The following is a 54,609-nucleotide window of genomic DNA, read 5'->3' as shown; positions in this document are numbered from 1 at the left end:
ACGCCATCCACTCCGCGCTGGGAAGAACGACCCCGACTCGACAGACCGATGACCTGGACCTGGCGATCGCGATCGCGTCCTGGCAGCAGTTCGAGCGAATCGGCGAAACGTTTCCCTCGATCCGAGACAACGACATCGCCTACCGGATCGCCGATCTCCCCGTCGACATCGTGCCCTTCGGGACCGTCGCCGAAGACCCTCGCGGCCTCACCCGGCTCGCGCCACGGGAGGAGGACCTCGTCGTCTTCGGGTTCCGCGAAGTCTTCGATCGGGCTGCGTCGCTGGAGCTCGCGAGCGGCGAATCGATCCGCCTCCCTCAGCCCGAGGGATACACGCTCCTCAAGGTTCGCGCCTGGGCAGACCGGTCGCCCGACGACAAAGATGCGAAGGACCTGGCCGTCGCGCTCGACTGGTATGCGGAAAGCAATGACGTCCTCGATCGCCTTTACGGCGACGACATCGACGTCGCCGAGCTCTACGGTTTCGATCTGGCCCAAGGCGCCGCAGGCCTCCTCGGCGGCGACGTGCGCCGACAGCTGGATCCTGAGGATGCAGATGATCTGGCCGCGCGTTTCGCTCGGCTCGACTCGCGCCACCTCGCCCGAGAGCTCCTCGGGCTACCGGAAGACGTCGCACGACGAACGGCTGTCGTTCAGGCCTTCACCCGCGGACTGCGCGGAGATGCCTGACCCCGGAATGTTCCCCACAGCAACATCGCCGACACATCGCGCCACAGCCCCGTAACGCGGTCCGCCTAGCCTGACCGGCATGCACCTGCACGACTTCCATGCCCTCGACGACGCGGAGGCCACGGCCGTCGTGCGCGTGTGGGCCGACATCCCGGGCTGGGTCGACGCCGTCGTGGCCGGTCGGCCGTACACGAGCGTCGACGCCCTCGCCGCCTACGCCGGCGACCTCGCCTCGACCTGGTCGCCGGACGACCTCGCCGCCGCCTTGCACGCGCACCCCCGCATCGGCGCGAGGGTGTCGGGCACCGGCGCCGAGGCGGCGGCATCCCGTCGCGAACAGGGATCCATGGCATCCGCCGCCGACGACGACGTCGCCGCGATCGCCGCCGGGAACGCGGCGTACGAGGAGCGTTTCGGCCGCGTCTTCCTCATCCGCGCAGCCGGACGCACGCCGGGCGAGATGCGCGCCGAGCTCGAGCGACGGCTCGCCAACGACCCCGACGCCGAGACCATCGAGGCGACGCGACAGCTCGCCGAGATCGCCCTGCTGCGCCTGCGCACCACCTTCGCCGACGACGCCCCCGCCGAGCCGGAGGCGGCGGAATGACGCGCCGCGCCCCCGCTCCCCGCTGCGCACCCGTCGCCCGGGACTGCGCCCGCGGAGCCACCGCCCTCAGCTGCGCCCGAGGAGTCGCGCGATGACGCACCTCACCACCCACGTCCTGGATGCCACGGCCGGCACGCCCGCGGCCGGAGTCGCCGTCACGCTGGCCCACCTCGACGGCGCGCTCATCGCCGAGGCGACCACCGACGCCGACGGCCGCCTCGCGCTCGGCCCCGAGCTCCTGGCCGACGGCGACTACGCGCTGACGTTCGCCACCGGCGCGTACTTCCGCGCGCGCGGGGTCGCGTCGTTCCACCCCGTGGCGACGGTCGCGTTCACCGTGAGCGGCGAGGCCCACCTGCACGTGCCGCTGCTGCTGAGTCCGTTCGCCTACTCGACCTACCGCGGCAGCTGAGGAGAGACATGAAGGTCATCGTCATCGGCGCGGGGGTCGGCGGGACCTCCGCCGCCCTCGCCCTGCAGAAGCTGGGTCACGAGGTCGTGGTCTACGACCGCATGCGTGAGAACCGCCCGGTCGGCGCCGCCCTGTCGCTGTGGTCGAACGGCGTCAAGGTGCTCAACTGGCTGGGTCTCGGCCCGCAGGTCGCCGCCCTGGGCGGCCGCATGGACGACATGGCGTACTACGACGGCCACACCGGCGACGAGCTCTGCCGCTTCAGCCTGTCGCCCGTCACCCAGCAGACGGGCCAGCGCCCCTACCCCGTCGCCCGCGCCGACCTGCAGGCGTTGATGATGGATGCCGTCGGCCCGGCGAACATCCACCTCGGCCGCCAACTGGTCGCCGTCGCCGACGACGGCGAGACGGTCACCGCGACCTTCGCCGACGGCTCGACCGACACCGCCGACCTGCTGATCGGCGCCGACGGGGCGCGCTCGCTCGTGCGCGACTACGTCACCGAGCCCACCGGCATCCGCCCGGAACGCCGCTACTCGGGGTACGTCAACTACAACGGCCTCGTCGCCGCCGACGAGCGGATCGGTCCCCTGGACCAGTGGACCACCTACGTCGGCGACGGCAAGCGCTGCGCCGTCATGCCCGTCGCCGGCGATCGCTTCTACTTCTTCGTCGACGTGCCCGGACCCTCGGGCGTGGTCGAGGACCGCATGGCCGCGCTCGAGCACGCGTTCGGGCAGTGGGGCGCCCCCGGCGTGCGGGCGCTGCTCGACGGCATCGACCCCGACGAATCGCTGAACCGCGTCGAGATCTGGGACATCGACCCTTTCGACACCTGGGTGCGCGGGCGCGTGGCGATCCTCGGAGACGCCGCGCACAACACCGCCCCCGACATCGGCCAGGGCGCCTGCTCGGCGTTGGAGGACAGCTTCGCGCTCGGGATCGTCTTCGCCACGTCGACCCTCGGCATCGAGGACTCGCTGAAGCGCTACGAGCGCATCCGCACTGAGCGGGCGGGCGACCTGGTGCTCCGCGCCCGCAAGCGCGCGCACGAGACGCACGCATTCGACGTCGCCGCGACCCAGGCCTGGTACGACGGCCTCCGCCGCGAAGACGGAACGGGCGTCATCCGCGGGATCGTCGGCAACATCGAGGGCAGCCCGGTGGAGCTGGGCGCGAGCGTCCTGGGCTGAGGGGCGCGGTGGGCGGGGGCTGAGTCCGCGCGGCACGCGGGCGGCTTCCGCGCCCGTGGCCGAGCCGAACTCCGGAAGATTCGAGAGCCGCGCACCCGGCGACCGCGCAAATGCGCGGCATCCCGCCCCGCAACACCCGGAATCTCAGGAGTTGCGCACGTCGCCGAACGGCGACCGCACCTCGATAGGGGCGCCTCAGACGCGGAAGACCGCGTGCACGTCGTCGCCGAGCACCTCGCGGCCGCCGAGGCCGTCGATCTCGAGCAGCGTCGCGATCCCGACGACCTCGCTGCCCACCGCCTGGAGCAGGTCGCGTCCGGCGCGCAGGGTGCCGCCGGTGGCGAGCACGTCGTCGAGCAGCAGGACGCGGGCGCCCGCGGCGTTGTCGTCGTGCATCTCGATCTGCGCCGAGCCGTATTCGAGGTCGTACGACATCGACGCCGCGGGGCGAGGCAGTTTGCCCGCCTTGCGGATCGGCATGAGCCCCACGTCGGCGGCGATCGCGGCGGCCCCGGCGAGCAGGAACCCGCGCGCCTCGACTCCCGCGACGGCGTCGAAGCGGCCCGCGAAGGGCTCGATGAGCGCCTCGACGACGGTGCGCAGGGCCGCGGCATCCGTCAGCAGCGGCGTGATGTCGCGGAACACGATCCCCGGCTTCGGATAGTCGGGGATGCTGGTGATCAGCGATTCAGCGCGGGTGAGGGCGGAGGCGTCGGGCACGGGTTCCAGCCTAATCGCGGCATCCCGTCACCCCCTCCCTGCGCTCGCACCCCGCGCCCACGCCCCGCGCCCCACGCCCCACGCCCCACGCCCCACGCCCCACGCCCCACGCCCGAGTGTCCAGAACACCCGGACGTTTCCGCAGACCATCCGGATGTCATGGACACTCGATGACCCACCGGAGCAATCCGACCGCGCGCTTGACGCGACTGTAAGCGCTTGCAGTAGCCTGTACGCCATGACTTTCACGCAGGAGGGCGCGCGCGCCGATCTCGTCTCGGCCCCGGGCTCCGAGTGGTGGCGCACCGCCGTCATCTACCAGATCTACCCCCGCTCCTTCGCCGACGCCTCGGGCGACGGCCTGGGCGACCTGCCCGGCGTCACCGACCACCTCGACGACCTGCGCGACCTCGGGGTGGATGCCATCTGGCTGAGCCCCTTCCAGACCTCGCCGCAGAAGGACGCGGGCTACGACGTCGCCGACTACCGCGACGTCGACCCGATCTTCGGCACCCTGGCCGACTTCGACGCGATGCTGGCGGGCGCGCACGAGCGCGGCATCCGGGTCATCGTCGACCTCGTGCCGAACCACTCCAGCGATCAGCACGTGTGGTTCCAGGAGGCGCTGAAGGCCGCCCCCGGCAGCCCCGAGCGCGCGCGGTACATCTTCCGCGAAGGCAAGGGCGAGAACGGCGAGCTCCCCCCGAACAACTGGGAGAGCGTGTTCGGCGGTGGCATGTGGAAGCGCGTCACCGAGGCCGACGGCACGCCGGGGCAGTGGTACCTCCACATCTTCGACGAGAGCCAGCCCGACTTCGACTGGACCAACGACGAGGTGCGCGCGGAGTTCCGCGACGTGCTGCGCTTCTGGCTCGACCGCGGGGTCGACGGGTTCCGCGTCGACGTCGCGCACGGCCTCATCAAGGCCGAGGGCCTGCCCGACTACACCCCCGACCCCGACGGCGGATCGATGGGCGGCGACGCAGCCGAGGTGCCGTACTGGGGCCAGTCGGGCGTGCACGAGGTGTGGCGCGAGTGGCACGAAGTGCTCGCCGAGTACGACGGCGACCGCGCGCTGTGCGCCGAGGCGTGGCTGCCGACCGTCGCGCAGACGGCGCTGTGGGTGCGCCCCGACGAAATGCACCAGGCGTTCAACTTCCACTACCTCGAGACCGACTGGGATGCCGCGGCCCTGCGCGCCGTGATCACGGACTCGCTCGACGAGTACGGCGCCGTCGGCGCTCCGAGCACCTGGGTGCTGTCGAACCACGACGTCGTCCGTCACGCCTCGCGCCTCGCGCTGACCGCCGAGAACCCGCAGGGCGCCGGCATCGGCCCGAAATCGCCCGGAAAGCCCGACCCCGTGAAGGGTCTGCGCCGCGCCCGCGCCGCGACCTCGCTCATGCTGGCCCTCCCCGGCTCGTCATACCTCTACCAGGGCGAGGAGCTCGGACTCCCCGAGGTCATCGACCTGCCCGACGACGCCCGTCAGGACCCGACGTGGTTCCGCACGAACGGCGAGCGCTACGGGCGCGACGGATGCCGTGTACCCCTGCCCTGGACCGCCGACGCGCCCGCGTACGGCTTCAACGGCACGGGCGAATCGTGGCTCCCCCAGCCCGCCGAGTGGGCGGAACTCGCTTTCGACCAGCAGGTCGACGACCCCTCGTCCACGCTGACGCTCTACCGCGCGCTGCTCTCCGAGCGTCGCGCGCGGAACCTCGGCGCCGGCGACCTGGAGTGGGTCGACGGCTTCGGCGACGACGTCGTGGCGTTCCGCAACGGCTCGCTGCTCGTGGTCGCCAACCTCGGCGAGGACGCCGTCGAGCTGCCCGCCGGAGAGGTGCTCGTCGCGAGCGGCCCCCTCGACGGCGAGCGCCTGCCCACCGACACGACCGTCTGGATCGCGGCGGCCTGAGCCGCGGCATCCGTCCGTTCGACAACGCGCGAGACCGTGGCCGGTATCGATGACGTCGCCCGCGCGGCGGGGGTCTCGACGGCCACGGTCTCGCGGGCGTTGAGCGGGCGCGGGCCCGTCTCGGCCGCCGCGCGGGACCGCGTGCTCGCGGCGGCCGACCGGCTCGGTTACGTGGTGTCGGCGGCCGCGTCGAGCCTCGCTTCGGGGCGCACGCGAGCGGTCGGGGTGGTCGTGCCCTTCCTCGACCGGTGGTTCTTCAGCACCGTGCTGGCGGGTATCTCCGACGCCCTCGTGCGCCAGGGGTACGACATCACGCTCTACAGCGTCAGCACCGACGCGGCCGGACGCCGCCGCGTCTTCGACGACCACCTGCGCCGCCGCCGCATCGACGCGGTCATCACGATCGCCCTCGAATTGGATGCCGAGGAGTCGGCGTCGCTGCGCGGCCTCGGTGTTCCGATCGTCGCGATCGCCGGCCCCAATCCCCTGCTGACCACCCTCACGGTCGACGACCTTGCCGTCGGCCGCCTCGCGACCACGCACCTGCTCGAACTGGGGCACCGCCGACTCGCGCACATCGGGGCGGATGCCGTGAGGGATGCCGGGGCGACGGTGCCGGGGCTCCGTCGTCGGGGCTTCGAGGAGGCCCTCGCCGAGGCCGGGATCGAGCGAGCGCTGTTCGAGCCCGCCGACTTCACGATCGAGGGTGGATCGGATGCCGCGGACCGGGCGCTCTCGTCGCCCGCCGCGCCGACGGCGATCTTCGCGGCATCCGATGAGATGGCCATCGGTGCGATCCTCGCCGCGCGTGGGCGTGGGCTGCGCGTGCCGGAAGACGTCTCGGTCATCGGCGTCGACGGTCACGAGCTGGGCCGCTGGTTCGGGTTGACCACCGTCGATCAGTTCGCCCGGGGTCAGGGCGAACGCGCCGCCGACGCCGTTCTGGCCGAGCTCGACGGCGCCGAGCCCGCTCGAGGTCGCGGAACGCTGCCGTTCGAGCTGGTCGACCGCGGCTCGACGGCTCGCCCGTCGCGCTGACGCGATCGTACCGAGCGGTGGGTATCGCGCACGGCGACCGCTCCGGGAGGATGCCGAGCCGTCGGGCGCGTCGACCTCAGCGCGCCGCCCCGTACAGCGATCCGGTCGTCGCGGCGGCGGGGTCCGTCACCAGGCACATGACCGAACGATCGCCGCGCGCCCACGTCTTCGGGGTCGGACTGACGTACACGTCGTCCAGCACCGATTCCCCGTAGAGCCGCCCCACGAACGTCGCGAACGCGTCGACGCATCCCGCCTGCGCCCGCTCCGCGACGGCGGTGTCGCCCGGGTACGCGTCGCCTTCGAGGGCGAAGCGGGCGTATACCTCGTACGCGTGCGGAACGTCGCACGCGACGGCGTTGCCCTCGCCGATCTCTCCGCGTCCCCTCTGCGTGAAGCACTGGCCGACGGCCGGTACGAAGGCCGTCATCGACGACGTGGGCGCGGGCGTGAGGGCGGGCGAGGGCGTGCCCAGGATGCCGGCCGTCGGATCGGAGTGCGCCTCCGTCGCCGCCTCCACGACGAGCGCCGCCCCCGCGAGGACGGCCGCGGGAACGAGGAGCGCCATGACGGCGCCGATGACGATGCCGGCCGTCGCGACCCCTCGACCGCGCTCCCGCGTGTTCTGCAACCGCACGAGCGCGACGACCCCCGTGACGATCCCGCCCACGGGCGCGACGAAGGCGAGGATGAGGGCGAGGATCGCCAACGTGCTCGTGGACGCCGGCCGGTCGGCGGTCGCCGCGGCGTCGTCCCCGGGCACCGAACCGTCATGCTCGCGCATGTCCGCCGCCGGCGACGACGCTGCCGCCTCGGGCGCGGTCCCCATCGTCGGCCCGTGCTGCTCCGGCGCCGCGGACACCGACCCATCCGGCTCGGGAGTCGCGCGCGCGGGCAGCGCGTGATCGGCCGACGCGTCGATGGTCCACGCGGACTCGCGCTCGGCGAGGCGGTCGGCCGCCACCCGCGCAGCCGCGACGATGACGCGCGCGGCACCCGGCTCGGTGGCGGGCTCGATGACGAACTCGACCTCGGTGCCTTCCCCGTCCTGCGAGAACCGCACGGGGAATCGCACCGGCTCCCCCGCCGACGCTCCACCGATGACGGAGGCCCGTTCGACCTCGAGGCCGTCACCCCGCCGGTGCACGACGAATCCCTGGTCAGACAGGGTGGCGGCGACAGCCCCCCGCGCCGTCGCGAGCGGCATCCGGAGCTGCAGGCGTGCGGTCTCGGCCATCGGTCACCTCTTCCGACGAATCCCCCGGCGAGCACGGGGCATCGTTCACCGTACGGTCGCCGTCGGGCGGCGATCGGGGCTCACGGCACAAGGGCCGTCGTTCTCACGAAGCGGTTCACCCGCGCGGTTAGCTCACGGTGCTCGCGGCGAACCCGAGCGCGAGGCGCGTGCGCCGGGGCACGGGTCTATCCCGTTCGCACCCGCCCACACGCAACATGCGCGAGCCGAGATGAAGGCCCGCGTGGGCCCGCCCGCCAGAGCGAGGCACCCAGCACTGCACGCCGAGCCGGCTCGCCTCAGCGCGCGGCGCCCCGCAACGATCCGGTGGTCTGATCGACCGCGGGGTCGTACAGCAGGCACGAGATCTCTCGATCGCCCTCGGCCCACGTCTCTTCGCTCGGCGAGACGAAGGAGTAGGCGAGCGCGGACTGGTCCCACGTGACGCCGACGTAGTCGGGGTAGGCGGCGTCGCATCCCTCGTACGCCGAGGACTCGATCGCGTCATCACCCGGGAAGGCGCCGTCGTCGAGGAAGAAGCTGCCGAACACTTCGTAGGTGTGCGGCTGCGCGCAGTCGACGAGGTTGGAGGGCGAGATGAAGCCGCTCGGGATGTCGTCGAGGCACGCGCCCACGGCGAGCGTGTAGAGGTCGCCGGGCGCCTGCTCGCTCGGGCCGATGGTCACGCCGCCGTCCCCCGGCTCCGCGGGCAGGTCGAACGGGTCGGCCGACGAAGCGGCGACACCCGCGCCGAAGATCGCGAACAGCACGAAGGCGACCGTGGCGAGGATCGTGAGGACCGTGATGACGCCGCCCGCGATGATCCCGCCGATCGCGAGACCGCGGCCTTTCTCGCCCGTGCGCTTGATCTGCGCGAGGGCGACGGCACCGGCGATGATCCCACCGATCGGCAGCACGAAGCCCATGATGATCGCGGCGATCGCCACGCCGTTCGTCCGTTCGGGATTCCCGGATGCCGCGCCCGGGGCGTACGGCGATGTTCCCGCTGCGGAGGGCGGCATTCCGGGAGCGTAGGCCGAGCCCGACGGCGCGGGAGCTCCGGGGTAGCCCGGGTAGCCGGGGTATCCGTTCTGGGGCGCGGGTTCCGCCGCGGTGTAGGGCGGAGCGGGAGCTGCCGGCGGCACGGGTGCGCCCGAGTCGGCGGGAGCCGTCGGGGCGGCCGCTGCGGGCCAGCTCGGGGTGGGCGCTCCGGTGGCGTCGCCGGAGGGAGGAGCCGCGGCATCCCGTGCCTCCGGCCCGGTGGGGTCGGCGGGAGTCGGGACTCCCTCGGCGCCGACGAGGAACCCCTGGGATGCGAGGCGCGCGCCGGCGAGGTGTGCGGCTTCGCGGACGACGTCGCCCACCTTCGCGGCGCCGATCGCCCCTCCCTTGAGGAACCCCCCGGCGGCCGAGTGCTCGAACGAGGCGATCGCGCCCTCGGCGGTCTCCGTGACGTGCACGTCGAACCGCACGTGCATGTCCTGACCGGCGAACGCCCCCGCGACGAGCGTCGTGCCCAGGCTGCCCCGCGAGACGTCGAGTGATCCGCTCGGGGTCGGCTGCACGGAGAAGCCCTGCTCGGTGAGGGCGGCCGCGACCGCATCGCGGGAACGGTCGACGGGCAGGGTGAGACGAAGCTCGGCTGTGGCCATGTGGGATGCTCCCGGGTGTCACGCACCGTGAGACTCACAGCGCGCGTCCAGGCTAGACCCGTCGAGCGATGACGCGACACCGCCGACCCCCGCCGAGGAACGACGGGACGGGGCCGGGCCGTCGCCGGTCCGGCCCGAGCCCGCGTCAGCGGATGCGACCCACCAGGTCGTCGCGCGTCAGGGTGTCGGCCTCCGCCAGCACCGAGCGGGCGGCATCCCGGGCCTCTTCGACGTTCCAGAGCAGCACGCCCACGACACGGTCGTCGTCGAGGTAGTAGACGACGCCGCGGTCGGCGTCGATCCAGTCCTCCACCGTCTCGAGCGAGGAGTCGAGCGTTCCGACGGCCTCGTACCGGATGCCGAAGACCGCGGAGTAGTAGTACGGCGTGTGCGTGTACGGCTCGGCGGCACCGGCGAGATTGCGGCCCGCCGCCTTGCCCTGCTCGTTGGCGTTGTCGACGTGCTCGACCCGGCGGCGTCCGAGCAGGCGGTCGGGATAGCTCGCGACGTCGCCCGCGGCGTACACGTCGTCACCCGAGGTGCGCAGCTGCGCGTCCACGTGCACCCCGTCGTCGACCGCGAGGCCGGCCTTCTCGGCCAGGTCGGTGGCCACCTCGATGCCCAGACCGCTCACGACGGCGTCGGCGCGCACCTCGTCGCCGTTCTCGAGCGCGAGCGTGACGCCATCGGCATCCGCCGATCCACCCTCGACCTTCGACCCCGCCACGGTCTCGACGCCCGCGTCGCGGAAGAGCTTCTCGAAACGCTCCGCGAGCGCGGCGGGGAAGACCGCGTCGCCCAGCACCGCGCCGGTGTGGATGAGCACCGTCTCGACGCCGTTCTGCACGAGGGCCGCCGCGAGCTCGGAGCCGATGTACCCGCCGCCGACGACCGCGATGCGATCGACGTCTTCAGCGAGGGAGCGCAGTCGCCGATAGTCCTCGGCGGTGCGGAACGACAGTGCCCGCTCCCCGTTCGAGCTGTCGTCGATGGGGAGGGGCACGGGCTTGCCCCCGGTCGCGAGCAAGAGCTTGCCGTACGAGAAGGTCTCGCCGTCGGCATCCACTTCGTGCGCGTCGGGGCGGATCGCCGTGGCGCGCGTGCGGAGACGGATGTCGGCGCCCGTGTCGGAGGCGGTGCCCAGCGGCACCTTGTCCCACGTGAACTCGTCGTCGGTCCACAGCTTCTTGCTGAGGGCGGGGCGCGTGTACGGCTCGTCGACGTCGTCGCTCAGGATGCCGATCGATCCGTCGGCGTCGATCTCGCGGATGCCGCGCGCGGCGGTGTCGGCGACCATCCCGCCGCCGACGATGAGGTAGTCGAAATGTGTCGTCGTCATGCGGCCAGCCTCACCCCCGCACCGGGCCGGATCGGACGGCTTGCGAGCGTCGGCGGCATCCGGTAGCGCGGTGCGTCTCGGGTCTCCGGTGGGTCGGGCACCGCCTGACCGGGTCGGGCTAGGTGGCCCCCGTCGCGAGCCGACCTGGGCCGCGCCTCACGACAGCCTGACGTCGGTTCCGTCACCCGATGGGTGGGTGGGTGGCGGGTGAAATATCTAGCGATTGAGCTAGATATTAGGTAGAGAGTTCTAGAGTTGCGTCGTGCTTCACGAGCTGAATCCCTTCCGTCCCGGCGCAGGAGTGCGCCCACCTGAATTGGTCGGCCGGCAAGCGGAAATCGATCTCGTCGATCTCATGGTCGCGAAAAGTCGCGCGCGTCGGAACGACGGCGGTTTGATCACCTACGGGCTGCGCGGGGTGGGCAAGACCGTGCTCTTGAACGAACTGCACAGAAATGTCGATCAGGCCGGCTGGGTGACGGTGCAGTTCGAAGCTCGCCCCGGGGCCGCCGGCAAGCTCGTATCGCGCCAGTCCCTCGCGCGAGGCGTCGCGATGGCGGGTCGCAAAATGGCGCGTTTCCGGACGGCGGTGGCCGACGTCAGAGCGGCTGTGTCGACTGTTTCGTCATTCGCGCTGACCGTGGCGGGAGTGTCTGTGAACCTGGGGGTAGAGCCGTCAGACCACCGCGCCAACTCGGGGCTCATCGAGGTCGACCTCGAAGAGCTCGTCGCGGATCTCGCCGAACCGTTGCAGAAGAACCACAGCGCGCTGGCAATCTTCGTCGACGAGATGCAAGACCTCGACGGCGACCTCCTGACGGCCCTTCTCGCGGTCCAGCACAAAGCGACGCAGGCGGATTGGCCCTTCTACGTCATCGGTGCAGGCCTCCCCACCCTGCGACGCACCCTGGCCGAAGCACGGTCGTACTCCGAGCGGTTCGCCCTCCATGAGGTGGGCGCACTCTCGCCCTCATCCGCGACAGAGGCAGTCATCCGACCAGCGGAGCAATTGGGGGCCAGATTCTCCTCGGAGGCTGTCGCCGCGATCGTGGACGAAGCGCAGGGGTATCCCTTCTTCCTCCAGACGTACGGCAAAGCCGTGTGGGACCTCACGCCCGACCGGCACATCGACCTCGAGATCGCGCGCGCGGGAATCGCTGAGGGGAACGCCGACCTCGACCAAGGGTTCTTTCCCGCCCGGTGGGATCGAACCACGCCCTCGGAACGGCAATACCTCCGCACCATCGTCGCGGTCGGCGGCGAGGTCGCCAGCACCGCCGCCATCGCCGACCACTTGCACGTGGCTCCCGCCTCCCTCAGCCCCGCGAGGCAATCTCTCATCGAGAAGGGAATCATCTACGCCGAGCGCCGCGGCTACGTCAGTTTCACCGTCCCGAATATGGACCGGTTCATTCGGCGGCAACCCGATATCGAAGACTGAACAGCGGAACCTCCCCGGCGCACGCTCATGCCCCGAACTAGGCTCGGGGCATGAGCGTCGACCTCGAAAGCCTCTACACCGACCTGCACACCCACCCGGAGCTGTCGTTCCAAGAGACGAGGACGGCGGGCGTCATCGCGCGCCACCTCGCCGATCTCGGCCTCGAGGTCGAGGAGGGCGTCGGACGCACCGGCGTGGTCACGAAGATCGACAACGGTCCCGGTCCCGTCGTGTGGCTGCGCGCCGACATGGACGGCCTCCCCGTCGAGGAGCAGACCGGCCTCGCGTACGCCAGCACCGCGCGGGGCACCGACCCCGCCGGAAACGCCGTGCCCGTGATGCACGCGTGCGGGCACGACATGCACGTCACCGCGCTCATCGGCGCCCTGGAGCGGCTCGTCGCCACCACGTCGGAGTGGTCGGGCACGATCGTCGCCGTGTTCCAGCCGGCCGAGGAGTACGGCGCGGGCTCGCAGGCGATGATCGCCGACGGCGTGCTCGAGCGCTACCCGAAGCCCGACATCGTGCTCGGCCAGCACGTCACGCCCCTGCCCGCGGGCGTCATCGGCGTGCGCCCGGGCACCCAGATGGCGGCATCCGACGGGCTCACCGTCGTGCTGCACGGTCGCGGCGGTCACGGCTCGCGTCCGCACTCGACCATCGATCCGGTCGTCATGGCCGCCGCCACCGTGATGCGCCTGCAGACCGTCGTGTCGCGCGAGGTCGACCCGCGCGACGTCGCCGTCGTCACGGTCGGCTCGATCCACGCGGGGCTGAAGAACAACATCATCCCGGCCGAAGCGAAGCTCGAGCTGAGCCTGCGCTATCCCGACGACGCGGCGCGCGAGCGCGTGATGACGAAGGTCGAGCGCATCATCCGCGCCGAGGCCGCGGCATCCGGGGCCGAGCAGGAACCCACGATCAGCACCGACCACACCCTCCCGCCCACCATCAACGACCCGGATGCCACCTCCCGCCTGACGGCCGCGTTCCGACGGGCGTTCGGCGAGGGCGGCGTGGTCGACCCGGGCATGTTCACCGGCAGCGAGGACGTGTCGTGGTTCGCCCGCGAGTCGGGCGCGCCCCTGGTGTTCTGGTTCTGGGGCGGCGTCGACCCGCAGAAGTTCGCGGATGCCTTGGCCGGCGGCACGATCGAGCGCGACATCCCCACCAACCACTCGCCGTTCTTCGCCCCGGTGATGCAGCCCACGATCGACCGCGGGGTCGAGAACCTCGTGGTGGCGGCGCGGGAGTTCTTGGACTGAGGTTCGGCCCCCGGCGCGCAGGTGGCTGAGCCCGTCGAAGCCACCGGACGCACGCGGCCCCCCGCCCCTTCGCGCGCAGGTGGCTGAGCCGGCCGATTCCGGGGGTCGCGAAAGCGATGAGATGCGCGGTGGGGCGTTCTCCGGCGGGAAGTCCAGCCCTGTATCCGCGACCGCGGGCGCGCGTACCGTGACCGTCGTGACGTTCAACGACAATGCCCGCGTCGGCGGGAATTCGGCCAAGCGGCGCGGCGGCACGGTCGCGGCCGTCGGCGGCGGCGCGGTGGGCCTCGGCGCGATCGTGGTGCTGCTGATCTCGGCGTTCACCGGCACCAATCTCACCGGGCTGCTCGGTGGAGGGGCGCCCGCCGCCCCGCAGAGCGGTGGCGAGTCCATCGCGAACTGCTCGACCGGACAGGATGCCAACAACGACGACACCTGCCGCCTCGCGGCCGCGACCCTCAGCATCGACCAGTTCTGGCAGGAACGCCTCGACGGCTACCGCCAGCCGCAGCTGATCATCGTCGACCAGGCGACCTCGAGCTCGTGCGGGACGGCGTCGAACGCGACGGGGCCGTTCTACTGCCCGCCCGATGAGACCGTGTACGTCGACCCGACGTTCTTCTCGATTCTGCGGGAGCAGTACGACACCACCGCCGGGCCCCTGGCCCAGCTCTACGTGCTCGCGCACGAGTACGGCCACCACGTGCAGAACCTGACCGGGGTGATGGACCAGTACCCGAACAACGGCACCGGGCCCGACAGCAACGGCGTGCGCACGGAGCTGCAAGCCGATTGCTACGCCGGCGCCTGGGTCGCCGCGGCCGGCGAACAGGTCGACGAGAACGGCACGCCCTACCTGCAGCCCCCGACCGAGCAGCAGATCACCGACGCCCTGTCGGCGGCGGCCGCGGTGGGCGACGACCACATCCAGGCCGAGGCCGGCCAGGTCACCAATCCCGAGAGCTTCACGCACGGCTCGAGCGAGCAGCGCACGCGGTGGTTCGACGCCGGCAGGCAGGGCGGCGTGAACGCCTGCGACACGTTCTCGGTGCCCGGCGGGAGCCTCTAGGCCGCGGCATCCGAGGCGTGTCGCGCTGCACGGGCCGTCGCGCGGACTCCGACGCCGACACCCCGGCATCCGGATGCCACCACCCGGCGCGTCGTGACCGAACTCCGCATGACGGCCCGCCCCCGAGGCCACGGAACGACGAGCACACCCGCCCACGGACCGCGCGAACCGTCGCGCGGACTCCGACACCGACACCCCGGCATCCGGATGCCACCACCCGGCGCGTCGCACACCAACTCCGCGCGACGGCCCGCCCGCCGCGGACGTCCGTCGGCGGGCGGAACCGCCTCAGTCCTCGCGGCTGCGCGTGCGCAGGATGATGACGATCAGGATGCCGACGATGACCACGGCACCGCCGCCGGCGAGAAGTCCGATCGTCAGGCCCGACATGCCGGCCGAGGCCGGGGCGTCGGTCGAGGGCGCGGCCTCCCCCGCACCGACGGCGGCGGCGCACGGGGACTCCTCCGCCCCCGACGAGACGCTCTCGCCGGTGTAGGTGAACGGGATGACGCCCGAGACGGGGTGACCGTCGGACGACACCGCGCGCCACTCGACCTGATAGTCGCCGGGGGCGCCGAGCGCGACCGAGGTCGTCAGCGTGGGACCGGCGAGCTCCGCGCACGCGCTCTCGTAGTGCCGCCCGTCGGAGCCCACCACGATGATGAGGTTGCCGCCGTCGGTACCGAGCAGGTTGGCGCTGAAATCGAGGGTGACCTCCGACAGCGACGAAACGCTGTCACCCTTGGCGGGCGTCGACGAGACGAGGCTGTCGTGCGCCGAGGCGGCCGTGGCCCCGCCCAGGGCGGCGGTCATCGCCGCAGCGATCACCGCCGCCCCGGCGAGAACGCGACGCAGCGCGTTGCGGGAGCGCATGCTCACGCGCGCTTCGGACGACGCGCGAAGGCGAGGGCGCCGAGCACGGCACCGGCCGCGGCGACCACCAGGGCGGCGATGCTGAGGCCCAGGGCGACGCCCGACGAGGGATCGCTCGTCGTGGCGCTCGCCTCGCTCGAGTGGTCGTCCGATGCGGACGACGTCGACGTCGAGGTGCCGTGGCTGTGCTCGGCGGTCGGCGGGGCGTCGTTGATGTAGAGCACCGGCGCGGGCTCGAGCGTGTCGTCGGCCGCGACCTCGTCGGGCGTCGCGGCCCAGTCGACGACCTCTCCGTCGGAGTAGGTCTGGGTCGCCGGCAGCAGCAGGTGGCCGGTGTCGGGCACCGGTCCGAGCACGGCCGAGAAGATCTGGAACTGGTCCTGACCGATGCCGACCCCGGGGTCGGCCTGCCACACGATCTTGAGCGCGGCATCCGAGATGGTGTTGCCGTCGACCTCGACCGGCGCGGGCAGGGCGCCCTTCTCGACCGTGGCGGTCCAGCCGGGGACGGGCTCGACGAGCACCGCGCTCAGCGGGGTGTCGGTGGGCAGGGCGACCTCGACCTTGACGGTGGATGCCGTTTCGGACTCGGTGGGAACACGGAAGTTCACCGTCGCGTAGCTGCCGGGAGTGGCCGTGTTGGGGTTGACGGTGACGTGCGCCGAGGCCGCCAGGGGGACGGCGACGGCGAGTGCCGCGCCGGCGGTGAGCCCGATGAGGGCACGACGAAGAGTGGTCTTGCGAGACATGGATGCTGCTTTCTGAAAGGGGCGCGCCGATCAGACGGACGCGCCGAAGATGAGGATGTCGAGGATCACGCCGCGCGCGGCGGACCCCGGTGCCTCATCGGCGACAACACCGTCATCGCCCTCGTCAGAAGCGGAGCGGCGGGTGCGGGGAGCACGGCATCCGTTTCCGGCCCGAGGCCCTGCACGGGCCGCAGGGCCCGGACGGCCGCCACGAGGAATCGCACGATCGCGCGCGCCGCCTGCTCCCCGCGCCCCAGCGCGAGGATCGTGACGACCGCGGCGAGAGCATGCGCCGCCCACATCCACGGCGAGTGCGCCGCGTGGGTGGCGGGCAGGTGCGCGGACGCCGAGGCATCGAGCAGCAGCGCGGCTCCCCCGTGATGCCCGCCGGTCGCCGCCACCCCGTCCCCGCGCAGATCGAGCGCCAGGATGCCGTGGAACAGCGCCTGGCTCAGCACGACGGCGATCGACAGGCGCCACCACGACATCGAGCGCCCCGCGAGCATGACGCACACGGGGGCGGCGAGGCACAGCGCGATCGCGACGTTCAGTGCGGGCGGCAGCGCCGCGCCGACCGAGGCGTGCGAGACGGTCGCGATGAAGGTCGCGACAGCGGCCGCGGCGATACCGCGTCCCGCGCGCTGGGCGCGCCCTGCTCTCGACGACATGCGACTCCTTCTCACCCACCCTATTCGGCGCGCGGCGCGGTTCGACGGGGGTGGTCCGTCATCGAGACAGGTCGGTGGGCGCGCGGGCGCCGCGGCCGAGCACAACGGCGGGTTGCCATCGCGACGCGCCGGGTGACGGCATCCGGGAACGGCGTGTCAGACGAGATCCCCGCCGTTATGCACGCGCGAGGCCGCGCAGGTCACGTCGAGCCGGAGCGCAACGCCTCCCACGCGTCGTGCGCGGCGTCGGCGAGCAGGTCGACGTCGGGCACGGCGGCCGGATCGACGCAGAAGCCCACGCCGAGCCACCGGTCATTCGAGATCGCGGCGACGCGCAGCGCGTGCCGGGGGCCCGGCTCCGACGACGTGTAGACGTGTCCCACGCGGCGACCCGCGACGGCCACCGCCACCCGCGGACCGGGAACGTTCGAGATCGCGAGGGCGAACTCGCGCGGGTCGTCGGCGAGGCCGCGCGCCAGGGTTCCGAGGGGTCCCGCCGACGCGAGCGCCTGGAAAAGTTCGTCGAGCGCCCTGGCGTCGCGGCCCTTCTTGCGCGCGCGCATCTCGGCGCTCAGCAGGTCGAGACGCCGCAGGTCGTCGGGCTCGTGCAGGTGCAGGCCCACGTCGACGAACGAGTCGCGATTGCCGGATGTCGCGGCATCCTCCCCCTTCTCGTGCAGGCTCACGGGAACCTGGGCGTTCACGCGCGGTGTGTGTCCGTGGTGGAGGAGCCGCCGCCGCAGCGCCCCCGCGATCACGGCGAGGAGCACGTCGTTGACCGTCGCGTGCGCGGAGCGCGACGCGCCGACGTCCCGTGCCTCCGCGAGGGGCACGTCGACGAAGGCCAGGGCGCGGCGCGCGGTGAGCGGGCGATCGAACGGCGAGTGCGAGCCGGGGTGCCCGAGCTCGCGGGCCAGGGTCACCGGCATCCGCTCCCATTCACTCCAGCGCGTCGGGCGCGCAGCGGGATCGCGGATGCCGACCTCGTGCGCCGGGGCGTCGTGGGGCTCGAAGATCACCGTCTCGAGGAAGCGAACGGCGGTCAGCCCGTCGGCGAGCGCGTGGTGCAGGCGCACCGCGACGGCCTCGCGTCCGTCGGCGAGCGGGCCGATGAGGTCGATCGTCCACAGTGGTCGCGAGCGGTCGAGGGGCTCCGACATGAGTCGCCCGACGACCGCGCGCAGGGCCGCCGGGTCGTCGGCCGCGTATCGGCGGACGTGCTCCGCGACCTCGACCTCGCCCACGTCGACCCACGCCGGGCCGTCGCCGTCGTCGACCACGACCTGGCGACCGCGGGGGAAGGCCGCCAGGCGCTCGGCGATGCTCGCGCGAAGCGCCGCGAGATCGACCGCCTCGCCCGGCTCGAGCACGAGCAGCTTGAGGGCGTGGCCGCGCACCACGTCGGACTCCAGCGCCAGGATGCGGGCGTCCGCCGGCGACAGCGGCTCTCTCATGCGGTCACGCTAGCGCGACGGGTGATGCGGCGGGGCCCCCTCGTCGGGCGGGCCGTCTCCGCGGGGCTGGCGGTACCCCTCCCCTCGGTCACCGGCAGATCGGAGAGGGCGTCCCCGCACGGTTGCGGACCGCGTGCGCAGGACCCCGGCATCCGCCGAGGCTCTCCCGTAGGGTGATCGCATGAGGAGGGCAACGGCGATCGCGACTGGGGTGTCTCTCCTCGTCGTGGGAGGGCTCGTCGCCCTGGCCGCCCCCGCCGTGTCAGCCGCAGTCGCGCAGGTGACATCGATCGCCGCGGCGGTGGCCGCCCCGTCTCCGACCGGGATCACGGCATCCGATTCGCAGGACGCCGACACCGGGGCCGGTCCCGCCGGGCTCGGAGACGACTACGTGGACGTCGGCAACGGCGTCAGCATCCCGCGGAACGACCCCGAGGGATGCGACGCCCCGCGGTGGCTCCACTTCGGCAGGATGAGTGCCAGCCTCAACGGCGACCTGACCGACCGCGGCCCGCGCGAGCTCGCCGCCGGCCCCGTAGCAGTCGACGACGACGGGGTCGTCAGGGCCTACACCGTTGAACCGGGCGACTCCCTCTATGCGATCGGTGACCGCTTCTGCATCGCCAACCCCCTGGCCATCGCCGATCTCAACCACACGCGCGTGATCCAGCCCGGCGATGTGCTGCTCCTGCACCCCGACGCATCCCTTCCGTGGATCCCCTTCTTCAGCCCGCCCGATGCCCCCGGGGGGTACCAGCAGATCCCGTATCAGCGGGCCGTCGAGGCGATGAGAGTCGCCGCCCATGCCGACGATCTCGACGCGATGCGCGTGATCTTCCGCGACGATCTGGCGGGACTCTTCCCCGTGGCCGGCGATGCCGACGTGATCGCCCGCGCTCTCGACGACGGGGATCTTCGCGCTCTCCGCCAGATGTTCGCCTGACCCTCCTCCCCGCTGCGGCGTCGGCGGCTGGCTACGGTCGACGCATGGACGATCTGCACGACACCGCTTCGGCCCTCGCCTACGGCGGCGGGATCCTGCGCGGCGAGCGCGTACGGCTGAGGGCGACCACGGATGCCGACCTCGACCCGCTCGTCGACTGGTGGCGCCGCGATGACTCCGCGATCCTGCAGCAGGGCGGCGTGCAGCACCGGCCCGTGGCATCCGTGCGGGAGATGTTCCAGGCGTGGAGCCGCAACGACTCCGCCGGCGGCGCGGGCTTCAGCGTCGACGACGAGGACGGTCACCTCATCGGCCACGCCACGCTGTGGGGAGGGAGCCTGCCGGCACGCGTCGCGACCTTCGCGATCATCCTCGGCCCCGACGCGGTCGGCCGCGGCTACGGGACGGATGCCACCCGCACGATGCTCCGCTACGCCTTCGACGAGCTGGGCCTGCACAAGGTCGAGCTGCGGGTGTGGGCCTTCAACACGCGGGCGATCCGGGCCTACGAGAAGGCGGGGTTCGTGCGCGAAGGCGTGCGTCGGGCCGTGGCGTTCCACGGGGGCCGCTTCCACGACGAGGTGCTGATGGGCGTGCTGGCCGAGGAGTTCGCCGCGAACCGGTGACGTCCATCGGGATCGTCAGATCCAGGGCCGGAACTCGGTGTCGATGTCGCGCCGCTCGTGCAAGACGCGGTGGACGCGGACGGCATCGTCGTCGCAGGTGTAGAAGAGGAGGAAGGGGAAGCCCTCCGCTCCGATGGCGCGAAGGCCGGGGATGCCGGTGCGCACCTCGGCCGTCGCCGACCCGGATCCGGGGAATGTCGCGAGGCGGCGAGTCGCCTGCTCCAGGGCGTCGATGAAGCGCGACACCGTTTCGACATCGGCCTGGTCCCGATAGTGCTCGACGGCTCGAGCGATGTCGACGTCGGCTGCGCGAGACGTGACGACCCGGGTCACGACGGGTCGTTCACGCGCGCTCGAAGCGTCCGGAAGTAGTCGGCGTTCATCTCCGAGCCCTCACCGGACCGCATCCCCTCCAGGACCGCCTCGCGAACGACGGCGTTCTCTCGGTCCCGGCGGATGAGTTCCCGCACGTACTCGCTGCTGGACGCGAACGAGTGCGAACTCACCTGAGCATCGGCGAAAGCCCGCAAGTCGTCGGGGAGCGAGATGTTCATGGTGGCCATGAAGCCAGTTTATCCACGCATGGCAATCTTTGTCATGGGCGGAGGTTCCCCCGAGTCGGCGACGCCGCGTCGACCGACGGACTCACCACCCCCGCGCGATCGTCGACCAGGCGACGGCGCCCGATCCACCCGGTGAGACCGCGTCCGTCGCGCCACACGACCAGGAGGGCTCCGGTGGCCAGGGCCAGTGCGAAGGCCGACAGAGACCACGGGGCGGGGAGCCCGGCGAGCACGACGTAGAACCCGGCCCCCGTGAGGAACCGCAGCGGCCTCGCCACCCAGACCGGGAGCACCCCGTTCGTGAAGCGCACGCGCGTGGCCAGGTCGCCGACCGAGCGGCCCGTCGCCAGCACGGTCACCAGCCAGACCGCGGCCGACGAGACGGTCCCCGCGAGCGAGGCCACCTCGTCGGTCGAGAAGGTCGCGGCATCGCCCAGGGCGAGGGCGATCACCGCCTGCACGGTCACCGAGACGGCGAAGCCGACGAGCCACACGCCCACGACGTCGCACGCGATGCCCAGCAGCCGGCGGCGACGGGTCACCGGGCGGGGGTGCTCGGCATCCGGGGTCTTCTGCGCTCCCCGATGATGCGTGGGCACCGCGAAGGCGACGAGCGAACCCAGCAAGGCCCCCGACGTGTTGGCGATCAGGTCGTCGACGTCGAAGACGCGGTACGGGCACGGGAAGATCCCCCAGACGCCGGTGAGCTGCGTCGTCTCGATGATCCCCGAGACGACCAGACCCGCCAGCCCCGCGATCAGGATGCCGCGCCCGCCGAGCACCCGCAGGAAGAAGCCCAGCGGGAGGAAGAGGAGCACGTTCAGCGCCACCTGCAGCACGACGGGATCGGTGAGGTAGCGCCCCGAGACGGCGACGGCGGAGCGGATCTCGTCGACGAACTCGAACGGCCGGAGGTTGACGCCCGCGCAGCGGTAGACCTCGGCATCCGGCAGGGGGATGAGCGTGTAGGTCCAGATCGCCCAGAAGTACACCGCGGCGCCCGCCCACAGCGTCGTGCGCCACAGCGTCAGTCCCCCGCGACGGCGGTAGCTGAGGGCGACGAACGGCACGAACGCCAGCACCGCGACGACCGCGCCCGCGAAGACGGCGAGCAGGCCCGACCCGACGATGTTGTGCACTCCGCGAGCATAGGGGGGCGGCGCGGTCGGTTCCGTAGCCTTGAGGGCATGACCCGTGCCGCCCGCCTGCGCGACGATCTCGTCGCCCGCATCGACGGCACCGGCTTCGGCGCGCACGGGATCCACGTGAGAGTCGGTGATGACACCGCGGGGCACCGCTGGGCGCCCGACGTGCGCGAGGAGATCCACTCGGTCGCCAAGGCGGTCGCGGTGCTGGCCGCGGGTATCGCGGCCGACGAGGGGCTCGTGTCGCTCGACGAGCCGGTCGCGTGTCTCCTCCCCGGCACGGCGGCCGACGACGTGACCGTGCGTCACCTGCTGTCGATGTCGAGCGGCATCGACCTGCCGTGGTCGGAGACGATGATGACCGACTGGCCCGACCTGTCCGCCGAGTTCCTCTCGCGCCCATCAAGCGGTCGCGTCTTCCAGTACTCCAACGCCAGCACGTACACGGCCATGCATGCTCTGTCGCAGCGCACCGGTGACGTCGAGGATTACCTGCGCCCGCGCCTGTTCATCCCCCTGGGCCTTGCCGACGTCTCCTGGCGGAGGTGCCCGAACGGGCGGGTGCTCGGCGGCGAGGGGATCGCCCTGCGCACCGAGGAGATGGCGCGCCTGGGCCTGCTCATCCGCGATCGAGGAGTCTGGAACGGGCGCGTCCTCGTCTCGCCCGGAACCGTGGATGCCATGCACTCCGGGTGGATCGACACCGGCAGCGCCGGCGACGGGTACCGCCACTACGCCCTCTCCGGCTGGGAGGGTCCGGGCGGCGCGTGGCGCCTGCACGGCGCCTACGGACAGCTGGTCGTCTTCGTCGACGATGCCGTCGTCACGATCTCCGCCGACGACCACGCCGGCGCGGACGCCGTGGCCGCCTTCATCGCCCGGATCGCTGCCCGATGAATCATTTTCCGAATATCGGGAATGCGGCATCCGAGGCAGTCGTTGGTCACGTTCCAGCGACCAGTGGTTGAACGACCTGCGCGTCAGATTGCGCAGCGGCCCGAGTGCGCGTAGTGTCGCGCGCCGTGACTGACGAAAGTCGCGTTGACGGCGAAGAGACGCCGATCGCGAAACGCATCCTGATCGGCGAGCCCCTCACCTCCGAGAAACTCGACGAGCAGCTCCTCCCCAAGAAGATGGCGTTGCCCATCTTCGCCTCCGACGCCCTCTCCTCCGTGGCCTACGCCCCGCAGGAGTTGCTGATGATCCTCCTCATCGGCGGGACGGCTCTGCTGACCCTCAGCCCGTGGGTCGCGGTGGCGGTCGTGGTGCTGCTGGTCGTGGTGGTGCTCAGCTACCGTCAGCTCATCAAGGCCTACCCCTCGGGCGGTGGCGACTACGAGGTCGCCAGCAAGAACCTCGGCGAAGTACCGGGTGTCGTCGTGGCGGCGGCCCTGCTCGTCGACTACGTGCTCACGGTCGCCGTGTCGGTGGCATCCGGAGTCGACAACATCATCTCGGCGCTCCCCGAGCTCAACCCCTTCCGGGTGGAGATCGCGGTCGGCTTCGTCATCCTCATCGTCATCGTCAACCTCCGCGGCGTGCGCGAGGCCTCGAGCGTCTTCGCGATCCCCACCTACCTCTTCATCGGGTCGGTCGGACTGATGATCGTCGTGGGCCTCGGCCGCACCTTCCTCGGATTCGCCCCCGTCGCCTCGAGCGCCCAGTACGAGGTGCAGGCCGAATCGCTGACGCAGGCCGCGCTGATCCTGCTCGTGCTGCGCGCGTTCTCGAGCGGCTGTTCCGCCCTCACGGGCGTCGAGGCCGTGTCGAACGGCGTGCCCGCGTTCCGGATGCCGAAGATCCGCAACGCCCAGACGACGCTGACGATGATGGGCGGCATCGCCATCGTCCTGTTCGTCGGCCTCACCGCTCTCGCGCTCATCTCGGGCGTGCACTACGCCGAGAACCCCTGCAACCTCATCGGCTTCGACTGCGCCAACAACCCGCAGCCGAGCCTCATGGCGCAGGTCGCCGCCGCGACCTTCGGCATGGGCAGCATCCCGTTCTTCGTCATCCAGGCCGCCACCGCGTGCGTGCTGCTGCTCGCGGCCAACACCGCCTTCAACGGCTTCCCCCTGCTGGGGTCGGTGCTCGCGCGCGACGGCTACGCCCCGAAGGCCCTCAACACCCGCGGCGACCGCCTCGTGTACTCGAACGGCATGATCATCCTCGGCATCGTCGCCATCGGCGTGCTCGTGGTCTACCAGGCGAACCTCACCACGCTGATCCAGCTCTACATCATCGGCGTCTTCGTGTCGTTCTCGCTCGGCCAGATCGGCATGGTCCGGCACTGGCGCCGCGCACTGCGGGGGCTGAAGACGCTCTCGCCCGAGGCCGCGAAGCAGCAGTCCGCGGCGATCGAGCGCCGCTCGGCCATCTCGGGCCTGTGGATCAACTCCGTCGGCGCCGGCATGACCGTGCTCGTGCTGCTCATCGTGACCATCACGAAGTTCACGCACGGCGCGTGGCTGGTCTTCATCGCCATCCCGATCCTCGCGGTGCTGATGATCGGCGTGAACCGCTACTACCGCGACGTCGAGCACGAGATCCGCATGGACGACGACGTGCACTTCGGCTCGTCGGGCGACGTGGCCATCGTGCTGGTCAACCGCCTTCAGAAGCCCGTCATGAAGGCGATCGACTACGCCCTCGCGGCCAACCACGACAAGACTCTCGCCGTGCACGTCGCGATCACCGACGAGGATGCCGCGAAGCTCCAGAAGGAGTGGGCGGAGCACGACCTCCCCCTGCCCCTCGTGATCATCGACTCCCCGTACCGCACCTACAGCTCGCCGGTGTCGACCTTCATCAAGAAGTACCGCGAGAACAACGGCTCGGCCGTCGTGACGGTGTACCTGCCGCAGTTCATCGTCGGGCATTGGTGGGAGTCGATCCTGCACAACCGACGCTCCCGCCGCCTCGCGCAGCAGCTCATGCTGGTGCACGGCGTCTCGATCACGCTGGTGCCGTGGCTGCTGGACTCCTCGGAGCTCATCTACGGCCGCCGCTCGCGGCCCCTGCCCGGCCAGCAGCGCAGTGGTCGGCCCGTCGCCGAGGTGCCGGCGACCAAGTCGAAGAAGACGCCGCCCGGTTCGGCATCCTGAGCCCCGTCCGAACGCCCTCGCCCGCGCGGCGGGGGCGTTCGGCGTTCCGCGACGCGGGCCTTCGGCATCCGGTGGACCGGAGCGCGGTCGAGTGTCCAGAAAACCCGGACGCGTTCGAAAAACGTCCGGGTGTTCTGGACACTCGGCTGTGGGATGGGGAGGGCGCGCGTCAGTCGGTCGGCCGCTGCCGCATCCGCTTCACGTCGGTGCGGCGCTGCTTGGCCTTCAGGCGCCGCTCCTTCGACCCGCGGGTGGGCTTCGTCGCGCGACGCGGCGGCGCCGGCGGCCGCACCGCCTCGGCCACGAGGGCGGCGAGGCGGGCACGTGCGGCGTCGCGGTTGCGCAGCTGAGCGCGCTCCTCCGACGCCGCGATCGTGATGACGCCGTCGACCAGGCGGTGGCCGAGCCGTTCGAAGACACGCTCGCGCTGCACCGTCGACAGGACGGCGGATGCCGCGGCATCCCACATCAACTCCACCCGGGAGTCCGCGGTGTTCACGCCCTGACCGCCCGGACCCGACGAGCGCGAGAACCGCCACGACAGCTCGGCCGCCGGGATGGTGAGTCCCGCGGTCACGCGCACGTCCATGTCGGCCATGCCTCCATCATGCGCGGTCGGCGCGCAACTCCTGCAGAATCGGCGTCCCGACGGTTTCGGCTCCTGTGGAGGCACGCCATGCAGGAGTTGTGCACCGCGACCCGCGCGGCCGGCGGTTCCAGCGACCCCGTAAGCACTCCGTATGCGTCCGTCAGCGATCCGTAGGGAAAGCGTTAGGGCCCGAGGATGCCGCGCCCCGGCGGAGTTGTATCGACACACGTGCCGCCCCGCGGCGCCCGCGGTGCTGCCGCGGTTGTGTATCCGAACCTGGAGTCGTCGTGCTCGATGCCGTCTTCCTCGCCGCGACCGTCGCGCTGTTCGCGCTGGTCGCCCTCGTCGCCAAGGGGGTCGAGAAGCTGGGCCCCGACGCCCGTTCCTCGGCGCCCCGCACTCGGACGCGAGGGGGCGACCGGCCGTGATCTTCTTCTCCATCCTCGCCGCGGTCCTCGCGGTCGCCGCCGTGGTGTACCTCGTGGTCGCCCTCGTCCGTCCCGAGAAGTTCTGACCCATGGATGCCGGAACCCTCTGGTCGATCGTCCTGACCAGCCTCACCCTCATCGTCGCCCTGGGCCTGGCGTACCGCCCCCTCGGTGACTACATCGCCCGCATCTACACCGGCGAGCGCGATCTCGCCGTCGAGCGCGGGCTCTACCGCCTGATCGGCGTCGACGCGCGCAGCGCCCAGACGTGGCAGGCCTACCTGCGCTCCGTCCTGCTGTTCTCGGTCGTCGGCGTGGTCTTCGTCTACGCGCTGATGCGCCTGCAGCCGGTGCTGCCGTTCGCGCTGAGGCTCGAGGCCCCGAGCGAAGCACTGTCGTTCAACACCGCCGTCTCGTTCGTCACCAACACCAACTGGCAGTCGTACGCGGGCGAGTCCACCCTGGGCTACACGGTGCAGTTCGCCGCGCTCACGGTGCAGAACTTCGTCTCGGCCGCCGTCGGCATCGCCGTCGCGGTCGCCCTGGTGCGCGGCTTCGCGTACCGCCGCAGCGGCGTGATCGGCAACTTCTGGGTCGATCTCGCGCGCGGCACGTTCCGCCTGCTGCTGCCGTTCGCGGTCATCGCGGCCGTCGTGCTGCTCGCGGGCGGCGTCGTGCAGAACCTCACCGGGTTCACGGATGCCACGACCCTCACGGGTGCGGCCCAGTCGATCCCGGGCGGGCCGGTGGCATCCCAGGAGGCGATCAAGCTGCTCGGCACCAACGGTGGCGGCTTCTTCAACGTCAACTCCGCGCACCCGTTCGAGAACCCGACCCCGTGGACGAACCTCTTCGAGATCTTCCTCATGCTGGTGATCCCGTTCTCGCTCCCCCGCACCTTCGGCCGCATGGTCGGCGACGACCGCCAGGGCTACACGATCCTCGGCGTGATGGCGGCGATCTTCGTGGCATCCACCGCTCTGCTCACGTGGGCCGAGACGGTCGGCGCGGGAACCGCGCCGGGGCTGGCCGGCGCGGCGATGGAGGGCAAGGAGGTGCGCTTCGGCATCTTCGGCTCGACGCTGTTCGGCTCGACGAGCACGCTCACCTCGACCGGTGCCGTCAACTCGATGCACGACAGCTACACGGCGTTGGGCGGCATGATGCCGATGATCAACATGATGCTCGGCGAGGTCGCCCCCGGCGGCGTCGGCTCGGGCCTGTACGGCATGCTGATCCTCGCCGTGATCGCCGTGTTCGTCGGCGGACTGCTGATCGGCCGCACGCCGGAGTACCTCGGCAAGAAGATCGGGCCGCGCGAGATCAAGCTCGCGAGCCTCTACATCCTCGTCACGCCCACCCTGGTGCTCGCCGGCACCGCGCTGAGCTTCGGCATCCCCGCCATCCGCTCCGACGTCGAGTCGACGTCGATCTGGAACCCCGGCGTGCACGGACTCAGCGAGGTGCTCTACGCCTTCACCTCGGCGGCGAACAACAACGGCTCCGCATTCGCGGGCCTCACCGCCAACACCCCGTGGTTCAACACCGCGCTCGGGGTGGCGATGCTGCTCGGCCGGTTCCTACCGATCGTGTTCGTGCTGGCCCTGGCCGGTGCCCTCGCAGCCCAGGATGCCGTGCCCGCGACCGTCGGGACGCTGCCGACGCACCGCCCGCAGTTCGCGGGCCTGCTCGCCGGTGTCGCCGTGATCGTCACCGCTCTGACCTACTTCCCCGTCCTCACTCTCGGACCCCTCGCTGAAGGACTGACCCGCTGATGTCCACCCTCACCCACGCTCCCCACCCGTCGGCCCCCGAGCCCGTCGAAGGGTCCGGCGCCCCCGCCCCGCGCCGCGCGTTCAGCGCCGCGCAGATCGTCGCCGCCCTCCCCGGCGCGGCGAAGAAGCTCAACCCCGCCGCCCAGTGGCGCAACCCCGTCATGTTCCTCGTGTGGGTGGGCGCGGCGCTGACAACGCTCATCGCGATCGCCGAGCCGTTCCTCGGGGACGCTTCGACGGGCTCAGCGTCCGACCAGCAGCTGCCGTTCGGGTTCACCTGGGGCATCGCCGTCTGGCTGTGGCTCACGGTGTTCTTCGCGAACATCGCCGAGTCGGTCGCCGAGGGCCGCGGCAAAGCGCAGGCCGCGACCCTGCGCAAGACCCGCACGACCACCTCGGCCCGCCGCGTCGTGTCGTACGACGCCACGGCCGACCCCGCGGCATCCGGAGCCTCCACCGAGGACGTGCCCTCGGGCGACCTCCGCGTCGGCGACATCGTGCTGGTGGAGACCGGCGAGCTCATCCCCGGCGACGGCGACATCGTCCACGGCATCGCGACGGTCGACGAGTCGGCGATCACGGGCGAGTCGGCCCCGGTCGTGCGCGAGTCGGGCGGCGACCGCAGCGCCGTCACCGGCGGGACGCGCGTGCTGAGCGACCGCATCGTCGTGAAGATCACGTCGAAGCCCGGTGAAACGTTCGTCGATCGCATGATCGCCCTCGTCGAGGGCGCCTCGCGCCAGCGCACGCCCAACGAGATCGCGCTGAACATCCTGCTGGCGAGCCTGTCGATCGTGTTCGTGGTCGTGGTGCTCGTGCTGAACCCGATCGCCTCGTACGCGGCATCGCCCGTCTCGATCCCCGTGCTCGTGGCGCTGCTCGTGTGCCTCATCCCGACGACGATCGGCGCGCTGCTCAGCGCGATCGGCATCGCGGGCATGGACCGGCTCGTGCAGCGCAACGTCCTGGCCATGTCGGGCCGCGCGGTCGAGGCCGCGGGAGACGTCACCACTCTGCTGCTGGATAAGACCGGAACGATCACCTACGGCAACCGCCGCGCCTCCGCCTTCGTCGCCATGAAGGGCGTCGGCGGCCCGGAGCTCGCGGAGTACGCCTCGCTGTCGTCGCAGGCCGACCCCACGCCCGAGGGCGTGTCGGTGGTCGAGCTGGCGGCCGCGCAGGGCATCGTCGCCGAGATGCCCCGCGGGGCCGAGCCGGTTCCGTTCACGGCGCAGACGCGCATGTCGGGGCTCGACCTCGTCGACGGCACGCAGGTGCGAAAGGGCGCCGCGTCGGCCGTGGTGGCCTGGCTCGCGGCATCCGGTTCCCCCGTCCCCGAGGCGCTGCGGGCGCAGCTGCAGAGCGCGACGGATGCCATCTCGCAGTCGGGCGGCACGCCCCTGGTCGTCGCGACCTGGACTCCGGCGGGACGCCCGGTGGCTTCGACGGGCTCAGCCACCTCCGCTGCAACCGAGGTCCCTGAGCCTGTCGAAGGGACCGGCACCCCGCAGCTCCCGGTGGCGGTCGGCGTCGGCCGCGTGCTCGGCGTCATCCACCTCAAGGACGTCGTCAAAGACGGGCTGCGCGAGCGCTTCGGCGAGCTGCGGGCCATGGGCATCCGCACCGTGATGATCACGGGCGACAACCCGCTCACCGCCAAGGCGATCGCCGCCGAGGCCGGAGTCGACGACTTCCTCGCCGAAGCCACCCCCGAAGACAAGCTCGCCCTCATCCAGCGCGAGCAGGAGGGCGGCAATCTCGTCGCGATGACCGGCGACGGCACCAACGACGCCCCCGCCCTGGCGCAGGCCGACGTGGGCGTGGCGATGAACACGGGCACCTCGGCCGCGAAGGAGGCCGGCAACATGGTCGACCTCGATTCCGACCCGACCAAGCTCATCGACATCGTGCGCATCGGCAAGCAGCTGCTCATCACGCGCGGCGCGCTGACGACGTTCTCGCTCGCGAACGACATCGCGAAGTACTTCGCGATCATCCCGGCGATGTTCATGGGCGTGTTCCCCGGACTCGCCGTGCTGAACGTCATGGGCCTGCACTCGCCGGCATCCGCCGTCACCAGCGCGATCATCTTCAACGCGATCGTCATCATCGTGCTCATCCCCCTCGCCCTGCGCGGCGTGAAGTACCGCGCTGCGAGCGCGTCGAGCATCCTCAGCCGCAACCTGCTCGTCTACGGGCTCGGCGGCGTCATCGTCCCCTTCATCGGCATCAAGCTCATCGACCTCGTCGTGAGCCTGCTCCCCGGCTTCTGAAAGGCCCCCTCATGCGCACCACCCTGCGTACCGCCGGCGTCGCCGTCCGCGCGATGCTCGTCTTCACCGTCCTGCTCGGCGTCGGCTACATGCTCGTCATCACCGCCGTCGGACAGGTCGCCCTCCCCTTCCAGGCCAACGGCTCGCTCGTGCGCTCGGCCGACGGGCAGGTCGCGGGCTCGCAGCTGATCGGTCAGTCCTTCACGGATGCCGACGGCGCGGCGCTGCCGGAGTACTTCCAGTCGCGTCCCTCCGCCGCCGGCGACGGCTACGACTCCGCCGCCTCGAGCGGATCGAACCTCGGCCCCGAGAACGACGACCTCATCTCCTCGATCGAGGAGCGTCAGGCGGCGTCCCGCGAGCTCGACGGCTCCGGGTCGATCCCCGCCGACGCCCTGACCGCCTCGGGCTCGGGCCTCGACCCCGACATCTCCGTCGCGAACGCGCAGCGCCAGGCGGCGCGGGTCGCCGAGGCCCGCGGCATCCCGGTCTCCGACGTCGAGGCGCTCGTGCAGCAGCACGTGCAGTCCCGCGACCTGGGCTACCTGGGCGAGGCCCGCGTGAACGTGCTCGAGCTCAATCGCGCGCTCGACGCGCTCTGACGACGAGAATCAGGAACATGCGTCTGTCACCCGCCGCCGTCGCGCCTCTCGCGCGGCGGCGGCGCCGTGCGCCGGAAGCGAGCGCGGAGCGTGTCGACGCGGCCGCGGGGGCCACGGTCCCTCCGACAGGCTCAGGGACCTGGGTTCCGATCGAGCCGACTGCCCACCAGGTGGCTGAGCCCGTCGAAACCACCGCGACCCCACCCACGCCGGTCCCTTCGACAGGCTCAGGGACCTTACGCCGCGCGGGGTCACCCTCGCGCGAGGGAGGCGCATCGTGAAGCGCGGGCGGCTGCGCGTGCTGCTGGGCATGGCGCCGGGCGTCGGCAAGACGTACGAGATGCTCGAGGAGGGCCGCCGGCTCCGCGACGAGGGACGCGACGTCGTGATCGCCGTCGTCGAGACGCACGGTCGCGCCGCCACCGCCGCCCAGGCCGAGGGGCTCGAGGTCGTCGCCCGGCGAACCGTCGCCCACCGCGGGGTCGCGCTGGACGAGATGGACCTGGATGCCGTGCTCGACCGGCATCCGCAGATCGCCCTCGTCGACGAGCTCGCGCACACCAATGCGCCCGGCTCGCGCAACGACAAGCGCTGGATCGACGTCGAGGAGCTGCTCGCGGCGGGCGTCGACGTCATCACGACCGTCAACGTGCAGCACATCGCCTCCCTCAACGACGTCGTCGAGAAGATCACGGGCGTCGTGCAACGCGAGACGGTCCCGGATGCCGTGGTGCGCGCGGCCGACCAGATCGAGGTCGTCGACCTCGCACCCCAGTCGCTGCGCGATCGCCTGGCCGCGGGCTCCGTGTACCCCGCCGAGCGCATCGACGCGGCCCTGTCGAACTACTTCCGCCTCGGCAACCTCACGGCGCTGCGCGAGCTCGCCCTGCTGTGGCTGGCCGACGAGGTCGACTCCGCTCTGCAGCGCTACCGCTCGGAGCACGGCATCGAGGGGTCGTGGCAGGCGCGCGAGCGCGTGGTCGTGGCCCTCACCGGCGGACCGGAGGGCGAGACGCTGCTGCGCCGCGGCGCGCGCATCGCCGCGCGGTCGGCGGGTGGCGAGCTGCTCGCCGTGCACGTGTCGACGCAGGACGGCCTGCGCGCGAGCGCCCCCGGGGCCCTCGCCGAGCAGCGCGCGCTCGTCGAGACGCTCGGCGGAACGTATCACCAGGTGGTCGGCGACGACCCCGCCACCGCGCTCGTCGACTTCGCCCGGTCGGTCAACGCCTCGCAGCTCGTCATCGGCGTGAGCCGCCGCGGTCGGGTGGCGGCCGCCCTCACCGGTCCCGGCATCGGCGCGACCGTCATCCGTCTCTCCGGCGACATCGACGTGCACATCGTCAACCACGCGCGCGCCGGCGGTCGGTTCGCCCTCCCCCGCCTCACCGGTCCCGCGCTCAGCGCGAAGCGTCGCATCCTGGGCTTCGTCACCGCGCTCGTGGGCGGACCGCTCATCTCCCTGCTGCTGCTGTCGACCGGCACCGACGACTCCGTCGCCGCCGACGTGCTCGTCTATCAGCTGCTCGTCGTGATCGTGGCGCTGATCGGCGGGATCTGGCCCGCGGTGTTCGCGGCCGTGCTGTCGGGTGTCACGTTGAACTTCCTCTTCATCGAGCCGCTCTACACCGTGACCATCAGCAATCCTGCCAACGCGATCGCCCTCGCGCTCTACGTGATCATCGCGACGCTCGTGAGCGTCGTCGTGGATCAGGCCGCCCGGCGCGCCCGTGCGGCCCGCCGTGCCGCCGCCGAGGCGGAGCTGCTCGCCACCGTGGCCGGTAGCGTCCTGCGCGGCGAGAGCGCCGTGCCGGCTCTGGTGAGCCGCGCCCGCGAGGCGTTCGGGCTCGCGGGGGTGCGGCTCGTGGCATCCGATGGGTCGACGCTGGCCACCGACGGCGAACCCGTCCGCGACGGCCGCTCGACCATCGTGTCCGTGGGCAACGACCGCGCGCGCCTCGAGCTCCACGGCAGCGACCTGGATGCCGGCGAGAGGCGCCTGCTCGACGTCGTCGTCGCACAGCTCGCCGCCGCCCTCGAGCGCACCGACCTGGCCGAGACCGCCGCCGAGGCCGGGGCCCTCGCCGAGACCGACCAGGTGCGCAGCGCCCTGCTCTCGGCCGTCAGCCACGACCTGCGCCGCCCGCTCGCCGCCGCCGTCGCCAGCCTCGGGGGCCTGCGCGCCGCGGGCGACAACCTCTCGGCCGACGACCGCCGCGAGCTGCTCGAGACCGCCGACGAGAGCCTCGCGACCCTGTCGGTGCTCGTGACCGACCTGCTCGACGTCAGTCGCGTGCAGGCCGGCGTGCTCGCGGTGTCGCTCACGGCGGTGGATGCCGCCGGGGTCGTGCTCACCGCGCTCGACGAGCTCGACCTGGGCCCGGATGCCGTGGAGCTCGCCCTCGATCCCGACCTCCCCGCCCTGCGCGCCGACCCGGTGCTGCTGCAGCGCGTGCTCGTGAACGTGCTGACCAACGCCGAGCGCTACACGCCCGAGGGTCGACGCGTGCGCATCGCGACGAGCCGTCTGGGCGGCACCGCCGAGATCCGCGTGATCGACCATGGCCCGGGCATCGCCGCCGAACGCCGCGAGGACATGTTCTCGCCGTTCCAGCGCCTCGGCGACACCGACAACACCGCGGGCCTCGGCCTGGGCCTCGCCCTCTCCCGCGGCTTCGCCGAGGGCATGGGCGGAACCCTCACCCCCGAGGACACCCCCGGCGGCGGGCTCACGATGGTCATCGCGCTGCCGGTCTCCGACGAGGGCCCCGCCGACGACCCGTACACCGGCGTCGCCGAGCCCGCGTCCACGCCCGCACCGCGGCCCGCGGCATCCGGAACCCGAGAGGACGCCCCGTGAAGGTCCTGATCGCCGACGACGACCCGCAGCTCGTCCGCGCCCTGCGCATCACCCTCGCCGCCCACGGCTACGACGTGGTCGCCGCCGCCGACGGCGCCGCGGCGATCACGCTGGCCGCCCAAGCGCATCCCGACATCGTGCTGCTCGACCTCGGGATGCCGCACCTCGACGGCGTGCAGGTGATCGAGGCCCTGCGCGGCTGGACCACGGCGCCGATCATCGTCGTCTCGGGCCGCACGGGCTCGGCCGACAAGGTCGAGGCCCTCGACGCCGGTGCCGACGACTACGTCACCAAGCCGTTCCAGATCGACGAGCTGCTGGCGCGTCTGCGGGTGCACGCGCGGCGGTCGGTCCCGGCATCCGGAGACGCGGTCGTGCGCTTCGGCGACGTCGAGGTCGACCTGTCGGCGAAGGCGGTGCTGCGCGGCGGCGTCCGGGTGCACATGACCCCGACGGAGTGGCGGATGCTGGAGTTCCTGGCCCGCAACCCCGGCTCGCTCGTGACGCGCCAGACGCTGCTCAAAGAGATCTGGGCGAGCGAGCAGGTCGCCGACAGCGGCTACCTGCGGCTGTACATGTCGCAACTGCGCAAGAAGCTCGAGGCCGACCCGTCGAACCCGGCGCACCTGCTCACAGAGCAGGGGATGGGGTATCGGCTGGTGGTGTGAGGTCGAGCCCAGCGGAGGGTGGGATCGACCTGGGGCGCGGAGTCATCGGGAGGTCCCCCGCGGTGCTGTCGACGTCCCCGGGGAGGTCGACTCAGCGGAATCAACACCCTCGGGGACTGCTCCGCGTGCTCGGGAGCGCCCCGGTTACTCTGGAGCCATGATGACAGAGAACGCGGGCGCGATCGGCATCGGCTACGAGGGGAAAAACCTCGCCGAGCTGATCGAGAACCTGCGTGCGATGGGCGTCGCGGTTCTGATCGACGTCCGGTTGAACGCCATCTCCCGAAAGGCCGGTCTCTCCAAGCGTGCTCTCAGCGCGGCCCTGGCCGAGAACGGGATCGAGTATCGCCACAAGCCCGAACTCGGCAATCCCAGAGACAACCGCGCGGGGTTCGGTGAGGACTGGAACACCCCGGAGGGCCGCGCGGCGCGAGCGACTTACAACACGTCCATCGCCACCGAGGCCGGCGCTGCCGCGGTGGCCGAGCTCGCGGACCTGGCGAGGCACAAGAGGATCGCGCTGCTCTGTTTCGAGGCGTCTGAGCTCCACTGCCATCGCCGAGAGACGCTCGCCGCCGTTCGCTCGCGCCTCATGGAGCTGCTGCCGGCAACTGCGTGAGGTCTCAGAAGAGGGTCACCTTCGAGGCGACGCCCGCGGGGGGCCAGTAAACGCCGAGAACGCTGAACTTGCTTCGCTTGATGGCCGCCTCGAAGTTTCCCATGAAGAATGACGTGGATCGCTTCGGGGAGAACATCATGTCAACGAATCGCTGTTCGACGCGCTCCTTCAGCCGTCCGATCGAGTCGCTGTGGAAGCGGTTCTGAAAAGCGCGGAGCTCCCAATCGAGGTTCTGACCGAAGTGCCCCGGGCAACGTTCTTCGTGGCAGCGATAGCGGTAGCGCAGCTTCACACGCGGAGCACGAAGCTTCGTCGGCTGTGTCGAGGTCCCGAAGACGTCCATCTCCCCCGCTGCCATCGAGCGATCGATCTTCGCCTGCTCCTCGGCGGACCAGCCCGGGTGCTCCTCGAGAGTGAAATCGATCAGTTCGGCGACGGACACCATTCCCAGCGACGGGGCCGCGTGGTCCGTCTCGGCCTCGCTCATCAACCGACATGTGGTCGTCAGAGCCACGTCGTTGATGAACGGGGTGCGCTCCTCCCATCCGTCCAAATGCTGACTGACCCTGATGGACTGGGTGTCAGGAACGTAGCTCTCCTTGCGCGAATCCTGGGTTCTGCGTCGCATGAAGAGCTCGACGATGTCGTATTTGCCGAACTGACTATTGGCGTCGAGCCACCTGAACGGCACGGGATACAGGCGCACCCAATCGTGCTCGCCTGTGTCCACGCGAATGCCGGCCACGCATACCGTGTCGCCGTACTTGGCCGACGGCTGCGGCGCTGCCTTGACCGTCACCAGGATGCGAGCTCGCTCTCCGTTCACCACCATGAGGGCGACTTTATTGGGGGCCTTTCGGATTCTTGTGGCGAGGCATCGGCGTCACATTTTCGCGAACCGGAGTAAATCGACGCCTGAAGAGGGTGAAGTCGCCTGGCGCCGATTCCACCGACCGATACCGCCCTGGGCAGCGGTCACGAGGCATGGAGGTGGCGACGCACCTTTCCTCCCGGGGATCTACGCGTTGAGGAGAAGCTTCACCAGGTGCCCGTCAGAGTGTCGACGAGCGGATGAGTGCAATTCGCGTTCTGTGATCGGCGTACTGAAACCGTCGATCTTCCACCCTCCCGAGCGGCATTCCGGATCTGGGATTTCACCTCTCGGAGGAATGCTCCGAGAAGAATCGTGAGACCGAGAGGTCTTCGGCCTCCACCGCCTCGAACTCCGCCTGAACCCGCGCGCAGCGGCACGCGTAGACGATCGAGTGCAGCAGCATCAGCGCACCTCGCCGACGGTGTGGCATCCGGGGCACGGGACCGCCACGCGATCGCCGACGCGCAGGTCGCCCGGCAGCACGACCGCTCCGCACGAATCGCCGTGCGCGTCGACCACGGCGTACCGCTCGTCGTAGGCACGCGACACCCGGCCGATCAGTCGCGCCTCGCGCCAGATCACGTCGAGACCCGCGACGCACGCGTCGAGCCGCACGGTGTCGGGCGCGGCATCCACCACCGTCGCGACCACCACGGTCGTCGACTGGACCGCGGATGCCACCCCGCCCGACGCCGGGATCACCGCCGGGCCCGTGCACACGCAGGGCGTGCCGCAGATCTCGGCGAAGCGGCCGACCGACATCGCGCGCACGGTGACGTCGTCGAGCGTCGGGGCGGAGCCGGCGGGCCACGCCGCGGCGTCGAACGGCGCCGGGATGCTGGAGCGGAGGGTCGGGAGCAAGGCCGTGAGGGTCATGGCATCCGGTCTACGCCCCCGCCGTCCCGGGATGCGGGGCCCTGACGCTTTCCATGCGGGGAGCCCGACGACCCTGACGGAACGCGCCCGGCCATCCGCCGCCGCGTAGCCTAGAAGAGTGACCCCTGCCTTCGACGTCGACGCCGTGCGCGCCGACTTCCCGATCCTCGAGACCGAGGTCGACGGCCACCCGCTCGTCTATCTCGACTCCGGCGCGACGAGCCAGAAGCCGCGCGCCGTGCTCGACGCCGAGCGCGACTTCCTCGAACGGGCGAACTCGGCCGTGCACCGCGGCGCCCACACGCTCGCCGCCGAGGCGACCGAGCTGTTCGAAGACGCCCGCATCACGGTCGCCGACTTCGTGGGCGCCGAGCCGGAGCAGCTCGTCTGGACGAGCGGCGCCACCGGCGGCCTCAACCTCGTCGCGGGTTCGCTCGGATACGCGGGGCGCCTGCGCGAGGGCGACGAGATCGTCGTCACCGAGGCCGAGCACCACGCCAACTTGATCCCGTGGCAGGAGCTCGCCCGGCGCACCGGCGCGCGCCTGCGTCACATCCCCGTGCTCGACGACGGCATGCTCGACATGCACGCCGCGGCCGACCTCATCGGCGAGCGCACGAAGGTCGTCGCCTTCCCGCACGTCTCCAACGTCCTCGGCATCGTGAACCCGGTCGCCAAGCTCGTCACCCTCGCCCGCGCCGTCGGCGCTCTGACCGTGCTCGACGCGTGCCAGTCGGCTCCGCACCTCGCGCTCGACCTGCCGGCATCCGGGGTCGACCTCGCCGTGTTCTCGGGACACAAGGTCTACGGCCCCTATGGCATCGGCGCGCTCTGGGGTCGCGACGAGGTGCTCGAGTCCCTGCCGCCGTTCACCACGGGCGGGTCGATGATCACCACCGTCACCCTCGACGAGGCCGAGTACCTCCCGCCGCCGCAGCGTTTCGAGGCCGGGACGCAGCCGGTGTCGCAGGCCGTGGCCCTGGCCGCCGCGGTGCGCTGGCTCGGCGAGCACGACCTCGCCGCCGCGCACGCGCACGAGGCCGCGCTCGAGAAGCGCATGCGCGAGGGGCTCCGCTCGATCGACGGCATCCGCCTGCTCGGAGACACGGATGCCGCGGAGCGCGTCGCCCTGCAGGCCTTCGTCGTCGAGGGGGTCCACGCGCACGACGTGGGGCAGTTCCTCGACTCCCGCGGGGTCGCCGTCCGCGTGGGACACCACTGCGCGCAGCCCCTGCACCGCCGCTTCGGTGTGACGGCGTCGGTGCGCGCGAGCGCCGCGATCCATACGACCGAGGCCGAGATCGACACGTTCCTCGACGCCGTCTCGGGCGTTCGCGGGTTCTTCGGCGTCGGCGCGGCGGGAGCACGCGCATGAGCGGGCTCGAGTCGCTGTACCAGGAGCTCATCCTCGACCACGCGAAGAACCGCCGCGGCTTCGGTCTCGCCGAGCCCGGAGCGCACAGCGCCACCGTGCACCAGCGCAACCCGATCTGCGGCGACGAGATCACGCTCCGCGTCGACGTCGAGGGCGACCGCGTGGCATCCGTCACCTGGGAGGGCGCGGGCTGCTCGATCTCGCAGTCGTCGGCATCCATGCTCGTCGCCCTGCTGCAGGAAGACGGCGGAGACGAGGGGATGCCGACCGCCGACGTCCAGGTCCTGATCGAGCGGTTCCGCGAGTCGCTGCGCTCGCGCGGCAAGATCCCCCTCGACGAGGAGACCTTCGCGGATGCCGCCGCCCTGTCGGGGGTGTCGAAGTACACCGCCCGCGTGAAGTGCGCGATGCTCGCGTGGGTCGCGCTGGAAGAGGGCCTGCGGCAGGCCTGACCCACGGAGCGTCCGCGCACAGTGTGCGCGGCACGGCCCTGTGTTCGCGCCGGCCTCGGCGCTATTCTGCCCCCAGACCGACGAGAGGGCGGATGCCATGGCCACGGGTGGAGCGGGATTCAGCGACGAGGAACGCGCGGCGATGAAACAGCGCGCCGAGGAACTCAAGGCGATGAAGGGTCTCAAGGGCGCAGCGAAGCTCGAGAAGGAGAACGAGGCCTGCATCGAGGCCATCGACAAGCTCGACGGCGTCGACCGTGCGGTCGCCGAACGGCTGCACGTCATCGTGCTCGCCGAAGCGCCGCACCTGACGCCCAAGACGTACTACGGCTTCCCCGCCTACGCCAAGGACGGCAAGGTCGTGGTGTTCTACCAGCCGGCATCCAAGTTCAAGACCCGCTACGGCACGGTGAGCTTCGACGACTCGGCCCAGCTCGACGACGGCCCGATGTGGCCGGTGTCATACGCGGTGGTCGAGGTCACGCCCGAGGTCGAGGAGACGATCCGCGCTCTCGTGCGCAGGGCGGCTCCGGCGGCCTGACACTCGAAGCCCTGCACCTTACGCCTCGCGGCGCGAAGCCGCACCCGTCTTGTCCGACGCTCGACCTCGGCGTTGTCTGAAGGCAGACGCCGCGTCGATGCATCCCCACCGGATGCCGCGCGGCGGGGATCCCCGGATCCCGCCTGCACGACACGATCGGTCGGGCGACCGGCCGGAGAGGACGAAGATGTCAGGGAACAGAGCAGTCGCGTACAAGGAGCCCGGAGTCGTCGAGGTCATCGACACCGACTACCCCGAGTTCGAGCTGAAGGACGGGCCGGGCGTCAACCCGGCGAACGTGGGCCGCAAGGTCCCCCACGGTGCGATCCTGCGCACCGTCTCCACCAACATCTGCGGCTCCGACCAGCACATGGTGCGCGGGCGCACCACGGCTCCGGCCGGGCTCGTGCTCGGTCACGAGATCACCGGCGAGGTGATCGAGGTCGGACCCGACGTCGAGTTCGTCAAGGTCGGCGACATCGTCTCGGTCCCGTTCAATATCGCGTGCGGCCGCTGCCGCAACTGCAAGGAAGGCAAGACCGGCATCTGCCTGAACGTGAACCCCGACCGCCCCGGCAGCGCCTACGGATACGTCGACATGGGCGGGTGGGTCGGCGGCCAGGCCGAGTACGTGCTCGTGCCCTACGCCGACTGGAACCTGCTGGTCTTCCCCGACCGCGAGCAGGCGCTCGAGAAGATCCTCGACCTGACGATGCTGTCCGACATCTTCCCCACGGGCTTCCACGGCGCGTACACCGCGGGCGTCCGGCCCGGATCGACGGTGTACATCGCCGGCGCGGGGCCCGTGGGCATCGCCGCGGCCGTCGGCGCCCAGCTGCTGGGTGCGGCCGCGGTGCTCGTCGGCGACCTCAACCCGGAGCGCCTCGCGCAGGTGCGCTCACTCGGCTTCGAGAGCGTCGACGTGTCGAAGGGCGACCCGGGAGAGCAGATCGAGCAGATCCTCGGCGTCCCCGAAGTGGATGCCGCGGTCGACGCGGTCGGGTTCGAGGCACGCGGCCACGGGGCCGATGCGGGTCATGAAGCCCCGGCGACGGTGCTCAACTCGCTGTTCACGGTGACCGCGGCGGGCGGCGGGGTCGGCATCCCGGGTCTGTACGTCACGGGCGACCCCGGTGGGGTCGACGAGGCCGCGAAGGTCGGGTCGCTGTCGCTGCGACTCGGGCTCGGCTGGGCGAAGTCGCTGTCGTTCACGACCGGTCAGTGCCCCGTGATGAAGTACAACCGGCAGCTGATGATGGCGATCCTGCACGACAAGGTGCAGATCGCGAAGGCCGTCAACGCCACCCCGATCGGACTCGACGAAGCCCCCCAGGGCTACGCCGACTTCGACAAGGGCGCCCCGCGCAAGTACGTGCTGAACCCGAACGGGTACATCACGAGCTGACGCTCGCCCCGGAGCTCGCAGAACGGCGCGGTGCTCGCAGATCTCCCGGCGGAGTCTGCGAGCACCGCGTGCGACTTCGAGCTTCGACAGGGGCCCGATCGAGGGCCGGATGCCACGGCCTCGGCGCCGCGGCATCCCCCTCACCCCATGACCACGCGCTCCATACGGCGGTAGCTCTCCTCCATGCCGTCGATCATGCCGGTGGCCAGGACCATGTCGCGGGTCGTGGCATCCGGATACTCGATCAGCAGCGTCAGCAGCGTCGCCCCGTCCTCTTCGTAGAGCGAGAGGTCGTTGACCGTCGAGGGGAAGTCGGTGCCGGTCATGTGCTCGGTCTGCACCATGCGCCGGGGATCGTCGAGCAGCAGGATCTCCCCGTCGAAACCGAAGGGCTCCCCCTCGGTGCCGGGTTCGGGGGTCCAGGCGATGCGGTATCCGCCCCCGACGCGCCGATCGACCTCGTGCGTGGTCATGCGCCAGCCGTCGGGGCCGAGCATCCACTGCCGCATCAGGTCGGGGTCGACGTGCGCGCGCCACACCAGCTCGCGCGGGCCGTCGATCAGGCGTGTGATCCGCACGTGCTGGTCGCTCAGCACCTCCAGCTGCGTCCCCTTCCCCTGGGCGAACTCGCGAAGGCCCTGCAGCACGGCGTCGAGCTGGTTCATCGCGAGGGTCGAGCCCTCGACGGCACCCATCGCGACGACCTGCTCGAGCGCCTCGACGGAGTCGAAGCGGCTGACGTTCGTCATCCGCGAGCCCTCGGGCGCGGCCTCGAACGAGAAGACCATGCGCATCGACGGCATCCCCTCGAGGGGCTCGCCGTTCTCGTCGGCGAAGGAGTCGATGACCTCGAACCCGCGGGGTTCGTCGATCGCGGTGAACTCCCACGCTCCGCCCGCGCGCTCACCCTGCGGAGACGTCATGTGGTACTTCGCGTGCCCGCCGACCGTGAAGTCGAACGCGTCGAACGTCGCCGGCCACCCGGGAGGACCCCAGAAGCGTTCGAGCTGACGCGGGTCGGTGAACGCCGCCCAGAGGCGGTCCGGGCCGACGGCGAAGTCGGCGATCAGGGTCATGGTGAGCGCTTCGGTGTCGCTCTCGACGGATGTGACGGGCATGACGGACTCCTTCGTCGGGTCAGGGCGCGGGGGTTTCGGGGGCGGATGCCGTGGCGGGCGGGGCCCCTGGGGGCGGAACCGCGGCGGGTCGAGGGGTGGATGCCGCTCCACCCGGTGACTCTGTGGGCGGGACCGCTGTGGATGCCGCGGCATCCGCCTCTTCGGACAGCAGCGCGTCGAGCCGGCCGACGCGCCCGCGCCAGAGGTCTTCGTACGAGCGGAGCAGCTGCTGCGCCCGGGCGATCGCGGACGGATCGGCACGCACGAGCCTCACCCTCCCCTCCGCGCGCTTGGTGATGAGCCGCGCCTCGGCGAGCACGGCGATGTGCTTCGACACCGCCGCGAACGACATCGCGTAGGCCGCCGCGAGCTGGGTCACCGACTGCTCGGAGACCAGCGTGCGCCGCACGATGTCGCGCCGCGTGGCATCGGCGAGGGCGTGGAACACCCGGTCGATGTCGGCGTCGCTCTGTTGTTCAACCATTTGGTTGCACGTTAGCGGTGATCGACCCGTGCGGCAAGGGGCTCATGACGGCGCGCCGCAGCGACTCTCAGACAGCCGGCCGCCCGGATTCGCTGACCCGGGGGGCGTCCTGGCGCAAGGCGGCCCCTCTATACCCCCATGGGGTATACGCTCACCGGGTCGGCACGAGAGGAGGACGTATGAGCGATCATCACGTCCACGCTGCGCCCTCCGACCAGGGACGCGCGGGACAGCACGAGTCGATGCGTTCCGCACCCGGAGACCACGCGGAGCACGGGCACCACCAGGCGCACGCCGCCCACACCGGGCACAGTGACCACGGCGGCAGCGCCGGGCACGGCGGCCACGCCGGCCACGCCGGACACGGCGATCACGTCGCTGCCTTCCGACGACTGTTCTGGATCATGCTCGTGCTGGCCGTGCCGGTCGTCGCGTTCTCGCCGATGTTCGCGATGCTGCTGGGCTATCCGCTGCCGGATGCCGCGTGGCTCGGTTGGATCTCGCCGGCTCTGGGCACCGTGATGTACGTCTGGGGCGGATCGCCGTTCCTGACCGGCGCCGTGTCGGAGGTGCGCTCCCGCGCGCCGGGCATGATGCTGCTCATCGCGCTGGCCATCACCGTCGCCTTCCTCGCATCGTGGGGGGCGAGTCTCGGCATCCTGGATCACGAACTCGACTTCTGGTGGGAGCTCGCCCTCCTGATCGTGATCATGCTGCTCGGGCACTGGATCGAGATGCGGTCGCTCGCGCAGACCACCTCGGCGCTCGACTCGCTCGCCGCGCTCCTTCCCGACGAGGCAGAACGCGTCGAGGGCGACTCCACGGTCAGCGTGTCGCCGTCGGAGTTGCGCATCGACGATGTCGTCGTCGTGCGTCCGGGGGCGCGGGTGCCCGCTGACGGACAGATCGTCCAGGGCTCGGCGAGCATGGATGAATCGATGATCACGGGCGAATCGCGCCCGGTCCGCCGCGCCGAAGGCGACGCCGTCGTCGCGGGCACGGTGGCCACCGACTCGGGCGTACGGGTCCGCATCACCGCGGTCGGCGACGACACCGCCCTCGCCGGCATCCAGAAGCTCGTGTCGGACGCGCAGAATTCGTCGTCGCGCGCGCAGCGCATCGCCGACCGTGCGGCCGCGTGGCTGTTCTGGTTCGCGCTCGGCTCCGCCGTCATCACGGCGGTGGCCTGGACGCTCATCGGCCTGCCCGACGAAGCGGTGGTGCGCACGATCACCGTGCTCGTGATCGCGTGCCCTCACGCGCTCGGCCTCGCCATCCCGCTGGTGGTGTCCATCGCGACGGAGCGGGCCGCGCGGGCCGGTGTGCTCGTGAAGGACCGTCTCGCGCTCGAGAGCATGCGGGCCGTCGACACCGTGCTTTTCGACAAGACGGGAACGCTCACCGCGGGCGCCCCCGCAGTGACGGCCGTCGCTCCCACCTCCGACGCCGACGCGGACCGCGTGCTCGCGTGGGCAGCCGCGGCGGAATCCGATTCCGAGCACCCGCTGGCCCGGGCGATCGTCGCCGCCGCGGAGGCCGAGGCGCTCACGGTGCCCCGCGCCGACGATTTCTCCTCCGCTCCCGCCGTCGGCGTGCGCGCCCGGGTCGAGGGCAGAGTCGTCGAGGTCGGCGGACCGCACCTGCTCGAGGAGAAGGGTCTCGACGAGATCGACGAGACGCGATCGTGGCGCGATGAGGGTGCGATCATCCTGCACGTCGTGGTCGACGGTGCGGTCGCCGGTGCCCTGCGACTCGCTGACGAGGTGCGCCCCGAGTCGATCAGCGCCGTGCGGTCGCTGCGCGATCGGGGCGTCGAGGTGGTGATGATCACGGGCGATGCCGAGGCCGTCGCCGCGTCCGTGGCCGAGGCCGTCGAGATCGACCGGTACTTCGCGGGCGTACGCCCCGAGGACAAGTCGTCGAAGGTCGAGCAGTTGCAGCGCGAGGGGAGGACGGTGGCGATGGTCGGCGACGGCGTGAACGACGCCCCGGCTCTCGCTCAGGCCGACGTGGGCATCGCCATTGGGGCGGGGACCGACGTGGCGATCGCCTCCGCCGGCGTGATCCTGGCGCACGACGACCCCCGCGCCGTCCTGTCCGCGATCGACCTGTCGCGTGCCGCCTACCGCAAGATGACGCAGAACCTGTGGTGGGCCGCGGGATACAACCTGCTCTCGGTGCCGCTGGCGGCGGGCGTGCTCGCACCGGTCGGGTTCGTGCTGCCGATGTCGATCGGGGCGATCCTGATGTCGCTGTCGACCATCGTCGTCGCCGTCAACGCGCAGCTGCTCCGGAGGCTCGACCTGAGGCCGGCGGACGACCCCGGGCATCGCGAAGGCACTCGCCTCCACGAGAACCACGCCCCCACCCGCCCACGGGCGAACGACGAGGAGAAACGATGAAGACCCGATTCGCGGCCGCGGCCGCCCTCCCCCTGGCCGCCGTGCTCGCCCTCGCGGGATGCTCCGGCACGATCGGATCCGGGTCCATGCCCGGCATGGATCACGGCTCCGGCCCGATGGCCACGGCCACCACGGCCGCCGAGGCGTCGGAGACCGACATCATGTTCGTCACGATGATGATCCCGCACCACGAGCAGGCCATCGAGATGTCGGACACCCTGCTCGGCAAGACGGGTGTCGACGGCAGCGTCACCGCCCTCGCCGAGCAGATCAAGGCCGCCCAGGGCCCCGAGATCGAGACGATGAAGGGGTGGCTCTCGGACTGGGGCGTGTCGATGAGCGGGGGCATGAGCGGAATGGATCACGGCGGGATGATGTCGGAGTCCGACATGCAGGAGCTCGAGGATGCCGAGGGCGGCGATGCCGCACGTCTCTACCTCGAGCAGATGATCGAGCACCACGAGGGTGCCGTCGACATGGCCCAGAGCGAGATCGATGACGGACAGGACAGCGAGGTCGTCGACCTGGCCCGCTCGATCGTCGACAGCCAGACGGCCGAGATCGCCACGATGAAAGACCTGCTCGCCTCCCCGTGAGCAGCGGTGGGGGCGGGGCGCCGTGGCGCTTCGCCCCCACCCTCCTCGGTCGACGGGGGCGGGGCCCGCTCAGGCGAGCGTGAGGAAGAGCTTCTCGAGCTCCTCGACCGTGAGCCGGCCGGGGGCGTCGGCGTCGCCCGCGGCGTCGGCATCATCGGCATCCGTGTCTGTGATGCACTGCTTCATCGCCGTGGAGATGATCGCGAAACCCGCGCGGTCGATCGCGCTGCTCACCGCGGCGAGCTGGGTGACGACCTCGCGGCAGTCGCCGCCGCCCTCGACCGCCGCGATCACGGCGGCGAGCTGCCCCTGTGCGCGGCGCAGGCGGTTGGCGACCTTCTTGACGGCCTGGGGATCGTGGAGGCTGCGGTCACTCATGCGTGTTCTCCTTCAGCAAGGGTCGAGGACATCGCCTCGCGGCCGGCGAGCCAGGTGCGGTATCCGCCGTCGAGATTACGCACGTCGTACCCGAGCTGCGTGAGCAGCCGCGCGGCCGTGTGTCCGCGCTGCCCGACCTGACAGTGCACGATCACCGGGCCGTCGGCGATCTCGCCATGCCGTTCGCGGAGTTCGTCGAGCGGCAGGTTGACCGCCCCCGGGATGGCCCCCGCGGCGAACTCCGCGGGCGTGCGCACGTCGACGAGGGCGGCCCCGGCGTCGAGCGCCGCCGGAAGCTCGTGCCACTGCACGGCATCCGTCGTCCCCTCGGCGAGGTTCTGCGCGACGTACCCGATCATGTTGACGGGGTCCTTCGCCGAGCCGTACTGCGGAGCGTAGGCGAGTTCGAGCTGCGAGAGAGCGGATGCCGTGAGCCCCGCCGCCATGGCCACGGCGATCACGTCGATGCGCTTGTCGACGCCGTCGCCACCGACGATCTGCGCCCCGAGGATGAGGTCGGACGCGGGATCGACGAGCAGCTTCATCGCCATCGCCTGCGCCCCCGGGTAGTAGGTCGCGTGCGAGGCCGGGTGCGTGTGGATGACGCGGTGCGCCCGCCCATCGGCGACGAGTCGGCGTTCGCTCCACCCGACGAAGGCGACGGTCGCGCCGAACAGCCCCAGCACGGCGGTGCCGAGCGCGGGACGCGCCGGGGCCGGCTCGAGGCCCGCGATGTCGTCGGCCACCGCGCGGCCGTGGCGGTTGGCCAGGCCCGCCATGGTCACCAGCGCAGGCTCGCCGTCGACGTGGTCGCGCTTCTCGACGCCGTCGCCCACGGCCCAGACGTGCGGGGCGGAAGTCCGTTGCCGTGCGTCGACGGCGATCCCGCCGGTCGGACCGACCTCGAGACCGGCGGCCTCGGCGAGACCGCGATCGGGGCGCACTCCGCTCGCCTCGACGACGAGCACCGCCTCGACGGTCCCGCCGTCATCCAGGAGGACGCGCCCCGGCTCCGCACCGACGATGGTCGAGCCGAGCCGTACGTCGACGCCGTGCTCACGGAGGAGGGCCAGCAGCGGCGCGGCCATCTCGGCATCCAGGGGCGACAGCACCTGCCGACCGCGCGTCACCAGGGTCACTCGCGCGCCGCGCGCGACGAGGTTCTCGACCGCCTCGAGCCCGATGAAGCCGGCTCCCGCCACAACGACGCTCGGTTGCGGACCGGCGTCGGCGAGCACCTCGAGCACGCGGTCGACGTCGTCGACACTGCGCAGCGTGTGCGTGGGAACGGCCCCCGCGGACGGCCCCGGAGCAGCCGCGGCCCCCGTGGCGATCACGAGGTCGTCGTACGTCTCGACGCTCTCGGTGGCCGCATCGATATCGCGCACGGTCACCGTTCGGGTGGCCGTGTCGATGGCGACCACCTCGTGCCGCACGCGCACGTCGAGGGCGAAGCGGGATGCGAGCGATTCCGGCGTCTGCAGAAGGAGCGACGAGCGCTCCGCGATCACCCCGCCCACGTGGTACGGCAGTCCGCAGTTCGCGAACGACACGTACGCGCCGCGCTCGTAGACCGTGATCTCGCGGGTCTCGTCGAGTCGCCGCAACCTCGTCGCCGCACTCATTCCCGCCGCGACCCCGCCGATGATGACCGTCTTCATGTCCTCCACCTTATACCCCCGGGGGTATAGTCGAGGCCGGTCGCGACCGCGGCCGAGAACGGAAGGATGCCGAAGATGTGCCGACAGGTGACGTGCAAGACGTGTGGGAAAGCGACGTGGGCCGGGTGCGGTCAGCACGTCGATCAGGTGATGGCCGGCGTTCCCCGGCGCGACCGCTGCGAGGGGCACGAGAAGCAGGCCGCCGCCGAGGGCGGCGGGTTCTTCTCCCGGCTGTTCGGGCGCTGAGTCGACTCAGGCGTCGATGCGCAGCGCCCCGGCCACGGCATCCAGAGCACCGGGCACGAGCCGGTAGTACGCCCAGGTTCCGCGCTTCGAGCGCGTGAGGAACCCCGCCTCGGTCAGCACCTTGAGGTGGTGCGACACCGTGGGCTGCGACAGCCCGACCGGCTCGGTGAGGTCGCACACGCAGGCCTCCTGCGCGTCGGCGCTCGCGACGATCGACAGCAGGCGCAGCCGCGTCGGGTCACCGAGGGCCTTCAGCCGCCCGGCGAGCCCTTCGGCGTCGGCGACCGACATCGGGGCGCCCCCGCTGGACACGCAGCAGGCAGCGGACGGCAGGAGCGGCAGCGTGGTCATACATCGATAGTAGTCGATATTGACATCCATCGATGGATGCGGGCACGATGGGGCATCGACAGTCATCGATGCACGAGGAGTCCCATGTCGACGCTCACCCTCACCCCGCGGCCCCGCACGACGGACCGCGTCGCGGCCCTTCCCGTGGTCGTCATCGGCGCGGGGCCCGTGGGCCTCGCCGCCGCCGCGCACCTCGCCGACCGAGGAATCGACTTCGTCGTCGTAGAGGCGGCATCCACTCCCGCGGCCGCCGTGCAGCAGTGGGGCCACACCCGCCTGTTCTCGGCTTGGCGCGAGGTCGTCGACCCCGTCGCCCGCCGCCTGCTCGAGACCACCGGCTGGACCATGCCGGCCGAGGGTCGTGCACCGACGGGCCGGGAGCTCGTCGACGACTACCTGCGCCCGCTCGCGGAGCTGCCCGCCATCGCGGAGCACATCCGCTACGGCGCGCGGGTGACCGGAGTCGCGCGCGAGGGGATGGATCGCACGCGCTCCGCCGACCGCGAGAACACCCCGTTCCTCGTGCGCACCCCGAAGGGAGAGCTTCTCGCCCGGGCCGTGCTCGACGCCTCGGGAACGTACGACTCGCCCAACTCGCTGCTGTCGACGGGCCTGCCCACCATCGACGACGCGCGGATCTCGCACGCCCTGCCCGACGTGCTCGGCCGCGAGCGCGAACGCTTCGCGGGCCGGCACACGATCGTCGTCGGCGCCGGGCACTCCGCCGCGAACACCCTCATCTCGCTCGTCCGCCTACAGCGCGACGCCCCCGGCACGCGCATCACGTGGCTCATCCGCAACGCCGGCGCCGTGCGCGTGTCGTCGTCGGCCGACGACGAGCTCGTCGGTCGCGCGCAGCTCGGCGCGCGCGTGGACCGGTACGTCGAGGCCGGCGCCGTCGACAAGATCGACTCCTTCGAGATCGGCCGTGTCGAGGCCCGACCGGATGGCATCCACCTCTCCGGAACACGACGCGGCGAACTCGCCGAGGTGACCGCCGACGTCGTGGTCAACGCGACCGGATTCCGGCCCGACCTCGCCCCGCTGCGCGAGATCCGCACCGACCTGGATGCCGTCGTCGAGGCGCCGCGCCTGCTCGCTCCGCTCATCGACCCGAACGTGCACTCGTGCGGCACCGTCGAGCCGCACGGATTCCGGGAGCTGACGCACCCCGAGCACGGCTTCTTCCTCGTCGGGATGAAGTCGTACGGCCGCGCGCCCACGTTCCTGCTGGCCACCGGGTACGAGCAGGTGCGTTCGATCGTGGCGTGGCTCGCGGGCGACATGGCCTCGGCTTCTCGCGTCGAGCTGACGCTGCCGGCCACGGGCGTGTGCTCGACGGATGCCGGTGGGTGCTGCTGACATGACGCTCGTGCGCGCGCTCGAACGAGCGGACTGGGCCGCGGTGGAGGACATCTACCGCGAGGGCATCGAGGGCGGCAACGCCACCTTCGAGACCGAGACGCCGACCTGGGACGCGTTCGATCAGGCCAAGGCCCGGTTCGGTCGACTGGTCGCCGTCGATGACGCGCACGCGGTCGTCGGGTGGGTGGCGGCGTCGCCGGTATCGGCCCGCGCCGCGTACCGCGGTGTCGTCGAGCATTCCGTGTACGTCGCCGCTCGCGCACAGGGACGGGGCATCGGTGTCGCTCTCGTGCGGGCGTTCATCGCCTCGGCCGAGATGAACGGGGTCTGGACGATCCAGTCCAGCGTGTTCCCCGAGAACACGGCATCCCTCCGCCTGCACGAGGGCCTCGGCTTCCGCGAGGTGGGCCGACGCGAGCGGATCGCACGCTCCCTCGTGGGTCCGTGGGCCGGGCAGTGGCGGGACACCGTGCTGATCGAGCGGCGCAGCGCGATGAACGGGCGCGGATGAGCGAGATCGACGTCGCGCGACACCTCACCGCCGTGCGAGCCCTGGTCCTGCAGATCCTGTCCGCCATGGGCCCACTCACCCGCGAAGGGATCCTTCGCGAATGGGAGCGTCGACGTCCCGACCTCGGCGCCGGACACCGCGAGCGGTTGCCGAGGATGCGGGATGAGACGCTGTGGCGCCTGACGAACCTCGGCTGGGTCGCCCGCAAGGGGGCGGAATACCACCTCACGGGCGACGGCGAGATCGCGCTGCGATGCGCGCGGGCCGTCTAGCGCAGACGCCGCTCGAGATCTTCCACCGCGCTCTTGACCGCGTCGCGCATTCCACGGGCGCCGTCGGCATCCCATTCGGCGGGGTCGGGGAAGCTCCACTGCACGTGCTCCCCGCGAACCGGACCGGGAAGGTCGAGGTTGGGCTTCATCGTCACCACCACGTCGGCAGTGGCGAGGTCGTCGGCCGTCACGGCCCGGGGTGTGGCGTCGGTCGTGTCGATCCCGAGCTCCGAGAGGGTGGTGGCGATGGCGGGATTGATCCGGTCGGCCGGGGCGACACCGCCGCTGAGGACGCGCACCCTCCCCTGTGCGACGTGGTCCATGAGGTGCGCGCCGAGCTGCGAGCGTCCGGCGTTGTGCGTGCAGATGAACAGGACGGTGGGGGCGGTCATGCGTGTCCTCCAGAGGAATGCTGCTGACGCGACCAGGCCTGGGTCGCGATCTGGACGGCGTCCCACGGGGATCCGAGGGGCGGGGTGTAGGAGAGGTCGAGATCGCTGACCTGCTCGACGCTCAGGCCGGCGAACAACGCGGTGGCATACGTGTCCACGCGTTTCGCGGTCTCGGTGCCCAGGCGCCCGACCAGCTGCGCGCCGAGGAGCAGTCCGGTGTTCTCGTCGCCGGTGATGCGGAGGGAGATCGGCTGCGCGCCCGGGTAGTAGCGCTTGTGGTCGTCGGCGACGCTCTGCGTGGTGAGCGGGGAGTAGCCGGCGGCAGCGGCCTCGTGATGACGGAGCCCGGTGCGCGAGGCGACGAGATCGAACACCTTCACCACCTGCGTGCCGACCGAACCGGCGAAGCGGGCGGTGCCGCCGAGCGCGTTCTCTCCGGCGACGCGGCCCTGCTTGTGGGCGGTGGTGCCGAGGGGGAGGTAGGTCTCGCCGAGCAAACGGTGGTGGGTGATGACGCCGTCGCCGGCGGCGAAGACGTCGGGCAACCCCGTGCGCATCGACGCATCGACGGCGACCGCCGAGCCCGCCCCGAGCGATGCCCCGGCTCGTCTCAACAGCTCGGTGTTCGGGCGGACACCGACGACGGCCAGGACGAGATCGGCCGTATACGCGCGCTCCTCGCCGTCGGTGAGGGCGTGGACGGTGAGTTCCGTCCCCGATTTCTCGATGCCCCGAACGACGGTCGAGGTGCGCACGGTGACGCCGTGCGCGATGAGCTCGTCGCGCACCAGCGCGCCCAGCTCGGCATCCAGCGTCGAGAGCACCTCGGGTCCGCGCTGCAGCTGGGTGACCTGCATTCCCCGCGCGATGAAGGCTTCCGCCATCTCGAGCCCGACGTAGCCCGCGCCGATGATGATGGCGCTGCGGGGGCTGCGCGCGTTCAGGTCGTGGTCGAGGGCGAAGGTGTCGCCCATGGAGTGGATGACGTGCACACCGTCCGCGGGCCCCAGGGCGCCGAGCCCCTCGATCCCCGCGTGCGACGGGAGAGCGCCGGTCCCCACGACGAGGGCGTCGTAGTCGAGGTGGCTCTGCACACCGTCCGCCCCCCGCAGGTGAAGGCGGTGACCCTCGACGTCGATGTCGGTGGCGAGGGTGTCGAGCCGGAGGTGCATGCCGGTCGCTTCGAGGTCGGCTGCGGTGCGATGCGCGAGCGACTGCCAGGGCGTCACCTCTCCGGAGAAGAAGTAGGGGATGCCGCAGATGGAGTAGTTCGGGTAGGCGTCGGCGACCACGACGGTGACGTCGACGGACGGGTCGAGCTCGCGAGCGCGGAGCGCGGCCGAGATGCCGGCGTCACTCCCGCCGATGGCGACGATGTGCATGAGGGGTCCTTCGGGTCAGAGGGATGAGACGACGGGAGCGGCGACGGCGTCGCGTGGCACGCGCGGGGGCCACGCCAGGAGCAGGGAGGCCACCGCCACGCCCACGGCGGCGCCGAGCAGTTGCGCCAGCACGAAGGGGGCGGCGGAGGCGGGGGCGATGCCGGCGAACGTGTCGGTGAAGATCCGCCCGACGGTGACGGCCGGGTTCGCGAAGGAGGTGGAGCTGGTGAACCAGTAGGCGCTGCCGATGTAGGCCGCGACCCACAGGGCGACCGCGCGTCCCGCGCCGTGGCGTGCGGCGAGCAGGATGACGACGATCAACCCGGCCGTCGCCACCACTTCTCCGAGGAGCACCCCGAGCCCGCCGCGGTCGGTGGTGGACAGCGCCTGGGGAACATCGAACATGGCGTTCGCCAGAACACTTCCGCCGATCGCCCCGACCAGCTGTGCGGTCACGTAGAGCGCGGCGCGGCCCACGCGGCCTGAGAGGGCGCTTCCCGGGCGGAACAGATCGACCACCGTGACGGCCGGGTTGAGGTGAGCACCCGAGACGGGACCGAGGACGGAGATGAGCACGAACAGGCCCATGGCCGTCGCGATGCTGTTGGCCAGGAGCTGAAGACCCGCGTCATCCGTCAGGGATGACGCGGCGATCCCCGAGCCCACCACGACGCAGACCAGCGCTGCGGTGCCCACCGCTTCGGCGAAGACGGGGGCGATCGTCTGTGAATTCATGTCTCTCCTACCTTGACGGCGCCACACTACATCAATCAATATTGAGACAATGAACGGTGAGCAAACAGACCTCGAGAGGCGCGCCGCACGGCACGCCGCCCTCGCCGACCCCGCGCGACTGCAGATCGTCGACCTGCTCGAGACGGGCGACCTCTCCCCCCTCGAGATGCTCGCGCGCATCAATATCGCCTCGAACCTGTTGTCCCATCACCTCAAGGTGCTCGAGCGAGCGGGCATCGTCGTCCGCTCGCGCTCGGAGGGTGATCGCCGCCGCACCTACGTCTCGCTGTCGCCGGACGCCACCGGTCCGATCTCCGGCAGCACGATCTTCACGGCACCGCGAGTGGTGTTCGTGTGCACCGCGAACTCCGCCCGCTCTCAGCTCGCCGAGCACCTGTGGCGCACCCGCAGCGATGTCCCCGCCGCCTCAGCCGGAACCACCCCGTCGCCCGCCGTCGCGCCGGGGGCCATCGCGGTCGCCGCGCGGCACGACCTCGACCTGCATGACGCCGCACCCAAGCTGCTCGCCGATATCCGCCACGACGACGACCTGCTGATCAGTGTGTGCGACAACGCCCACGAGGCCCTCGAGAAAACTGACCTCCATTGGTCGGTGCCCGACCCGGTTCCCTCGAACACCGCGGACGCCTTCGAAGAGACCTATCGACATCTCGCCCGCCGTATCGACGGGCTCCTCCCCCACCTCGCCGCCTGACCACCGGAGCGCACCATGACCCGACCCACCGTCCTTTTCGTCTGCGTCCACAACGCCGGACGCTCGCAGATGGCCGCCGGCTACCTGCAGCAGCTCGCCGGCGACCGTATCGACGTGCTCTCCGCCGGATCCGCGCCCAAAGACGCCATCAACCCCACCGCGATCGACGCGATGGCGGAAGAGGGCATCGACATCTCGGCGAACCAGCCGAAGGTACTCACGGTCGACGCCGTGAAGACGTCCGACGTGGTCATCACGATGGGCTGCGGCGACGCGTGCCCCATCTTCCCGGGCAAGCGCTACGAGGACTGGGAGCTCGACGACCCCGCAGGTCAAGACCTCGACGCCGTGCGGCGCATCCGCGACGAGATCAAGGGTCGCGTCGAGGGGCTGATTGCGAGCTTGTCCGCCGCGTGACGGGTTCTCCGATCGGCCGGAAGGGCGGGATTGGAGAGCCCCAAGCAAAGGCTACGGTCCTATCCTTTGCGGCGTCGGTCGCTTCCACCCTCGTCATCAGCACGGTCGCCGCGGGCACGGCGATCACCAAGCTCGCCGCAGCAGGAGTGCTGACCCAGGTCGGCGGCGGAAGCCGCAACCGCATCTGGCAGGCATCCGAGATCCTGGATGCCGTGGACGCGTTCGCCGCGCGCGCCCGACGGGGGCGCACGTGAAGCTTCAGATGCTCGCCTGAGACGCCCGCGACGCGCGCTCACGCGCCGGCGATCAGCCCCTCCAGGGGACCGTCCGGCAACACGACCCACCCCTCCCGCCGCGCGACGTCGAGGGCTTCGTGGGCCGGCGCCTCGAACAGCCCGAGTGCCCCGGCGCGCGTCGCCAACGCCGCGATGACGGCATCGAAAGCGTCCGCTTTCGCGACCGCGAGGGGGGCGAAGGGTCCCACGTCGAGCCACGGCGCTCGCGCGGTCAGGGTCTCGAGCAGGACGGCGCGGCGGGCGGCATCCACCCGATACCCCGTCGTGTCGAAGCCCCACAGCCGCAGCGACCCGCCGGGGTACACCTCGAACAGGCGTCCCTCGGCCGCGCGATCGACGGGGAAGCCCACGGCGGCGAGGCGGCGGAGCAGCCCCGCCCCGCGGAGGGCCGTGACGCCGAGCCGATCGGTCGACACGCTCAGCGGCCAGCGCCCGATGCGCTCGCGCACGACGTGGTCGGTGCGGCGGTAGACGAGCGGGCGACGCCAGTCGGCGTGACCCTCGACGGGCCCCAGCGCGGGCTCCACGGCTCCGTGGTGGGCACGCACGAAGTCGACGAACGCGTCGGGCCAGCCGAGCGGGCAGTCCACCCCGAGCCACGCGTCACCGGAGGCGACGGATGCCACGATGTCGGCATCCTGGATGCCGATCTCGAGCAGTGTGAGCACCGCGCGGCCGTCGGCCCACTCCAGCTCGGCGAGGGCGGTGCCGGGCGCTCCCGCGGCGAGGTCGATCCCGACGGTTCTCATCGCCTCGAGCCTAAGCCGCCTCGCGCGGCGGGAGTACGGCGCGACCCGCGTGAGCGAGCGCGTCGCATGAGAACGACGGCGCGACAAGGCATCCCCGATTCACCCCTCGACCTGGGAGGATCGACGCATGGCAGACGAGGATCTCCCCGATTCGCTCGAACCGGCGACCGACGTCCCGCCGCGCGACGAACCCGCCCCGCCGCCCACCCCGAAGGGCGACCTGCGGGCCGTGTCGATCATCGCGATCGTCACCGGTGCGATCGTCATCGCCTGGTACCTGTTCATCGCGACGGTGCAGACCATCTCGAAGGTCGACGAGATGCCGTGGATCCAGATCGGCATGTGGGTGCTCGCCGCGGTGTCGTTCGTCTGCGGCATCCTGAGCCTGAATGCGCGCATGGCGCGCGAGCTCGCCGCCGCGGGCTTCATCGCCGGGGTCGCGGCGGGTCTGCTCTCGATCTCGATCGGCTTCTTCAGCGAACTGCTCAACTGAGGCGTCAGCC

At 71.3% G+C, this 54,609-nt stretch carries 59 protein-coding genes (2 of these 59 cut by a window edge); 34 read left to right on the top strand and 25 right to left on the bottom strand.

Features of this window, described 5'->3' with window-relative positions; genetic code table 11:
• The 4 genes from Q0818_RS01105 to hpxO form a co-directional block, all read left to right on the top strand.
• Positions 1–689, top strand: the 3' portion of a protein-coding gene (locus tag Q0818_RS01105; RefSeq protein WP_298870397.1) for a hypothetical protein. The gene continues 124 nt to the left of window position 1, outside the view; the window shows 689 of its 813 coding nt (coding positions 125–813); the start codon falls outside the window, past its left edge; its stop codon occupies positions 687–689.
• A gap of 79 nt (positions 690–768) precedes the next feature.
• Complete coding sequence (gene uraD, locus Q0818_RS01100) at positions 769–1,296, top strand: 2-oxo-4-hydroxy-4-carboxy-5-ureidoimidazoline decarboxylase (protein WP_298870396.1); 528 nt, start codon at positions 769–771, stop codon at positions 1,294–1,296.
• A gap of 91 nt (positions 1,297–1,387) precedes the next feature.
• On the top strand, positions 1,388–1,708 hold the full coding sequence (gene uraH / locus Q0818_RS01095) for a hydroxyisourate hydrolase (protein ID WP_298870394.1): 321 nt from the start codon (positions 1,388–1,390) through the stop codon (positions 1,706–1,708).
• Positions 1,709–1,716: 8 nt separating this feature from the next.
• Positions 1,717–2,901 (top strand): FAD-dependent urate hydroxylase HpxO, encoded by a 1,185-nt coding sequence (gene hpxO / locus Q0818_RS01090; RefSeq protein WP_298870392.1) that lies wholly within the window; start codon positions 1,717–1,719, stop codon positions 2,899–2,901.
• Positions 2,902–3,096: 195 nt separating this feature from the next.
• Here hpxO and Q0818_RS01085 read toward each other — a convergent pair whose 3' ends face one another.
• Positions 3,097–3,621, bottom strand: coding sequence for an adenine phosphoribosyltransferase (locus Q0818_RS01085; protein ID WP_298870390.1), 525 nt, complete (start codon positions 3,619–3,621; stop codon positions 3,097–3,099).
• A gap of 238 nt (positions 3,622–3,859) precedes the next feature.
• On the opposite strand from Q0818_RS01085, the gene Q0818_RS01080 reads away from it, so the two are divergent.
• A complete protein-coding gene (locus Q0818_RS01080) occupies positions 3,860–5,539 on the top strand; it encodes a glycoside hydrolase family 13 protein (protein WP_298870388.1) in 1,680 nt (559 codons plus the stop codon).
• A 36-nt stretch (positions 5,540–5,575) separates the two neighbouring features.
• A complete protein-coding gene (locus Q0818_RS01075; RefSeq protein WP_298870386.1) occupies positions 5,576–6,577 on the top strand; it encodes a LacI family DNA-binding transcriptional regulator in 1,002 nt (333 codons plus the stop codon).
• 76 nt (positions 6,578–6,653) lie between these two features.
• Here the strand turns inward: Q0818_RS01075 and Q0818_RS01070 are convergent, their stop codons facing one another.
• The 3 genes from Q0818_RS01070 to Q0818_RS01060 form a co-directional block, all read right to left on the bottom strand.
• Positions 6,654–7,814 (bottom strand): DUF4190 domain-containing protein, encoded by a 1,161-nt coding sequence (locus Q0818_RS01070; protein WP_298870384.1) that lies wholly within the window; start codon positions 7,812–7,814, stop codon positions 6,654–6,656.
• Between the two features lie 296 nt (positions 7,815–8,110).
• Entirely contained in the window at positions 8,111–9,463 is a 1,353-nt protein-coding gene (locus Q0818_RS01065) for a DUF4190 domain-containing protein (protein WP_298870383.1), read from the bottom strand.
• Between the two features lie 145 nt (positions 9,464–9,608).
• Complete coding sequence (locus tag Q0818_RS01060; RefSeq protein WP_298870382.1) at positions 9,609–10,802, bottom strand: FAD-dependent oxidoreductase; 1,194 nt, start codon at positions 10,800–10,802, stop codon at positions 9,609–9,611.
• 262 nt (positions 10,803–11,064) lie between these two features.
• Between Q0818_RS01060 and Q0818_RS01055 the strand changes: the two genes are divergently transcribed.
• From Q0818_RS01055 to Q0818_RS01045, 3 genes are all read left to right on the top strand, one after another.
• On the top strand, positions 11,065–12,243 hold the full coding sequence (locus tag Q0818_RS01055) for an AAA family ATPase (RefSeq protein ID WP_298870381.1): 1,179 nt from the start codon (positions 11,065–11,067) through the stop codon (positions 12,241–12,243).
• A 50-nt stretch (positions 12,244–12,293) separates the two neighbouring features.
• Positions 12,294–13,508, top strand: coding sequence for an amidohydrolase (locus Q0818_RS01050; RefSeq protein WP_298870379.1), 1,215 nt, complete (start codon positions 12,294–12,296; stop codon positions 13,506–13,508).
• Positions 13,509–13,704: 196 nt separating this feature from the next.
• Positions 13,705–14,577, top strand: a complete 873-nt coding sequence (locus Q0818_RS01045; RefSeq protein WP_298870377.1) for a neutral zinc metallopeptidase — start codon at positions 13,705–13,707, stop codon at positions 14,575–14,577.
• Positions 14,578–14,865: 288 nt separating this feature from the next.
• Here the strand turns inward: Q0818_RS01045 and Q0818_RS01040 are convergent, their stop codons facing one another.
• The 4 genes from Q0818_RS01040 to Q0818_RS01025 form a co-directional block, all read right to left on the bottom strand.
• Complete coding sequence (locus tag Q0818_RS01040) at positions 14,866–15,450, bottom strand: copper resistance CopC family protein (protein ID WP_298871680.1); 585 nt, start codon at positions 15,448–15,450, stop codon at positions 14,866–14,868.
• 2 nt (positions 15,451–15,452) lie between these two features.
• A complete protein-coding gene (locus tag Q0818_RS01035; protein ID WP_298870375.1) occupies positions 15,453–16,199 on the bottom strand; it encodes a YcnI family protein in 747 nt (248 codons plus the stop codon).
• Between the two features lie 65 nt (positions 16,200–16,264).
• Entirely contained in the window at positions 16,265–16,867 is a 603-nt protein-coding gene (locus Q0818_RS01030; protein ID WP_298870373.1) for a hypothetical protein, read from the bottom strand.
• Positions 16,868–17,067: 200 nt separating this feature from the next.
• A complete protein-coding gene (locus Q0818_RS01025) occupies positions 17,068–18,321 on the bottom strand; it encodes a wax ester/triacylglycerol synthase domain-containing protein (protein ID WP_298870372.1) in 1,254 nt (417 codons plus the stop codon).
• Between the two features lie 211 nt (positions 18,322–18,532).
• Here Q0818_RS01025 and Q0818_RS01020 point away from each other — a divergent pair, with 211 nt between their 5' ends.
• Both Q0818_RS01020 and Q0818_RS01015 read left to right on the top strand, forming a co-directional pair.
• Positions 18,533–19,264: a LysM peptidoglycan-binding domain-containing protein gene (locus Q0818_RS01020; protein WP_298870370.1), complete on the top strand. Its 732-nt coding sequence runs from the start codon at positions 18,533–18,535 to the stop codon at positions 19,262–19,264.
• Positions 19,265–19,308: 44 nt separating this feature from the next.
• On the top strand, positions 19,309–19,890 hold the full coding sequence (locus tag Q0818_RS01015) for a GNAT family protein (RefSeq protein WP_298870367.1): 582 nt from the start codon (positions 19,309–19,311) through the stop codon (positions 19,888–19,890).
• Between the two features lie 15 nt (positions 19,891–19,905).
• Here the strand turns inward: Q0818_RS01015 and Q0818_RS01010 are convergent, their stop codons facing one another.
• Genes Q0818_RS01010 through Q0818_RS01000 form a run of 3 tightly spaced genes read right to left on the bottom strand, consistent with a single transcriptional unit; the run spans position 19,906 to position 21,592 of the window.
• A complete protein-coding gene (locus tag Q0818_RS01010; protein ID WP_298870365.1) occupies positions 19,906–20,223 on the bottom strand; it encodes a type II toxin-antitoxin system RelE/ParE family toxin in 318 nt (105 codons plus the stop codon).
• Positions 20,220–20,453 carry a type II toxin-antitoxin system ParD family antitoxin gene (locus Q0818_RS01005; protein ID WP_298870363.1) on the bottom strand — a complete coding sequence of 78 codons (234 nt, stop codon included), beginning with the start codon at positions 20,451–20,453 and terminating at the stop codon, positions 20,220–20,222. The genes Q0818_RS01010 and Q0818_RS01005 overlap by 4 nt, the downstream gene beginning before the upstream one ends.
• A gap of 32 nt (positions 20,454–20,485) precedes the next feature.
• On the bottom strand, positions 20,486–21,592 hold the full coding sequence (locus tag Q0818_RS01000; RefSeq protein WP_298870361.1) for a VanZ family protein: 1,107 nt from the start codon (positions 21,590–21,592) through the stop codon (positions 20,486–20,488).
• Between the two features lie 48 nt (positions 21,593–21,640).
• Here Q0818_RS01000 and Q0818_RS00995 point away from each other — a divergent pair, with 48 nt between their 5' ends.
• Positions 21,641–22,495, top strand: coding sequence for a serine hydrolase (locus Q0818_RS00995; RefSeq protein ID WP_298870359.1), 855 nt, complete (start codon positions 21,641–21,643; stop codon positions 22,493–22,495).
• Positions 22,496–22,608: 113 nt separating this feature from the next.
• On the top strand, positions 22,609–24,702 hold the full coding sequence (locus Q0818_RS00990) for an APC family permease (protein WP_298870357.1): 2,094 nt from the start codon (positions 22,609–22,611) through the stop codon (positions 24,700–24,702).
• 169 nt (positions 24,703–24,871) lie between these two features.
• On the opposite strand, the gene arfB is transcribed toward Q0818_RS00990, so the two are convergent.
• On the bottom strand, positions 24,872–25,300 hold the full coding sequence (arfB, locus tag Q0818_RS00985; protein WP_298870356.1) for an alternative ribosome rescue aminoacyl-tRNA hydrolase ArfB: 429 nt from the start codon (positions 25,298–25,300) through the stop codon (positions 24,872–24,874).
• A gap of 278 nt (positions 25,301–25,578) precedes the next feature.
• Between arfB and Q0818_RS00980 the strand changes: the two genes are divergently transcribed.
• From Q0818_RS00980 to Q0818_RS00945, 8 genes are all read left to right on the top strand, one after another.
• Positions 25,579–25,719, top strand: coding sequence for a hypothetical protein (locus Q0818_RS00980; protein ID WP_298870355.1), 141 nt, complete (start codon positions 25,579–25,581; stop codon positions 25,717–25,719).
• Complete coding sequence (gene kdpF, locus Q0818_RS00975) at positions 25,716–25,805, top strand: K(+)-transporting ATPase subunit F (protein ID WP_074696280.1); 90 nt, start codon at positions 25,716–25,718, stop codon at positions 25,803–25,805. Before Q0818_RS00980 ends, kdpF begins: the two co-directional genes overlap by 4 nt.
• Before the next feature lie 3 nt (positions 25,806–25,808).
• Positions 25,809–27,494, top strand: a complete 1,686-nt coding sequence (gene kdpA / locus Q0818_RS00970; RefSeq protein ID WP_298870353.1) for a potassium-transporting ATPase subunit KdpA — start codon at positions 25,809–25,811, stop codon at positions 27,492–27,494.
• On the top strand, positions 27,494–29,767 hold the full coding sequence (gene kdpB / locus Q0818_RS00965; RefSeq protein ID WP_298870352.1) for a potassium-transporting ATPase subunit KdpB: 2,274 nt from the start codon (positions 27,494–27,496) through the stop codon (positions 29,765–29,767). The genes kdpA and kdpB overlap by 1 nt, the downstream gene beginning before the upstream one ends.
• 11 nt (positions 29,768–29,778) lie before the next feature.
• Positions 29,779–30,369, top strand: coding sequence for a K(+)-transporting ATPase subunit C (gene kdpC, locus Q0818_RS00960; RefSeq protein ID WP_298870350.1), 591 nt, complete (start codon positions 29,779–29,781; stop codon positions 30,367–30,369).
• 277 nt (positions 30,370–30,646) lie between these two features.
• The gene (locus Q0818_RS00955) at positions 30,647–33,226 is read left to right on the top strand and encodes a DUF4118 domain-containing protein (protein WP_298870348.1); all 2,580 of its coding nucleotides are present in this window, start codon (positions 30,647–30,649) and stop codon (positions 33,224–33,226) included.
• Positions 33,223–33,894, top strand: coding sequence for a response regulator (locus tag Q0818_RS00950; protein ID WP_298870347.1), 672 nt, complete (start codon positions 33,223–33,225; stop codon positions 33,892–33,894). Before Q0818_RS00955 ends, Q0818_RS00950 begins: the two co-directional genes overlap by 4 nt.
• A 157-nt stretch (positions 33,895–34,051) precedes the next feature.
• A complete protein-coding gene (locus Q0818_RS00945; RefSeq protein WP_298870345.1) occupies positions 34,052–34,513 on the top strand; it encodes a DUF488 family protein in 462 nt (153 codons plus the stop codon).
• Between the two features lie 4 nt (positions 34,514–34,517).
• Here the strand turns inward: Q0818_RS00945 and Q0818_RS00940 are convergent, their stop codons facing one another.
• The 3 genes from Q0818_RS00940 to Q0818_RS00930 all read right to left on the bottom strand — a co-directional run bounded on the left by Q0818_RS00940 (position 34,518) and on the right by Q0818_RS00930 (position 36,263).
• Positions 34,518–35,345, bottom strand: a complete 828-nt coding sequence (locus Q0818_RS00940) for a hypothetical protein (protein ID WP_298870343.1) — start codon at positions 35,343–35,345, stop codon at positions 34,518–34,520.
• A gap of 322 nt (positions 35,346–35,667) precedes the next feature.
• Positions 35,668–35,790, bottom strand: a complete 123-nt coding sequence (locus Q0818_RS00935; protein WP_298870341.1) for a hypothetical protein — start codon at positions 35,788–35,790, stop codon at positions 35,668–35,670.
• On the bottom strand, positions 35,790–36,263 hold the full coding sequence (locus Q0818_RS00930) for a hypothetical protein (RefSeq protein WP_298870339.1): 474 nt from the start codon (positions 36,261–36,263) through the stop codon (positions 35,790–35,792). The genes Q0818_RS00935 and Q0818_RS00930 overlap by 1 nt, the downstream gene beginning before the upstream one ends.
• Positions 36,264–36,381: 118 nt before the next feature.
• Here Q0818_RS00930 and Q0818_RS00925 point away from each other — a divergent pair, with 118 nt between their 5' ends.
• The 4 genes from Q0818_RS00925 to fdhA all read left to right on the top strand — a co-directional run bounded on the left by Q0818_RS00925 (position 36,382) and on the right by fdhA (position 40,036).
• Positions 36,382–37,638, top strand: coding sequence for a SufS family cysteine desulfurase (locus Q0818_RS00925; protein WP_298870337.1), 1,257 nt, complete (start codon positions 36,382–36,384; stop codon positions 37,636–37,638).
• Positions 37,635–38,090, top strand: coding sequence for a Fe-S cluster assembly sulfur transfer protein SufU (sufU, locus tag Q0818_RS00920; RefSeq protein WP_298870335.1), 456 nt, complete (start codon positions 37,635–37,637; stop codon positions 38,088–38,090). Before Q0818_RS00925 ends, sufU begins: the two co-directional genes overlap by 4 nt.
• A gap of 97 nt (positions 38,091–38,187) precedes the next feature.
• Positions 38,188–38,631, top strand: a complete 444-nt coding sequence (locus Q0818_RS00915; RefSeq protein WP_298870332.1) for a hypothetical protein — start codon at positions 38,188–38,190, stop codon at positions 38,629–38,631.
• Between the two features lie 187 nt (positions 38,632–38,818).
• A complete protein-coding gene (gene fdhA, locus Q0818_RS00910; protein WP_298870331.1) occupies positions 38,819–40,036 on the top strand; it encodes a formaldehyde dehydrogenase, glutathione-independent in 1,218 nt (405 codons plus the stop codon).
• Positions 40,037–40,176: 140 nt separating this feature from the next.
• On the opposite strand, the gene Q0818_RS00905 is transcribed toward fdhA, so the two are convergent.
• Together Q0818_RS00905 and Q0818_RS00900 are read right to left on the bottom strand one after the other, a co-directional pair.
• Positions 40,177–41,154 (bottom strand): SRPBCC family protein, encoded by a 978-nt coding sequence (locus Q0818_RS00905; protein WP_298870329.1) that lies wholly within the window; start codon positions 41,152–41,154, stop codon positions 40,177–40,179.
• Positions 41,155–41,173: 19 nt separating this feature from the next.
• Positions 41,174–41,638 carry a metalloregulator ArsR/SmtB family transcription factor gene (locus Q0818_RS00900; protein ID WP_298870328.1) on the bottom strand — a complete coding sequence of 155 codons (465 nt, stop codon included), beginning with the start codon at positions 41,636–41,638 and terminating at the stop codon, positions 41,174–41,176.
• Between the two features lie 242 nt (positions 41,639–41,880).
• On the opposite strand from Q0818_RS00900, the gene Q0818_RS00895 reads away from it, so the two are divergent.
• Together Q0818_RS00895 and Q0818_RS00890 are read left to right on the top strand one after the other, a co-directional pair.
• Entirely contained in the window at positions 41,881–44,040 is a 2,160-nt protein-coding gene (locus Q0818_RS00895; protein WP_298871679.1) for a heavy metal translocating P-type ATPase, read from the top strand.
• Entirely contained in the window at positions 44,037–44,636 is a 600-nt protein-coding gene (locus Q0818_RS00890) for a DUF305 domain-containing protein (RefSeq protein WP_298870327.1), read from the top strand. Before Q0818_RS00895 ends, Q0818_RS00890 begins: the two co-directional genes overlap by 4 nt.
• A gap of 69 nt (positions 44,637–44,705) precedes the next feature.
• On the opposite strand, the gene Q0818_RS00885 is transcribed toward Q0818_RS00890, so the two are convergent.
• From Q0818_RS00885 to Q0818_RS00875, 3 genes are all read right to left on the bottom strand, one after another.
• Positions 44,706–45,014: a metal-sensitive transcriptional regulator gene (locus Q0818_RS00885; protein ID WP_298870326.1), complete on the bottom strand. Its 309-nt coding sequence runs from the start codon at positions 45,012–45,014 to the stop codon at positions 44,706–44,708.
• Positions 45,011–46,675, bottom strand: a complete 1,665-nt coding sequence (locus Q0818_RS00880) for an FAD-dependent oxidoreductase (RefSeq protein WP_298870325.1) — start codon at positions 46,673–46,675, stop codon at positions 45,011–45,013. Before Q0818_RS00880 ends, Q0818_RS00885 begins: the two co-directional genes overlap by 4 nt.
• Positions 46,676–46,927: 252 nt before the next feature.
• On the bottom strand, positions 46,928–47,272 hold the full coding sequence (locus tag Q0818_RS00875; protein ID WP_298870323.1) for a metalloregulator ArsR/SmtB family transcription factor: 345 nt from the start codon (positions 47,270–47,272) through the stop codon (positions 46,928–46,930).
• A gap of 84 nt (positions 47,273–47,356) precedes the next feature.
• On the opposite strand from Q0818_RS00875, the gene Q0818_RS00870 reads away from it, so the two are divergent.
• The 3 genes from Q0818_RS00870 to Q0818_RS00860 are packed head-to-tail and all read left to right on the top strand — an operon-like array spanning position 47,357 to position 49,420.
• Positions 47,357–48,634 carry an NAD(P)-binding domain-containing protein gene (locus Q0818_RS00870; RefSeq protein ID WP_298870321.1) on the top strand — a complete coding sequence of 426 codons (1,278 nt, stop codon included), beginning with the start codon at positions 47,357–47,359 and terminating at the stop codon, positions 48,632–48,634.
• Between the two features lies 1 nt (position 48,635).
• Complete coding sequence (locus Q0818_RS00865; RefSeq protein WP_298870320.1) at positions 48,636–49,148, top strand: GNAT family N-acetyltransferase; 513 nt, start codon at positions 48,636–48,638, stop codon at positions 49,146–49,148.
• On the top strand, positions 49,145–49,420 hold the full coding sequence (locus Q0818_RS00860; RefSeq protein WP_298870319.1) for a hypothetical protein: 276 nt from the start codon (positions 49,145–49,147) through the stop codon (positions 49,418–49,420). Before Q0818_RS00865 ends, Q0818_RS00860 begins: the two co-directional genes overlap by 4 nt.
• Here the strand turns inward: Q0818_RS00860 and Q0818_RS00855 are convergent.
• Genes Q0818_RS00855 through Q0818_RS00845 form a run of 3 tightly spaced genes read right to left on the bottom strand, consistent with a single transcriptional unit; the run spans position 49,417 to position 51,929 of the window.
• Entirely contained in the window at positions 49,417–49,812 is a 396-nt protein-coding gene (locus tag Q0818_RS00855) for a low molecular weight phosphatase family protein (protein ID WP_298870317.1), read from the bottom strand. The genes Q0818_RS00860 and Q0818_RS00855 overlap by 4 nt on opposite strands.
• Positions 49,809–51,194, bottom strand: a complete 1,386-nt coding sequence (locus tag Q0818_RS00850; protein ID WP_298870315.1) for an FAD-dependent oxidoreductase — start codon at positions 51,192–51,194, stop codon at positions 49,809–49,811. Before Q0818_RS00850 ends, Q0818_RS00855 begins: the two co-directional genes overlap by 4 nt.
• A gap of 15 nt (positions 51,195–51,209) precedes the next feature.
• The gene (locus tag Q0818_RS00845; RefSeq protein WP_298870313.1) at positions 51,210–51,929 is read right to left on the bottom strand and encodes an aquaporin; all 720 of its coding nucleotides are present in this window, start codon (positions 51,927–51,929) and stop codon (positions 51,210–51,212) included.
• A 49-nt stretch (positions 51,930–51,978) separates the two neighbouring features.
• Here Q0818_RS00845 and Q0818_RS00840 point away from each other — a divergent pair, with 49 nt between their 5' ends.
• The 3 genes from Q0818_RS00840 to Q0818_RS00830 are packed head-to-tail and all read left to right on the top strand — an operon-like array spanning position 51,979 to position 53,315.
• On the top strand, positions 51,979–52,644 hold the full coding sequence (locus Q0818_RS00840; RefSeq protein WP_298870311.1) for a helix-turn-helix domain-containing protein: 666 nt from the start codon (positions 51,979–51,981) through the stop codon (positions 52,642–52,644).
• A gap of 15 nt (positions 52,645–52,659) precedes the next feature.
• Positions 52,660–53,061: an arsenate reductase ArsC gene (locus tag Q0818_RS00835; protein WP_298870309.1), complete on the top strand. Its 402-nt coding sequence runs from the start codon at positions 52,660–52,662 to the stop codon at positions 53,059–53,061.
• Positions 53,058–53,315, top strand: a complete 258-nt coding sequence (locus tag Q0818_RS00830) for a hypothetical protein (protein ID WP_298870307.1) — start codon at positions 53,058–53,060, stop codon at positions 53,313–53,315. The genes Q0818_RS00835 and Q0818_RS00830 overlap by 4 nt, the downstream gene beginning before the upstream one ends.
• Positions 53,316–53,353: 38 nt before the next feature.
• Here the strand turns inward: Q0818_RS00830 and Q0818_RS00825 are convergent, their stop codons facing one another.
• Positions 53,354–54,106, bottom strand: a complete 753-nt coding sequence (locus tag Q0818_RS00825; protein WP_298870305.1) for a DUF429 domain-containing protein — start codon at positions 54,104–54,106, stop codon at positions 53,354–53,356.
• Between the two features lie 127 nt (positions 54,107–54,233).
• On the opposite strand from Q0818_RS00825, the gene Q0818_RS00820 reads away from it, so the two are divergent.
• A complete protein-coding gene (locus tag Q0818_RS00820) occupies positions 54,234–54,599 on the top strand; it encodes a hypothetical protein (RefSeq protein ID WP_298870302.1) in 366 nt (121 codons plus the stop codon).
• 4 nt (positions 54,600–54,603) lie between these two features.
• Here the strand turns inward: Q0818_RS00820 and Q0818_RS00815 are convergent, their stop codons facing one another.
• Positions 54,604–54,609, bottom strand: partial view of a hypothetical protein gene (locus Q0818_RS00815; RefSeq protein ID WP_298870301.1) — the 3' end only. It continues 516 nt past the right edge of the window; only the last 6 of its 522 coding nucleotides appear in the window; its start codon lies off the right edge, out of view; the stop codon is at positions 54,604–54,606.

This window comes from uncultured Microbacterium sp. (assembly GCF_947489255.1).
Lineage (GTDB): Bacteria > Actinomycetota > Actinomycetes > Actinomycetales > Microbacteriaceae > Microbacterium > Microbacterium phycohabitans.
This window is presented reverse-complemented; position numbering and strand designations above follow the sequence as displayed.

Bases quoted from the DNA above. Each gene is read 5' to 3' on its own strand.
- Q0818_RS01050 (WP_298870379.1), top strand. From the start codon at position 12,294: ATGAGCGTCGACCTCGAAAGCCTCTACACCGACCTGCACACCCACCCG.
- sufU (WP_298870335.1), top strand. From the start codon at position 37,635: ATGAGCGGGCTCGAGTCGCTGTACCAGGAGCTCATCCTCGACCACGCG.
- Q0818_RS00835 (WP_298870309.1), top strand. From the start codon at position 52,660: ATGACCCGACCCACCGTCCTTTTCGTCTGCGTCCACAACGCCGGACGC.
- Q0818_RS00840 (WP_298870311.1), top strand. From the start codon at position 51,979: ATGAACGGTGAGCAAACAGACCTCGAGAGGCGCGCCGCACGGCACGCC.
- Q0818_RS00940 (WP_298870343.1), bottom strand. From the start codon at position 35,345: ATGGTGGTGAACGGAGAGCGAGCTCGCATCCTGGTGACGGTCAAGGCA.
- uraD (WP_298870396.1), top strand. From the start codon at position 769: ATGCACCTGCACGACTTCCATGCCCTCGACGACGCGGAGGCCACGGCC.
- Q0818_RS00890 (WP_298870327.1), top strand. From the start codon at position 44,037: ATGAAGACCCGATTCGCGGCCGCGGCCGCCCTCCCCCTGGCCGCCGTG.
- Q0818_RS01080 (WP_298870388.1), top strand. From the start codon at position 3,860: ATGACTTTCACGCAGGAGGGCGCGCGCGCCGATCTCGTCTCGGCCCCG.
- Q0818_RS00930 (WP_298870339.1), bottom strand. From the start codon at position 36,263: ATGACCCTCACGGCCTTGCTCCCGACCCTCCGCTCCAGCATCCCGGCG.
- Q0818_RS00880 (WP_298870325.1), bottom strand. From the start codon at position 46,675: ATGAAGACGGTCATCATCGGCGGGGTCGCGGCGGGAATGAGTGCGGCG.
- hpxO (WP_298870392.1), top strand. From the start codon at position 1,717: ATGAAGGTCATCGTCATCGGCGCGGGGGTCGGCGGGACCTCCGCCGCC.
- fdhA (WP_298870331.1), top strand. From the start codon at position 38,819: ATGTCAGGGAACAGAGCAGTCGCGTACAAGGAGCCCGGAGTCGTCGAG.
- Q0818_RS00995 (WP_298870359.1), top strand. From the start codon at position 21,641: ATGACCCGTGCCGCCCGCCTGCGCGACGATCTCGTCGCCCGCATCGAC.
- Q0818_RS00845 (WP_298870313.1), bottom strand. From the start codon at position 51,929: ATGAATTCACAGACGATCGCCCCCGTCTTCGCCGAAGCGGTGGGCACC.
- Q0818_RS00915 (WP_298870332.1), top strand. From the start codon at position 38,188: ATGGCCACGGGTGGAGCGGGATTCAGCGACGAGGAACGCGCGGCGATG.
- Q0818_RS00820 (WP_298870302.1), top strand. From the start codon at position 54,234: ATGGCAGACGAGGATCTCCCCGATTCGCTCGAACCGGCGACCGACGTC.
- kdpB (WP_298870352.1), top strand. From the start codon at position 27,494: ATGTCCACCCTCACCCACGCTCCCCACCCGTCGGCCCCCGAGCCCGTC.
- Q0818_RS01005 (WP_298870363.1), bottom strand. From the start codon at position 20,453: ATGGCCACCATGAACATCTCGCTCCCCGACGACTTGCGGGCTTTCGCC.
- Q0818_RS01060 (WP_298870382.1), bottom strand. From the start codon at position 10,802: ATGACGACGACACATTTCGACTACCTCATCGTCGGCGGCGGGATGGTC.
- Q0818_RS01035 (WP_298870375.1), bottom strand. From the start codon at position 16,199: ATGTCTCGCAAGACCACTCTTCGTCGTGCCCTCATCGGGCTCACCGCC.
- Q0818_RS00860 (WP_298870319.1), top strand. From the start codon at position 49,145: ATGAGCGAGATCGACGTCGCGCGACACCTCACCGCCGTGCGAGCCCTG.
- Q0818_RS00875 (WP_298870323.1), bottom strand. From the start codon at position 47,272: ATGACCACGCTGCCGCTCCTGCCGTCCGCTGCCTGCTGCGTGTCCAGC.
- Q0818_RS01040 (WP_298871680.1), bottom strand. From the start codon at position 15,450: ATGCGCTCCCGCAACGCGCTGCGTCGCGTTCTCGCCGGGGCGGCGGTG.
- Q0818_RS00900 (WP_298870328.1), bottom strand. From the start codon at position 41,638: ATGGTTGAACAACAGAGCGACGCCGACATCGACCGGGTGTTCCACGCC.
- Q0818_RS00870 (WP_298870321.1), top strand. From the start codon at position 47,357: ATGTCGACGCTCACCCTCACCCCGCGGCCCCGCACGACGGACCGCGTC.
- Q0818_RS00905 (WP_298870329.1), bottom strand. From the start codon at position 41,154: ATGCCCGTCACATCCGTCGAGAGCGACACCGAAGCGCTCACCATGACC.
- kdpC (WP_298870350.1), top strand. From the start codon at position 29,779: ATGCGCACCACCCTGCGTACCGCCGGCGTCGCCGTCCGCGCGATGCTC.
- Q0818_RS01025 (WP_298870372.1), bottom strand. From the start codon at position 18,321: ATGAGAGAGCCGCTGTCGCCGGCGGACGCCCGCATCCTGGCGCTGGAG.
- Q0818_RS00945 (WP_298870345.1), top strand. From the start codon at position 34,052: ATGATGACAGAGAACGCGGGCGCGATCGGCATCGGCTACGAGGGGAAA.
- Q0818_RS01065 (WP_298870383.1), bottom strand. From the start codon at position 9,463: ATGGCCACAGCCGAGCTTCGTCTCACCCTGCCCGTCGACCGTTCCCGC.
- Q0818_RS00855 (WP_298870317.1), bottom strand. From the start codon at position 49,812: ATGACCGCCCCCACCGTCCTGTTCATCTGCACGCACAACGCCGGACGC.
- Q0818_RS00825 (WP_298870305.1), bottom strand. From the start codon at position 54,106: ATGAGAACCGTCGGGATCGACCTCGCCGCGGGAGCGCCCGGCACCGCC.
- Q0818_RS00935 (WP_298870341.1), bottom strand. From the start codon at position 35,790: ATGCTGCTGCACTCGATCGTCTACGCGTGCCGCTGCGCGCGGGTTCAG.
- arfB (WP_298870356.1), bottom strand. From the start codon at position 25,300: ATGGCCGACATGGACGTGCGCGTGACCGCGGGACTCACCATCCCGGCG.
- Q0818_RS00895 (WP_298871679.1), top strand. From the start codon at position 41,881: ATGCGTTCCGCACCCGGAGACCACGCGGAGCACGGGCACCACCAGGCG.
- kdpA (WP_298870353.1), top strand. From the start codon at position 25,809: ATGGATGCCGGAACCCTCTGGTCGATCGTCCTGACCAGCCTCACCCTC.
- Q0818_RS01070 (WP_298870384.1), bottom strand. From the start codon at position 7,814: ATGGCCGAGACCGCACGCCTGCAGCTCCGGATGCCGCTCGCGACGGCG.
- Q0818_RS01015 (WP_298870367.1), top strand. From the start codon at position 19,309: ATGGACGATCTGCACGACACCGCTTCGGCCCTCGCCTACGGCGGCGGG.
- Q0818_RS01030 (WP_298870373.1), bottom strand. From the start codon at position 16,867: ATGTCGTCGAGAGCAGGGCGCGCCCAGCGCGCGGGACGCGGTATCGCC.
- Q0818_RS00850 (WP_298870315.1), bottom strand. From the start codon at position 51,194: ATGCACATCGTCGCCATCGGCGGGAGTGACGCCGGCATCTCGGCCGCG.
- uraH (WP_298870394.1), top strand. From the start codon at position 1,388: ATGACGCACCTCACCACCCACGTCCTGGATGCCACGGCCGGCACGCCC.
- Q0818_RS00865 (WP_298870320.1), top strand. From the start codon at position 48,636: ATGACGCTCGTGCGCGCGCTCGAACGAGCGGACTGGGCCGCGGTGGAG.
- Q0818_RS00885 (WP_298870326.1), bottom strand. From the start codon at position 45,014: ATGAGTGACCGCAGCCTCCACGATCCCCAGGCCGTCAAGAAGGTCGCC.